This is a genomic window from Cognatundibacterium curvum, from assembly GCF_014284235.1.
Taxonomy (GTDB): domain Bacteria; phylum Pseudomonadota; class Gammaproteobacteria; order Burkholderiales; family Burkholderiaceae_D; genus Undibacterium; species Undibacterium curvum.
Window position 1 is genome coordinate 115,344 of the sequence record NZ_JACOGD010000009.1, and the last position, 44,734, is coordinate 160,077.

41 protein-coding genes (1 of these 41 running past the window's edge) are annotated in these 44,734 nt (G+C 50.8%); 20 read left to right on the top strand and 21 right to left on the bottom strand.

Annotated features, from left to right (window positions below; translation table 11 throughout):
- From H8K43_RS16500 to H8K43_RS16510, 3 genes are all read left to right on the top strand, one after another.
- Window positions 1–78: the 3' portion of a glycoside hydrolase family 44 protein gene (locus tag H8K43_RS16500; RefSeq protein WP_186904856.1), read on the top strand. The gene continues 1,659 nt to the left of window position 1, outside the view; only the last 78 of its 1,737 coding nucleotides appear in the window; its start codon lies off the left edge, out of view; the stop codon is at window positions 76–78.
- A 317-nt stretch (window positions 79–395) separates the two neighbouring features.
- The gene (locus H8K43_RS16505) at window positions 396–1,091 is read left to right on the top strand and encodes a hypothetical protein (protein WP_186904857.1); all 696 of its coding nucleotides are present in this window, start codon (window positions 396–398) and stop codon (window positions 1,089–1,091) included.
- A gap of 103 nt (window positions 1,092–1,194) precedes the next feature.
- Window positions 1,195–2,073: a polymorphic toxin-type HINT domain-containing protein gene (locus H8K43_RS16510; protein WP_186904858.1), complete on the top strand. Its 879-nt coding sequence runs from the start codon at window positions 1,195–1,197 to the stop codon at window positions 2,071–2,073.
- 414 nt (window positions 2,074–2,487) lie between these two features.
- On the opposite strand, the gene H8K43_RS16515 is transcribed toward H8K43_RS16510, so the two are convergent.
- Complete coding sequence (locus H8K43_RS16515) at window positions 2,488–3,678, bottom strand: acetylornithine transaminase (RefSeq protein ID WP_186904859.1); 1,191 nt, start codon at window positions 3,676–3,678, stop codon at window positions 2,488–2,490.
- A gap of 291 nt (window positions 3,679–3,969) precedes the next feature.
- Window positions 3,970–4,995: a CDP-6-deoxy-delta-3,4-glucoseen reductase gene (locus H8K43_RS16520; RefSeq protein ID WP_186904860.1), complete on the bottom strand. Its 1,026-nt coding sequence runs from the start codon at window positions 4,993–4,995 to the stop codon at window positions 3,970–3,972.
- Between the two features lie 12 nt (window positions 4,996–5,007).
- Here H8K43_RS16520 and H8K43_RS16525 point away from each other — a divergent pair, with 12 nt between their 5' ends.
- The gene (locus H8K43_RS16525) at window positions 5,008–5,901 is read left to right on the top strand and encodes an SDR family oxidoreductase (protein WP_186904861.1); all 894 of its coding nucleotides are present in this window, start codon (window positions 5,008–5,010) and stop codon (window positions 5,899–5,901) included.
- A gap of 20 nt (window positions 5,902–5,921) precedes the next feature.
- On the opposite strand, the gene H8K43_RS16530 is transcribed toward H8K43_RS16525, so the two are convergent.
- From H8K43_RS16530 to H8K43_RS16545, 4 genes are all read right to left on the bottom strand, one after another.
- The gene (locus H8K43_RS16530) at window positions 5,922–8,612 is read right to left on the bottom strand and encodes a CHASE domain-containing protein (RefSeq protein WP_186904862.1); all 2,691 of its coding nucleotides are present in this window, start codon (window positions 8,610–8,612) and stop codon (window positions 5,922–5,924) included.
- Between the two features lie 24 nt (window positions 8,613–8,636).
- Window positions 8,637–10,418 (bottom strand): type IV pilus assembly ATPase TfpB, encoded by a 1,782-nt coding sequence (tfpB, locus tag H8K43_RS16535; RefSeq protein ID WP_186904863.1) that lies wholly within the window; start codon window positions 10,416–10,418, stop codon window positions 8,637–8,639.
- A gap of 31 nt (window positions 10,419–10,449) precedes the next feature.
- Window positions 10,450–11,265 carry a spermine/spermidine synthase domain-containing protein gene (locus H8K43_RS16540; protein WP_186904864.1) on the bottom strand — a complete coding sequence of 272 codons (816 nt, stop codon included), beginning with the start codon at window positions 11,263–11,265 and terminating at the stop codon, window positions 10,450–10,452.
- A gap of 95 nt (window positions 11,266–11,360) precedes the next feature.
- Entirely contained in the window at window positions 11,361–11,870 is a 510-nt protein-coding gene (locus H8K43_RS16545; RefSeq protein WP_186904865.1) for a DNA-deoxyinosine glycosylase, read from the bottom strand.
- Window positions 11,871–12,110: 240 nt separating this feature from the next.
- Between H8K43_RS16545 and H8K43_RS16550 the strand changes: the two genes are divergently transcribed.
- The 3 genes from H8K43_RS16550 (at window position 12,111) to H8K43_RS16560 (ending at window position 13,882) form a co-directional block, all read left to right on the top strand.
- A complete protein-coding gene (locus H8K43_RS16550; RefSeq protein WP_186904866.1) occupies window positions 12,111–12,569 on the top strand; it encodes an outer membrane lipoprotein in 459 nt (152 codons plus the stop codon).
- Window positions 12,570–12,761: 192 nt separating this feature from the next.
- Window positions 12,762–13,277, top strand: coding sequence for a DUF3016 domain-containing protein (locus H8K43_RS16555; protein ID WP_186904867.1), 516 nt, complete (start codon window positions 12,762–12,764; stop codon window positions 13,275–13,277).
- 203 nt (window positions 13,278–13,480) lie between these two features.
- A complete protein-coding gene (locus tag H8K43_RS16560) occupies window positions 13,481–13,882 on the top strand; it encodes a hypothetical protein (protein WP_186904868.1) in 402 nt (133 codons plus the stop codon).
- 48 nt (window positions 13,883–13,930) lie between these two features.
- On the opposite strand, the gene H8K43_RS16565 is transcribed toward H8K43_RS16560, so the two are convergent.
- From H8K43_RS16565 to H8K43_RS16580, 4 genes are all read right to left on the bottom strand, one after another.
- Window positions 13,931–14,527 (bottom strand): putative metalloprotease CJM1_0395 family protein, encoded by a 597-nt coding sequence (locus H8K43_RS16565; RefSeq protein WP_186904869.1) that lies wholly within the window; start codon window positions 14,525–14,527, stop codon window positions 13,931–13,933.
- Window positions 14,528–14,745: 218 nt separating this feature from the next.
- On the bottom strand, window positions 14,746–16,653 hold the full coding sequence (htpG, locus tag H8K43_RS16570; RefSeq protein WP_186904870.1) for a molecular chaperone HtpG: 1,908 nt from the start codon (window positions 16,651–16,653) through the stop codon (window positions 14,746–14,748).
- 299 nt (window positions 16,654–16,952) lie between these two features.
- Window positions 16,953–17,780 (bottom strand): LytR/AlgR family response regulator transcription factor, encoded by an 828-nt coding sequence (locus tag H8K43_RS16575; RefSeq protein WP_186904871.1) that lies wholly within the window; start codon window positions 17,778–17,780, stop codon window positions 16,953–16,955.
- Window positions 17,777–18,808 (bottom strand): sensor histidine kinase, encoded by a 1,032-nt coding sequence (locus H8K43_RS16580; protein ID WP_186904872.1) that lies wholly within the window; start codon window positions 18,806–18,808, stop codon window positions 17,777–17,779. Before H8K43_RS16580 ends, H8K43_RS16575 begins: the two co-directional genes overlap by 4 nt.
- A gap of 344 nt (window positions 18,809–19,152) precedes the next feature.
- Here H8K43_RS16580 and H8K43_RS16585 point away from each other — a divergent pair, with 344 nt between their 5' ends.
- On the top strand, window positions 19,153–21,288 hold the full coding sequence (locus H8K43_RS16585; protein ID WP_186904873.1) for a TonB-dependent receptor plug domain-containing protein: 2,136 nt from the start codon (window positions 19,153–19,155) through the stop codon (window positions 21,286–21,288).
- A gap of 83 nt (window positions 21,289–21,371) precedes the next feature.
- Here the strand turns inward: H8K43_RS16585 and cysS are convergent, their stop codons facing one another.
- Together cysS and H8K43_RS16595 are read right to left on the bottom strand one after the other, a co-directional pair.
- Window positions 21,372–22,745 carry a cysteine--tRNA ligase gene (cysS, locus tag H8K43_RS16590; protein ID WP_186904874.1) on the bottom strand — a complete coding sequence of 458 codons (1,374 nt, stop codon included), beginning with the start codon at window positions 22,743–22,745 and terminating at the stop codon, window positions 21,372–21,374.
- Window positions 22,746–23,175: 430 nt separating this feature from the next.
- On the bottom strand, window positions 23,176–24,597 hold the full coding sequence (locus tag H8K43_RS16595) for an aminotransferase-like domain-containing protein (RefSeq protein WP_186904875.1): 1,422 nt from the start codon (window positions 24,595–24,597) through the stop codon (window positions 23,176–23,178).
- A gap of 170 nt (window positions 24,598–24,767) precedes the next feature.
- Here H8K43_RS16595 and H8K43_RS16600 point away from each other — a divergent pair, with 170 nt between their 5' ends.
- The 10 genes from H8K43_RS16600 to H8K43_RS16645 all read left to right on the top strand — a co-directional run bounded on the left by H8K43_RS16600 (window position 24,768) and on the right by H8K43_RS16645 (window position 33,873).
- On the top strand, window positions 24,768–25,118 hold the full coding sequence (locus tag H8K43_RS16600) for a DUF2917 domain-containing protein (RefSeq protein ID WP_186904876.1): 351 nt from the start codon (window positions 24,768–24,770) through the stop codon (window positions 25,116–25,118).
- On the top strand, window positions 25,109–25,702 hold the full coding sequence (locus H8K43_RS16605) for a LysE family translocator (protein ID WP_186904877.1): 594 nt from the start codon (window positions 25,109–25,111) through the stop codon (window positions 25,700–25,702). Before H8K43_RS16600 ends, H8K43_RS16605 begins: the two co-directional genes overlap by 10 nt.
- A 276-nt stretch (window positions 25,703–25,978) precedes the next feature.
- Window positions 25,979–26,437: a RidA family protein gene (locus H8K43_RS16610; protein ID WP_186904878.1), complete on the top strand. Its 459-nt coding sequence runs from the start codon at window positions 25,979–25,981 to the stop codon at window positions 26,435–26,437.
- Between the two features lie 110 nt (window positions 26,438–26,547).
- Complete coding sequence (locus H8K43_RS16615) at window positions 26,548–27,741, top strand: aminotransferase-like domain-containing protein (protein ID WP_186904879.1); 1,194 nt, start codon at window positions 26,548–26,550, stop codon at window positions 27,739–27,741.
- Between the two features lie 190 nt (window positions 27,742–27,931).
- Window positions 27,932–28,543: an outer membrane lipoprotein gene (locus H8K43_RS16620; RefSeq protein WP_186904880.1), complete on the top strand. Its 612-nt coding sequence runs from the start codon at window positions 27,932–27,934 to the stop codon at window positions 28,541–28,543.
- Window positions 28,544–28,795: 252 nt separating this feature from the next.
- Window positions 28,796–29,557 (top strand): substrate-binding periplasmic protein, encoded by a 762-nt coding sequence (locus tag H8K43_RS16625; RefSeq protein WP_222611072.1) that lies wholly within the window; start codon window positions 28,796–28,798, stop codon window positions 29,555–29,557.
- 21 nt (window positions 29,558–29,578) lie between these two features.
- Window positions 29,579–31,561 (top strand): ATP-binding protein, encoded by a 1,983-nt coding sequence (locus H8K43_RS16630; RefSeq protein WP_186904881.1) that lies wholly within the window; start codon window positions 29,579–29,581, stop codon window positions 31,559–31,561.
- Window positions 31,562–31,627: 66 nt separating this feature from the next.
- Window positions 31,628–32,356, top strand: a complete 729-nt coding sequence (locus tag H8K43_RS16635; protein WP_186904882.1) for a pseudouridine synthase — start codon at window positions 31,628–31,630, stop codon at window positions 32,354–32,356.
- A gap of 106 nt (window positions 32,357–32,462) precedes the next feature.
- On the top strand, window positions 32,463–33,068 hold the full coding sequence (locus H8K43_RS16640; protein ID WP_186904883.1) for a ParA family protein: 606 nt from the start codon (window positions 32,463–32,465) through the stop codon (window positions 33,066–33,068).
- Window positions 33,069–33,276: 208 nt separating this feature from the next.
- Entirely contained in the window at window positions 33,277–33,873 is a 597-nt protein-coding gene (locus tag H8K43_RS16645) for a lysophospholipid acyltransferase family protein (RefSeq protein WP_186904884.1), read from the top strand.
- Window positions 33,874–34,073: 200 nt separating this feature from the next.
- Here H8K43_RS16645 and H8K43_RS16650 read toward each other — a convergent pair whose 3' ends face one another.
- Complete coding sequence (locus H8K43_RS16650) at window positions 34,074–35,156, bottom strand: acyltransferase family protein (protein WP_186904885.1); 1,083 nt, start codon at window positions 35,154–35,156, stop codon at window positions 34,074–34,076.
- 299 nt (window positions 35,157–35,455) lie between these two features.
- Between H8K43_RS16650 and H8K43_RS16655 the strand changes: the two genes are divergently transcribed.
- Complete coding sequence (locus H8K43_RS16655) at window positions 35,456–36,103, top strand: flagellar basal body-associated FliL family protein (RefSeq protein ID WP_186904886.1); 648 nt, start codon at window positions 35,456–35,458, stop codon at window positions 36,101–36,103.
- Between the two features lie 43 nt (window positions 36,104–36,146).
- Here the strand turns inward: H8K43_RS16655 and H8K43_RS16660 are convergent, their stop codons facing one another.
- The 6 genes from H8K43_RS16660 to H8K43_RS19115 form a co-directional block, all read right to left on the bottom strand.
- Window positions 36,147–36,632: a CinA family protein gene (locus tag H8K43_RS16660; RefSeq protein ID WP_186904887.1), complete on the bottom strand. Its 486-nt coding sequence runs from the start codon at window positions 36,630–36,632 to the stop codon at window positions 36,147–36,149.
- Between the two features lie 183 nt (window positions 36,633–36,815).
- Entirely contained in the window at window positions 36,816–37,463 is a 648-nt protein-coding gene (locus H8K43_RS16665) for an energy transducer TonB (protein ID WP_186904888.1), read from the bottom strand.
- A gap of 74 nt (window positions 37,464–37,537) precedes the next feature.
- Window positions 37,538–38,194, bottom strand: coding sequence for an energy transducer TonB (locus H8K43_RS16670; RefSeq protein ID WP_186904889.1), 657 nt, complete (start codon window positions 38,192–38,194; stop codon window positions 37,538–37,540).
- 123 nt (window positions 38,195–38,317) lie between these two features.
- Window positions 38,318–38,839: a phosphatidylglycerophosphatase A family protein gene (locus H8K43_RS16675; protein WP_230404061.1), complete on the bottom strand. Its 522-nt coding sequence runs from the start codon at window positions 38,837–38,839 to the stop codon at window positions 38,318–38,320.
- Window positions 38,836–39,804 carry a thiamine-phosphate kinase gene (gene thiL, locus H8K43_RS16680; protein WP_186904890.1) on the bottom strand — a complete coding sequence of 323 codons (969 nt, stop codon included), beginning with the start codon at window positions 39,802–39,804 and terminating at the stop codon, window positions 38,836–38,838. The genes H8K43_RS16675 and thiL overlap by 4 nt, the downstream gene beginning before the upstream one ends.
- A gap of 80 nt (window positions 39,805–39,884) precedes the next feature.
- Complete coding sequence (locus tag H8K43_RS19115; protein WP_268971372.1) at window positions 39,885–40,016, bottom strand: hypothetical protein; 132 nt, start codon at window positions 40,014–40,016, stop codon at window positions 39,885–39,887.
- Window positions 40,017–40,346: 330 nt separating this feature from the next.
- On the opposite strand from H8K43_RS19115, the gene H8K43_RS16685 reads away from it, so the two are divergent.
- Window positions 40,347–42,656: an NADP-dependent malic enzyme gene (locus tag H8K43_RS16685; protein ID WP_222611073.1), complete on the top strand. Its 2,310-nt coding sequence runs from the start codon at window positions 40,347–40,349 to the stop codon at window positions 42,654–42,656.
- A 50-nt stretch (window positions 42,657–42,706) separates the two neighbouring features.
- Here the strand turns inward: H8K43_RS16685 and H8K43_RS16690 are convergent, their stop codons facing one another.
- Both H8K43_RS16690 and alkB read right to left on the bottom strand, forming a co-directional pair.
- Window positions 42,707–43,633 carry a 5'-nucleotidase gene (locus tag H8K43_RS16690; protein ID WP_186904891.1) on the bottom strand — a complete coding sequence of 309 codons (927 nt, stop codon included), beginning with the start codon at window positions 43,631–43,633 and terminating at the stop codon, window positions 42,707–42,709.
- A gap of 162 nt (window positions 43,634–43,795) precedes the next feature.
- Window positions 43,796–44,449 carry a DNA oxidative demethylase AlkB gene (alkB, locus tag H8K43_RS16695; RefSeq protein ID WP_186904892.1) on the bottom strand — a complete coding sequence of 218 codons (654 nt, stop codon included), beginning with the start codon at window positions 44,447–44,449 and terminating at the stop codon, window positions 43,796–43,798.
- Window positions 44,450–44,734 lie beyond the last annotated feature (285 nt).

Sequence of the window (44,734 nt, forward strand, 5' to 3'; positions counted from 1 at the left end):
CAGGCCACGATCACACAAAATAATTTCAGCACCAGCCTGCCCGGCTATTCAGTGATGCACTATGTGCTGAAGCCCTGATCCCGGTCCCGGCAATTCCGGGCGGATAGTCCGGTACTCACTAACAAACCGCTCACCGGCAACGGCGGGCGGTTTTTTTTGTCACCGGCTTTCTTGCCGCAGCGGCCGGGCAACACAAAAAGCTTCAGAAGCAGCCAAACCGTACAAAATTGCCATCAAATGCGGAGTTCAGCATAGCGATTTGTCCATAGTCGTTATACAGTCTTAGTTTGACGAATGTGTAAATAAAGATAACTGCACAGCGTAATGGAATGCATCTGTTGCGTTGTGTCGGGCAGAGGATTGCAGCTTCTTGCGTCACACAGAATCAGATTCCTGTGCCTTCAATTAATGACGTGGCATCCTTGCTTGACTACGCTAATCAATTTATAGACGGAGAGATGGAAATGGTATTTATAGCAGAAGTCCCTTACGTACAATTCGCACGAGAGCATATTGTGCTGTTATCTACAGCTAAAGTGCAGGATCCCAATCTGATGGAGACTTGTCGGGATGTGGGCAATCAGGATTATCATGTGGGCTCTGCAGTAAATAACTTTGTTGTTGGAGGGGCGGCACTTACAGCGCTCGGATATAAGTGGAATGCGAAAATAGGTGATTTTGATGTTCCTCAGAGATTTATAGATAATTCAAAATTATATATAGTTAGCCAACCAAAACATGGTGTGGTTTACCAAACGGATAGTGATAAAACACATTTTCTGGTTTCATACAAAGCCGACGCCGAATATGTGGGTCAAGACAGTTTTACAATTGGCTTCGATACCTTTGCTAGGTCTGGAAAACCGGTAACAATCAAAGTCAAATTTAACTTGGCAGTCGTTGAGGATGTAGGTGCAAATCCTCAAAAATGCGAAAGCATGACGTTTAGTTCATTATCAACTTCGAACCCTTATTTTTTACGGTTCTTGCCAGTTCAATTCAAACATCTTATTGACAATTCTGTCAGCGAAAACACAGACACAGCTACCACCGCGCAAATCATGCTGGACACCAACGCAGCAAGGCTATAAGACGGAATGATTTGCAGGCTGCAATGGAATGCATCTGTTGCGCCGTATCGGGCAGGGAATTGCAGTTTAAGGCGTTCAAACTATCCCTCGTGATTTCAAATGGATGGAAGAGATCAAAGCGGGTCTGGACACTCATCCCTACAAAAGCAAGGTAACAACAATTACAGGCGAAACACAGGTCTGCATTAAGGAGAAACTTATTTTTACCGTGCCAAACGCAACAAGCAAAACCATCACGGAAGCCACCCAACGGTATCGCGAGGAATGTTCAGAAGCCTGTTTCGCTGCAGGTACCTTGGTACACACCAAAGAAGGCTTGGTAGCCATTGAGAAAATCAAGGTCGGTGATTGGGTATTGTCTAAACCTGAAAATGGTGGTGAGCAGGCTTACAAGCGTGTGTTGAAAACCTTCGCGCATGCGCCGACCTCGGTGATAGAGGTTTATGGGAAAATTCCTGGTACCCAAAATGAAATTGTAAGAGTTGTATCAACATTAAACCATCCGTTTTGGTTGGTTGGAGAAGGCTGGACCGCAGCCGATAAATTTCCACTTCGGTCGCAGTTTGAATTGGTCGACGGTAGCAATACGCGGTGTTTGGGAAATAATAATATTTATGCCAGTGACGTAGAGGGTGTGGGCTGGGTGCCGGCGCACTTGGGAGACCTCTCACGACCCGGGATACAATGGGACTACATAAATGATAAACTAGTCGCCGACTATGTTATGGCGATCGAAAGAATCCAAGCACTAGAAGAAGAGCATCCTCTATACACACAAAATGCACTGGAAGAAGCTGAGCGAAGTGAGACCAATTACCCATATCTGAAGCTACCGGTCTATAACTTGGAAGTCGAAGATTTTCATACTTACTACGTTGGTAGAATTGGTATTTGGGTGCATAACACCAATTGCGGCGGCTTACAGGTTGAAGTCAAAGCCGGTGAGGTATTGTCTGAGGCGATGATTAAAAATCCGTACTGATCTCGTCAACAAGTGATTAATTGGTCAGGCGTAAGGGAATGCATCTATTGCACCGTATGCGCCAGGGGATTGCCCTTTACCGTGTTACCAGCCTTGCTGCCGCCAACTTCAATCAGGCTACGCAAACAGAAACCGAGAGCACAAAAATCACCCAAAAACATCCTAAATGCGGTATTCAGCATAGTGATCTGGTAATTGACTAAAGAAAGTCTGGTTATCCGAAAATAGAAAATGACGATTTTTGCATAGTCGTGAGCCTGATGCAGGCGATGAATGCGGGCAATCGGGCAGGGTATTGCGGTGTTCGCCAGGTCTGAAAAGCAAACTAGCCATGCGGGTGCATGGCTAGTTTGTTTGGCGCACAGGGCAGGCGTCGTTACGGTGACGCTGCCTGTTCTGAAACTATCCGTGTGATCAGCCTTTGATGTCGCGCAGTATGCCTTTGAGGCTGCTCAGCATCAGGTCCAGTTCTTCGCGGGTTACGTTCAGGGCTGGCATGAAGCGCAGCAGGTCAGGGCGAGGGGAGTTCAGCAGCAGGCCGACCGGTTCCAGATTGCGGGCTTTTTCCACGATTTCTGCGCCGATGTTATCGCCCAGTTTCAGCGCGCGCAGCAAGCCTTCGCCGCGTTCGCCTTGCAGGCCAAATTCTTCCGACAGTTTGATCAGTTCCGCGCTCAGGTAGGCGGCTTTTTGTTTGACTTCGTCCAGGAAGCCCGGTTTGGTCAATTCTTTCAGCACGGCGATACCAACCGCTGTCATCAGTGGCGCGCCATTGTAGGTGCCGCCCTGATCGCCCGGTACGAAGCAGGCGACTGCTTCGCGGCACAGCAGTGCGCCGAGTGGAACGCCGCCGCCTATGCCTTTCGCCAGGGTCATAATGTCTGGTTCGATACCGGACAACTGATAGCCAAACAATTCGCCGGTGCGTCCCATGCCAGTCTGTACTTCATCCACGATCAGCAGGATGCCGTGCTTCTGGGTTAAGGCGCGCAATTGCTGCATGAATTCGCGGCTGGCCGGTATCACACCGCCTTCGCCTTGTACCGGTTCCAGCATGACGGCGACGGTTTTATCGCTGATCAGTTTTTCAACTGAAGCGATGTCATTCAGATCTGCTTTCGGGAAGCCCGACACTTGCGGTGCGAACAGAGTGTCCCAGCCCGGTTTGCCAGAGGCCGACATGGTCGCCAGGGTGCGACCGTGGAAACCATGATCAAAAGTGATGATTTCAAATGCGCCGTTTTTATTCAGCTGGCCCCATTTACGCGCCAGTTTGATTGCGCCTTCATTGGCTTCGGCACCGCTGTTGGTGAAGAATACGCGGTCAAAGCAGGATTGCTGAGTCAGCATGGTCGCCAGTTCCACCATAGGCGCATTGTAGAAAGCCGGTGAAGGATTCAGCAGTTTTTTAGACTGGCTGACCAGGGCTTCGTGTATCACCGCCGGGCTGTGACCCAGGCAGTTCACCGCCCAGCCTTGCAGATAGTCCAGATAGCGTTTGCCGGTATGATCGGTCAGCCACATGCCGCTGCCTTCAGTAAAAACGATTTCCGGGCGCGGCGTGATGTACATCAGAGAATTTACGTTGTACTGACTGAATTCCATTCTGGACTCCTGTGATCAAGCAAGGGTGGATAAAAAATTAAATATGAACAGAAAAACAAAAAGCCACAGGGATGGCCTGTGGCTTTGGTCTGGTGCTGCACGCTCATTTGACGCGCAGGTACACTAACACATCCGCCCAGGCTCGCAGAACGAGCGGCGACGTCGCACGATATTTGGTGAGGACATGTCAGCAGAAATTTTCATAAAACGGATAGTAGGACTTTTTGCGCACTGCGTCAAAATAAATTTCCACCCATTTCAGCATTTTTTCTGTGTACCTGTTTCCTGCACTCAGCCAGCCAGATCCGCTTCTGAGGTAAACGAGTCGGCATAGAACTCATCGGCGGGCAACTGGCATTGCGCACTGAAATCACGTTTCGCAGATTCCACCACCACCGGTGCACCGCAGGCATAGACCTGATAGCCCGACATATCAGCCACATCGGCGATCACCGCCTGATGTACAAAGCCGCTGCGGCCGGTCCAGTTGTCTTCTGTCTGCGCATCAGAGATGACTGGGATGTAGCGGAAATGCGGCAGCCTGGCAGCCCATTCCTGGCACAGCGCATCCATGTACAGATCGGCCGGACGACGGCCGCCCCAGTACAGGCTGACCGGGCGGGTCGAACCGGTGTGGATCAGTTGTTCCATCAGGGCTTTGATCGGTGCGAAACCGGTGCCGGATGCCAGCAGGATAATCGGTTTGTCACTGTCTTCACGCAGGAAGAAGCTGCCTTGCGGGCCTTCAAAGCGCAGGATGTCGCGCTCTTTCATGCTGCTGAATACCTGGTCGGTGAACACGCCACCTGGCATGTGACGGATATGCAGCGTGATCTGTTCAGCATCATGCGGCGCATTGGCCATACTATAGCTGCGGCGTTTGCCGTCACGCAGCAGGAATTCAATATACTGACCGGCGCGATAATTGAGTTTTTCATTGGCAGGCAATTGCAGCGCCACCAGCATCACATCGTGCGACAGTTTTTCCAGACGTGCGACGCGGGTCGGCAGTTTCTTGACCGGATACTCGCCATCGCTCACAATTTCACGCGCTTCTATGGTCAGATCGCTTTGTGGTTTGGCGCAGCAGAACAGCGTCATGCCAGCGGCTTCTTCGGTATCAGGCAGCGCGCGTTGCTGGTGATTGCCATGAACCACGCTGCCGCTGCTGACCTTACCTTTGCAGGAGCCACAGGCACCATTTTTACAACCATAAGGCAGGATGAGGCCAGCACGCAGTGCGGCATTGAGTACGGTTTCATCTGCTTCGCAGCTAAATTGACGACCACTCGGGGTCACGGTTACTTGAAAAGTCATACAATCCTGTGCATGAAAAAACAGTTTAAAAAAATCGGCAAGCCACGCTTGCTCATTATCGGGTGTGGCGATGTCGGCATGCGGCTGTTGCCGCTGCTGCGCGAACGTTTCCGTGTATTTGCGCTGACCAGCCAGCCAGCGCGGGCAGCTGAATTGCGTGCTGCCGGTGCTATACCTGTGATTGGTAATCTGGATCAGCCCGCCAGTTTGCGCCGCCTCAAAGGGCTGGCACAGTGGCTGGTGCACCTGGCACCACCCAAAGCGGAAGGCGAAATGGATAGCCGCACCCGGAATCTGGCCGCCATTTTACCTGACAAGTGCCGCCTTGTTTATGTCAGCACCACCGGCGTCTATGGTGATTGTGGTGGCGCTGAGTTTGATGAATGCCGTCCGGTAGCGCCGCAGAATGCGCGCGCGATACGCCGGGTTGCGGCTGAAAACCTGCTGCGGGATTGGGCGCGCGCTTCGCAGTCCCGGCTCTCCATCCTGCGTGTGCCTGGCATCTATGCGGCAGACCGCTTGCCGCTGGAACGTTTGCGTAAGGGCTCGCCCGCACTGACTGCGGCAGAAGATGTGTACACCAATCATATCCATGCCGATGATCTGGCCAGTTTGATATGCCTCGCATTGTTCCGTGCCAAACCCTCCCGTGTGTATCATGCGGTGGATGACAGCGATTTGAAAATGGCGGACTACTTTGACTTAGTGGCCGATCAGTTCGGCTTGCCAAGAGCACCAAGATTGACGCGTGCTGAACTGATGCAGCAGGTCTCGCCAGTACAACTGAGTTTTATGTCGGAATCGCGGCGTCTGGACAATCAGCGTATTCAGCGTGAACTGGGGATGCGTTTGCGCTATCCGGATGTGCAGGCCGGTGTGGCTGCAGCCAGCGCTGCACTGACATGAGCCGTGTTGAGTTTCCGCGTTTACGCCTTGGGAGTACGCTGATCCGGCGGCGGTATCAGCGGCAGTAAGAGGTAAAACAAAGAGCCATGTCCTTCTTCGCTCTTAAAGCCAATTTTTCCGCCCATTTTTTCTATCATTGTTTTACTCAGACTCAGCCCCAGGCCGGTACCTGCATATTTACGGGCTGAGGTGGCTTCTGCCTGAGTGAACTTCTGGAAAATACTGGATTTGAAGTCATCCGAAATACCGATACCATAATCCTGCACTTCCACCTTAACCCATTCACCACGCACTGACAGGCGCACATCAACCCTGGCTCTTTGTCCGGAAAATTTAATCGCGTTCGACAGTAAATTAGATAGTACCTGTACAAAACGCTGGGCATCCACATGCACCCACAAGTCGGGTAATTGTTGTTGTGCCAGTTCCAGGTTCACATGGAAATTCTCGGCATAGCCCAGATTGGCTTCGATAGACTGATTGACCAGTTGCTGCACGATCTGGTCTTCTGCATGAAACTGCATGCCGCCATATTCCAGTTTTTCAAAATCCAGAATATCGTTGATCAGCGAGGTCAGCCTGACCGCGTTGTCATTGGCCATATCCAGTAATTTTTGGGCCTGCTCAGGAATGTTTGGGGCTACCACGCCCTTAAGCAAACCAAGTGCGCCACGTATCGAGGTTAAGGGGGTACGCAATTCATGCGACACCGCCGATACGAACTCACTTTTTAATTTATCTGCGCGTTTGATTTCGCTCAGATCATGCAGGATGATGACCAGCAAAGTCTGGGTGCCCAGGCTGACCCGCGTCATCGCCAGCTCCAGCGGAATATCATCGCCAGAACGTTGTCTGGCGCGGATTTCAACCCGGTTCGCCTTAGGCATGGTTGAGGTACTGTCGGTATTGGTGATTGCATCGATATGCTGATGCAGCGTCTTTTGCGCGCATTCTTCCGGGAACAGACTGAATAACTGACGTCCCTTCAGGCTACCGGGTGGAAAATGAAATAAGGCTTCCGCAGAGGGGTTGGCTGACTGTATCAGCCCGGCAGTATTACAGGTCAGTATGCCCTCGGCCGCATGATCCAGTATCGAACTCAGGCGTTCTTCGCTTTCATGTAATTCCGCTGTTCTTTGCTTCACCAGGGTTTCTACATTATAGGTATGAGCGCTGGTCATGAGCAGATAGGCGCCGAACAGGCCGGTGAACAGCAACCCGCCTACCATCGCACTCCAGGTCACCCAGGAGATGTGTGTCTTCCAGTACAGTTGAGATGCTTGCACCAGGAATGCATATTGTTTGCCGCCGAAATGGATGGTGGACTGAAACTGAAAAGCCGGATCGGATGTGACGATGGTGTCGATGAATACCCCGTTTGATACCGGATAAGACAGATCATAGAATTTGATCAGCATATCGTTTTTTTCTTGCGGGCTCAGTGTTTCCTGGATCATGTCGGCGACCCGGAACATGCCGGCCGCAACGCCATCAAAGGCTTCGCGCCGTTCGGCCGGGGTAGAGATGGCATGCCCACGCAAATAAATAGGCACATATAGCATGACTACTTTTTGACCACGTTCATCGAGCATAGGATCGGTCGCGGTGATTTGATTGGTGTCACGCGCATCCTCAATCGCGTTACGGTGTCGCGTCACAGAGCCAAGGTCAAAACCAGCCAGATCAGGCGGGCTGTTATAAGGCTGCAGATAACGCATGGGGAAATACTCATCCCTGTCCCTGACAGGGTGGTAACGCTCGTTTTCATCTTTTTCAGTCAGTCGAAATGTAGGATAGCCTTCCGACGCGACGCTGCGCTCAAACTCTGATTTTTGTGCATGCCTGACCAGTGGTACCCAGGTCAGCAAACCGATCGCAGGATTTCCTCTGAGTGCGTGTTGTACAAATGTCGCAAATTCCTCACGTTCCACATGCTTGGAGCTGGAAAACAAGCGCTCTATGTTGTCCATGACGTCCGCATTGCTGTTGAGCCTGTTTTGTATGTTCTGGCTCATACGCTGGGCTTCCAGCCGGAATTCCAATTGTTGTTTTTGAGTTTCGCGATCGCGGATGAACAGAAAAGCGACCAGCACGACCAGCAGACACAGACTGAGCGGGACCAGTACATTGAAGCGGCGCGAGCGCCACAGGGCGGCGGGGCGTGCAAACAGCACCAACACCAGAGGCGTGGTAGTAATCACACCCAGTACATCACCCACCCACCACACCAGCCAGCTGCTATCGGATTCCGCACCACTCAGGCGCCCCATCAGACGCAGTGCAGTCACACCCATTGCACTGCTGATGAGTGAAACGACAACGGTACACAGGAAGAAATAAAAAATGTCGCGGTTGCTGTCCAGTACCAGCCTGTCCTTTAGCGTATGCCTTATCATGCGCTGCGCCGCTGCCGCCTGAAACACAGCGATCGCCGCCAGTATCAGCGCCAGCGATACCGTATCTATACTGAGTCCCGCGCTCTGGCTCAGACCCATAGACAGATGAAACAGGACTTGTCCGGCAAAGATAGCCGGTAACATACGTTCGCCAAATGACAGCACCAGTCCAAACGCAATCCCTGCCGCTGGGAACAGCGCACTTGAATAACCAGGTGGAATCGCCAGCAACATACCCAGTCTGCCCGCAGCCAGATACACTGCTGTTGCCAGCAAGAGCGGCACTAGTATTGGCTGGGACGATGACTTGGGCATAGCAATCTGTTCAGACAGCAGCGGTTAGACAAGTGATGAAGTCACTTTCAGGACTTCCTCCGCAGTTGTAAGTCCTTCTATAATTTTTTCAGCTCCGGCGATGCGTAAGGGCTTCATGCCATCGCGTATGCTTTGTTGACGCAGTGCATGAATATCCGCATGTTCAGTGATCAGTTTGCTGAAGGGCAAGGTGACTGTCAATAGCTCATATAAACCAGTTCGGCCTAAATAGCCGGTCTGACGACATTCCGGACAGCCTACCGGACGATATATGGTCGCCGGTTTTTGCAGCGCCCATTCCTCGCTCAGTGAACTCCAGACCGGATCCGTGATGCTGCCATCCGGCGCTTTACAGTGTACGCACAGGGTGCGCACCAGACGTTGCGCCAGTATGCCTATGATGGTGGCTTCCAGCAGATAGTAGGGTACACCCAGCTCCAGCAGCCGCATGATGGCTGAAGGCGCGTCATTGGTATGCAGCGTAGACAGAACCAAATGGCCGGTCAGCGCAGCCTGGACTGCCATTTCCGCTGTTTTCAGATCGCGTATCTCACCGACCATGATGATGTCCGGGTCCTGACGCATCAGCGCCCGTATGCCATCTGAGAAATCGAGATCCAGCGCAGACTGCACCTGCATTTGATTGAAACTGCCTTCCACCATTTCTATAGGATCTTCGACCGTACAGACATTGACGTCCGGCGTCGCGAGAGCCTTCAGCGTGGTGTATAAGGTGGTGGTTTTACCCGATCCGGTTGGTCCCGTGACTAAGATAATGCCGTGCGGTTTAGCCGTCAGATGATCCCAGCGTTTCGCATCTTCCAGCGGAAAGCCCAGTTCCGGCAAGGTTTTGACCACCACTTCCGGATCAAAAATACGCATCACCATTTTTTCACCGAACACAGTAGGTAAAGTCGATAAACGCAATTCGACTTCCTGCCCGGCGGCGGTGCGGGTTTTGATGCGGCCATCTTGCGGACGGCGTTTTTCTATCACATCGATACGACCCAGTAATTTGATACGCGCTATCATCGCGATCATGACCGTTGCCGGTACCTGATATACCTGATGCAGCACGCCATCAATCCGGAAGCGGATTACCGCCATATCACGTTTGGGCTCCAGATGGATATCCGAGGCGCGCTGATCAAACGCAAATTGCCACAGCCAGTCTACGATATTGATGATGTGCTGGTCATTGGCATCTACTTGCTTATTGGATTTGCCCAGCTCGACCAGCTGTTCCAGATTCTGACGTAAGCCCAGGTCATTGCCATTCGATTTACGTGCGTCTTTAATCGACTTGGCGAGTGAAAAAAACTGGCCTATGTATTGAGAAATATCGAGTGGATTGGCAAACACCAGACGAATGTCTTTGCGCGAAATCCTGGCGATTTCATCCTGCCATTCACGATTGTAAGGATCTGTGGTCGCGACCACCACGGTATTGCCGGATAACTCTACCGGCAAGATATTGAAACGGGTGGCATAGGTAGCCGACATCACTTCTGAGACCGACGTGAAATCTATCTTCAGCGGATCTATCCGGTAAAACGGCAGGTGGACTTTACGGGCGGTCCATTCCGTCAGCCAGTCCAGCGTCAGCAAGGCATGCGGCGCTTTCGCAGATACAATTTTGCACTGTGCAGCAGCGGTCAGCGCATGCATGGCAGATGGCGCATTTTTCAGTATGCCTTGCGCCTCATTGAACTTTTGCTTGGCATCTTCTTTCTGTATCAGGCCATCTGCCATCAACCAGGTAAAAATCTGCTGCAAATTCAGCTGCCGTTCCGGATTCGTTTTCATGACTGTTTGCGGTTTCAGTGGTTAGCCGGTCTTAATCCGGATCCGTCGCTGCTTTCAGACCATTCACCCAGGATTTCGCTGGTAATTTAGTCTGTGCTTTGATCTCATTGGCACGCTCATACAGTGCGGTGAAGTCCAGCTCTGGCTTTTGTTTGAATGCGATAGCGACCACGTTACCATCATGGACTTCAGGCAGGCACATGACGCTATCAAAGGCGAAACGCAAGGCTTTCAAATTCCGTTTATAACTAGGGTGCTCACCAAATAAATTGACCGTCAGGATGCCGTCATCTTTCAGGCAGGCAGCGCAAGCCTGGTAAAACTCAGCTGTATCAAGAACGGGACCTTTTGCCGTCGCGTCATACAGATCGACTTGTAAGGCATCAAAGCAAGCGTGGTTATTGCTGTCATTCACAAAATCGAGCGCATCCATTTCCAGCACTTGCAGACGCTCATCATTGGCCGGCAGCTTGAACATGCTTTCACAAATGCTGATCACAGCCGGGTTGAGTTCTACGGCTGTCACCTGTAGTTCAGGAAACTGGCGATAACAGAATTTAGTCAGTGCGCCGGTACCCAGCCCAAGTTGGGCAACATGGACAGGCGCCTTGTTGAATAGCATCCACGTCATCATTTGCTGCGCATATTCGAGTTCTATCGCATCTGGCTTACGTATTCGCATTGCACCCTGCACCCATTCTGTACCAAAGTGCAGAAAACGCACCCCATCCAGTTCCGATAAGGTGACTGGTGCATACCTGGGTTTACGGGGCGCTTTCTTTATCGCTGCTTTGGGGCCTGAGCGCAGATTGGCTTCTGCTTCGATTGATTTTCTTTTAATTAACATATGGGTAATAAGATGTGTTCCTGTGTTGCTTTGTTCACACTGCAAGTTGTTGCAGGGAATTCTTGTTATACATTGTGCCAGAAGCAGACAGCAAGTCAGGAAAATTGTGCATCAAAACGTAATAATTGCTGCCATATCAATAGCTTCTTCTCAAAGCTCCAGCTGGCGTTGGCTGGGGAAGAAGAGGGCAGGATCAGGGTCCGAAAACCTTGTTGCTGGAAATGAGCTTGAATCTTTGCCGCAACTTTCCCGTTGAAGCCTATCCTTTGCAGACTTGGGAATTTATCCTGCAGCGCAGAAAAATCGTTCAGCTGACCCATACGTATCGCGCTGTCAAGGCTGCCTTCACGGTAGCAAGATGCGTAGATATCCCACAAGCCTATGCCATGTGCCAGTAAGGAATCTGTCCTTTGCTGGTAGGGCAGAGCACGCAGATCCTGATTGAGCATTGCTGACAGCAGACGCCAGAATTGATTTTGTGGATGGGCATAATATTGCTTCGCTTGCAGTGAAGCGATACCAGGAAAGCTGCCCAATATCATGGTATGCGTTTGTGCATTAATCAGGGGCGGAAAGCCTTGCAGCTCAGATTGGACAGATGTCATTTCAGTGTTTGCGATTACGGGGGAAATCTAGCTTAGGGCGAAAGCTTGCCACTGGGTATTTTATAGACAAATCAGCGCAGTAAAGTGCGATGGTACGCCAGGGCTGAAAATTTAAGACTATCGCGAATTCATTAGATGTATGCTGCGGGAGTCACCTATGCTGTCAACGTGAGCGCGATACTCTACGTTGTAACAGAGTGAACAGCGTGATGTTAATGAAACGGATAAAAGGAGTGCGTGATGAAAAAATTTGTTGCCCTGAGTTTGATTACTTCGGTTGCTTTATTGAGCGCCTGTGCGAGCCCATCTAACTCCGGCAGTGTCTATCGTGCGAGCCAGACCCAGAATGAACAAAGCGTACGCATGGGCGTGGTTGAGTCAGTGCGTGAAGTGATGATAGAAAAAGGCCAGAGTGGTGTTGGTACTGCTGCCGGTGCGGCTTTAGGCGGTATTGCTGCCGGTTCCAGTATCGGTGGTGGTAACGGTGCTGTCGCTGCGGGTATTGTCGGAGCGATTGCTGGCGGGCTGATCGGTCAGAAAGTTGAAGGCAATATGAACCAGAAACGTGGCCTGGAAATTACGGTACGTCTGGACAATGGGGAAATGAAGGCTATTGTTCAGGAGGCTGACGAATTTTTCCGTGCTGGTGAGCGCGTGCGTTTGTTATCTAATGGACGTACCACCCGCGTCACCCACTGAATTCCGTTCTGGTAGTTTGAGGTGTTGACTGAGGTTCTGACAAAAAACAGCGAGCGGCTGTTTTTTGTCTTTTCCCTGTTTATTGTTATTCGTAGAGAATCTCACGATAAACTGGAATGATGTAGCTGCGATTAATTCAGTGCTCCAGGTCTACTGTCGCTTTGATCGCAGACTAATTTTTGGAGAGTAAAAATGAAAAAGTACCCATTAGCGATCTTATTTGCATCGGCTTTAGTGTCATTTACTTCCTTCGCCCATGCTGGCGAGGTCAAAGTTACCTGGCAAGATCCTGATAAATACACAGATATTCGTCCGACCAGTGAAACACGTGAAGCTTTCCAGCAACGAGTGACCAAGGAACTCGATGCGGTTTTTCAGGACTTGGCAAAAAAATTGCCAGATGGCGTGCAGTGGGAGGTCACTGTGACAGATCTGGATCTTGCCGGTGATGTGCGCCCGCCACAGGGTGCGAGAATCAATGATATCCGTATTGTCAAAGACTTGTATTGGCCACGTATGAGCCTGCACTACAAAATGAGCGATAGCAGCGGCAAAGTGCTGGCAGAAGCCAAAGAAGACATTAAAGATATGAATTTTCTCATGAGCAGCATGATCCCTTCAGGGCATACCAGCTTGCAATATGAGGAAAAAATGCTCACGGACTGGTTTAAAAAACAACAGCGTGAACAAATTTTTCCAAGTAAATAACTGATGACGGATGCGCTGATTTAGTACCTGTAGCCGGTAATCCTGGTGTGATTTCTTAGGTTTTCCAGCAAAAAAGATAAATAGTTTCTCATCTGAAATAAAAAAGACCTGAAACCCGTAAAATTGGGCTCAGGTCTTTTTTTACAAAAACTGTTAAAGAGGCAATAATGCCTGTATCTCTAGTCAAGCTACCTGGTGCAGTGATGAAAACAATCTTGTTTCGGTGTGGTACAGAGTTTCAGAGCGTCGATAATATTTATGTCAAAAACATTTACTCTGGATTTATCGAGGGGGTGGCAGACCCGAAAATCAATCAGGATATTGTGGCCGATTTTGTTCAGGATATCCGTCAGCGCGCCTGGCAAGGCAAGCCCTATTTGCTGTTCAGCGATATGCAAGACAATGCACATTACCCAGCCTTGCCAGAGTACGCCTGTGCTGTCAATTTGCGTTTTGCAGAACCTGTGCATCATCCAGATTGCCTGATGTCTGCCGCAACGCTGGTATGGTTTCAGCAACAGAATCCTATTCTGCATGGTTTTGATCTGACTGAGCTGATCCGGGAGTTGCATTGGAAGGATGTCGCCAGCGATTTAAGCTGGTGAACCCAGCCTGAGCCGGTGCAGACATTAAACCTGAATTTAAACCTGAATTTAAACCTGAATATCAACGCCGCTCTTAGCCTGCAAACCGGATTGTGCCTGAGTCTTGTAAGCCTCTTGCATCTCGGCTGAACGTTGTAATTGTAGTGTTGCCATTGCCTGTTGCTCCATATTGCGTGCCTTAGCCGCCACTGCAAAATCCTGCCCTGAGGGCTCAGCCGGTGCTAGAGCAGCTGCCTGTATGATTCTGGCCCGTTGTATGGTTTCCTGAGGCGTAGACCCCGCAGACGTATCAATATTCACCTCGCCGCCAACTGCGTAGCGTTGTCCGTCCGGACCTTTTTCATACACAAAGCTGGGGCCACCCGTCGCCAGACCACCGCTGGCAGCCAGATGAGCAAATTCATGTGCTCTGACTTCGCTATCCGTCGCCTTGAGCTGGCTGATTAAAGCTTTCGCCTCTTCACTGAGGGCGACCTGACTGCTGGCAGTTGAGGCTTTTGCTGGCTGATCCCTGGCATCACTGGCTTTATCCGTCTGCGATGCAGGAGAATCAGCGGATTTTGCCTCATTTGCAGATGCACTGGCTGCTGGCGCAGTGGGTGTGCGCTCAGCATAGACTGCAGTCGTAGGCTGAAGCAAGAGCATGACAGTTGGGCTGTAGGTTTAGGGCTGCCTTCATCATAGTGGCGCGAGTGCTCACGCGCAAGGATAGTGTGGCAGCGAGTTGCTGGTACCGCGACTGAAAGAGCGACCTGGTCAGCTGCCATTCTTTGTTCACGTGTTCTTGTAAAATAAAAAAGCCCGTCCTGATGGGACGGGCCAGAGCGCATGACCGAAGCTGTATAGGGCTTCAGTTGCTTGCTTTATGCGTTTAACAGCATTTCATTGAGGCGTTTCACGAAGCCGCTAGGGTCAGCCAAGTTACCGCCTTCCGCCAGCAAGGCCTGGTCGAACAGGATGTGTGACCAGTCAGCGAATTTCGCTTCTTCGTATTTCAGCTTTTGTACCAGCGGATGGTCAGGGTTGATTTCCAGAATAGGTTTGGATTCTGGCGCAGCCTGACCAGCAGCTTTCAGCATACGGGCCAGATTGCCTGACAAGTCGTGCTCATCCGCGACCAGACAGGCTGGCGAGTCGGTCAGACGGAAGGTCACACGTACGTCTTTGGCTTTATCGGCCAGTGCAGCTTTCATTTTCTCGACCAGCTCTTTGAACTGAGTCTCGGTCTCTTCATGCTGTTTTTTCTCAGCTTCGTCTTCCAGTTTGCCCAGATCCAGGCCACCTTTAGCGACCGAAGCCAGTTCTTTGCCTTCGAATTCAGACAGGAAGGACAGCATCCACTCATCGACGCGGTCAGTCAGCAACAAGACTTCCACGCCTTTTTTGCGGAAAATTTCCAGATGCGGACTGTTTTTCGCGGTGGCATAACTGTCAGCAGTCACATAGTAAATCTTGTCCTGACCTTCTTTGGCACGTGACAGATAGTCGGCCAGCGATACGTTCTGGATATCGCTGTCGTTGTGGGTAGAAGCAAAGCGCAGCAATTTGGCGATGCGGTCTTTATTGGCATGATCTTCGCCTATGCCTTCTTTCAGCACCTGACCGAACTCTGTCCAGAAGGTCGCGTATTTTTCATGTTTAGCTGCTGCTTCTTCACCTTCTGCATGTGCCAGGTCTTCCAGCATGCCGAGCACGCGCTTGGTCGAGCCTTCACGAATGGCTTTGATATCGCGGCTTTCCTGCAGGATTTCACGCGACACATTCAGCGGCAGATCGTTGGAGTCAATCACGCCTTTGACGAAGCGCAGGTAGACTGGCATCAATTGTTCCGCATCGTCCATGATGAACACGCGTTTTACATACAGCTTGATGCCGCCACGTTTATTTCTGTCCCACAGATCAAACGGTGCACGTGCCGGAATGTACAGCAACTGGGTGTATTCGCTACGGCCTTCAACGCGGTTATGAGTGTGGCTCAGCGGTGCGCTGTAGTCGTGCGAAATGTGTTTGTAGAATTCGTCGTACTGTTCCTGAGTCACTTCCGATTTGCTGCGTGCCCACAATGCGCTGGCCTGATTGACTGTTTCCAGCTCATCCTTCAGTACGTTTTCTTTCTTCTCTTCATCCCATTCTTCTTTCTGCATTTTGATCGGCAGTGAGATATGGTCGGAATAGGTACGGATTACGGATTTCAGCTTCCACGCCGACAGGAAGTCATCTTCACCTTCGCGCAGATGCAGGATGATGTCGGTACCGCGATTCGCTTTTGCAATGCTTTCTACACTGAAGTCACCGCTTCCTTCGGACTCCCAGCGTACGCCTTCAGCCGCAGGCTGACCGGCACGGCGCGATTCGACCGTGATGCGATCGGCGACGATAAAGCCGGAGTAAAAACCAACACCAAACTGGCCTATCATGGCCGCGTCTTTTTGCTGATCGCCAGACAGCTTGCCAAAAAACTCCTTGGTCCCGGATTTCGCGATGGTACCCAGATGCGCAATCGCATCTTCCTTACTCATACCGATACCGTTATCGGAAATCGTAATGGTGCGTGCTGCTTTATCAAAGCTGACCCGGATTTGCAGTTCACTGTCGTTTTCGTACAGCGCAGCATTATTGATCGCTTCAAAGCGCAGCTTGTCGGATGCATCAGACGCATTCGAAATTAATTCGCGCAAAAAGATTTCCTTGTTGGAATACAAGGAGTGAATCATCAGTTGCAGCAACTGTTTGACTTCGGCCTGAAAGCCCAGGGTTTGTTTTTCTGACATTTTTTCCTCGGAAATTAGCTTGGGAAGACTGGGTTAGATGGTGTATTTGCGTTGCATTTACCTGTTTTGCCAGACAAACACTGCAATAATCCGCAAAACAACGTGCTCGCTATCTGGGGACAGGGCAAGATATTTCAAGGCAAAATTATTATCTGATTTTCCTATGCGACTTACGCCAAACGGTCCCAGTGGCGTTATGGTTCCCGCTTGCAAGTGATGTTCCCCATAGCTGCAAAGGCTAGTTCAGCCTTGCCAGGACAATCTTGCAAACCCCTAAGTGATTTTTTGTTAATTATTAATTAATTATTATGTAATGCTGCTTTCAAATCTTGCAAATAACTCTGACTTACCGGCAGTGCAGCGCCGCAGCGCAGACGCAGAGAGAGTGATGGTTCGGTAAGCAAACTTAGGATTTGTGACCTGCTGACCAGATAGCGTCGATGTATCCGAATGAAATCGGTGGGATTCAGATGTTGTTGAAGTTTGCTGATCGTGATGCGGAACAGCGCTGTACGTTGCGCCAGATGGAGTTGCACATAGTTCCCGGCTGACTCCAGCCAAAGAACGTCGCTGACTTGAAGGGTGTCGATTTTTCCCGGCGCCGGAATGTAAATTTGTTGCCAGTAAGACTGACTGGCCTGTGCTGGTTCTTCATCGATCAGGTATTGCCGAAAGCTCCTGGCCAGTGCTGATTGCTGTTGTTGTTCCAACATCGCCTCAGCTCTGAGCAGTGCTGTATGCAGGCGCTCATCGGCGATTGGTTTAAGCAGATAGTCCAGCGCATGAATTTCAAACGCTTCGATCGCATGTTGTTCAAACGTGGTGACGAAGATAATCAAGGGGAGCTTGTTGTCCAGCCCTTGTGTAGTTGCTGCCAACAGCTCCCTCGCCAGTTGTAGACCGGAGTCACCCGGCATGCGGATGTCCAGAAAAATAACATCCACAGTCTGCTCTGAAAGTGCCTGCCTGGCAGCCGCTGCATGGGCGCATTCCCTGACCACTTGCCAGTTGGTATGAGGCTCCAGCGCAAGACGCAGGTTGATGCGTCCGAGTTGCTCATCATCGACAATAATGCAACGTACTGGTGTGCGGCTTCCCCCCGGTTGTGATAACTGAACGGGTTTCATGGTGCGACAGGCAGGCGGAGTGTGACGATGAACTGCCCGGCTGATTTGCTTGTTTGCAGGCTTGCGCTGGCACCATACGCGGCAGATAGCCGGGTGTGTGTATGGGGCAGGCCCATACCTAGTCCGGGATTGGGTGTGGCCGTGAGTGCGAATTGATTGCGTAAGATGATATTCAGCTCTTCCGGTTGCTTTTCTATGTGCAGCGAGATAGAGGTCGTTTCAGACTGTGAGTCTGCGCCGTGCCGAAGGCAGTTTTCCAGTAAAGGTTGCAACAGCAAAGGAGGAATCATGTGCTCATTCATCCAGCATGCTGGCGTAGCGATGTCCAGTGCCAAACGATCACCGTAGCGTATAGCCTGTAAATCCAGGTAGTCATGTAAAAATTCCAGCTCTTCATACAGGCTGATCCATTCCCGCTGGCTGGCAGTGATTGCGTAGCGCAATAACTGGCTCAGTTTTTGTATGCCGCGCAGCGCTATAGTCTTGTCGTTACTGCGCACCAGTGCACTGATGCTGTTGAGTGCGTTAAAAATAAAGTGCGGCTCCAGTTGAGCGCGTAAGGTAAGCAGGTGTTGCTGTTCCAGCTCCAGCTGTAAGCGTAAATTATCGGTCTGCGTTTGTAGCCATGCTTTTTCCAGTTGTCTGCCCTGAGACCACACAGCAAAAGCAACCATGCTGGCATAGCTTGCCGTGGCAATGACGCCATCTGTGAACCAGTGAAACTTAGGGAGTTTTTGCCAGTAATGCCAGCAATCCGTCCAGCTCAGCCCCGACTTGGCGTCATACACGGACAGGAAAGCGCAGTAAAGTAATTCTATTGGTAAATACAGCGCCAGCAGTATCAGTAATCCTAGTGCAATCGCGAATCTGTGTTGAAAAATCCCGGGTCTGCTACGGATCAGCAGATGCAGGCTGAAGGTAAGCACCAGATAGCCAACACAGCTGAGCCACCAGCCAGTAAACCAGTGCAGACTTCCAAAGTCTGGGTTCTGTATTTGACCGGACTGCAGGCTATCACTGACCTTCATGAGCGCAGCAATACTACTTAATGCTATCCAAAGCAGGCTATGAAAACACAGTAAGTAAAGCACTGTCAGTGCGCTGGTCGGTGCGGTACGCATGGCAGGTGATGCGTAGGGCGGCGCTGGATTGGCAGGAAAAAAATTTAGCATATTCGCAGTGTAGCAGGCCTGTTTCGGAAACTGAGGCGACTCGTCCCTCCAATCACCGCATTCATCACATTTTCATCCTTCATGCTCAGCAAGTAAGCATAATGTGCCTTTTTATAAATGCCTGTTTTATTTACTTTCTTATGCCGACTAAGTTTTTTTTAAAGAAATCTGTGCATGTCTCTGACACGGGTTTAATCAGGATGATCTCATACGCGTTGGGCATCAGTAGTGCCCTCAGCTCTATCGCACTGGCGCAGGCAGGAGATGAGGACAAACAAAAAATCCAGAATGTAGAAATCACTGCACCCGATACCCAGAGTCAGCGTCGCCAGGATAGCGCCAGCAAAATTGTGATCGCGCGCAGCGAGTTGCTGCAGTTTGGTGAGCAGAGTCTGGCCGAAGCCTTAAAACGGCAACCAGGTATTTCTGTGGTTGGCACTGAAATTCGTATGCGTGGCCTGGGTTCCGGTTATACCCAGATCATGATTAATGGCGAGCCGGTGCCACCTGGTTTTTCTATCGATAGCTTGTCGCCGGAGTTGATTGAACGGGTAGAAATCTATCGCAGCACGACAGCTGAATTCAGTGCGCAGGCGATTGCTGGCAGCATCAATATCATCTTGCGCAAAAGCGTGGAGCGTAGCACTACTCAGCTTAAAATCAGCGCCCAGCATGGTGAGGCGGGCCTGAGTCCTGGGCTGAGCCTGGATATGGCAGACCGCAATGGAAAACTGAGCTGGTCGTTGAATGCCGCATTGACGCAAAACCGCAGCGGCAGCCAGCCTGTGACGACAGAGACGGTGCGTGATACGCAGAATGCACTCACCGGTTTGCGCCGGTTTCATGAAGACATCCGGTTTCAAACGGATAAATTCAGCATGGCGCCGCGCTTAAGCTGGAAGCTGGACAATGGTGATCAGCTGGCCTGGCAAAATTTACTGGAATACAGCCAGAACAGCATGCGCGGCAATAACCACGAACAGACTGTGCTGGGACAAGCTTCGGATTATCCCGATAATGATTACCGCTCTGATGCCAACACCCGCCATCTGCGCAGCGACCTGAGCTGGAGCCATCGTTTTTCACCCGAGATCAAGCTCGACAGCAAAATCAGTGGGTTTTACCTAAGGCGCGATTCTGATTATTTTTTTGATGGCTATTTCCGACCCGCCGCTACGTCACCATTCGTGCGCAATGTTGTGTCTTATGCGGTCGATCAGAATCTGAGCGCCAGTGGAAAATTGCTGATGAAGCTGAATGAGCAGCATAGTTTCGCGCTGGGTTGGGATGGTGGTCTGGTACGCCGCAGTGAGCAACGGCTGCAGCTCGATCATGCCGCCGGTACTGGGGAACTGAGCCGGCTGAACGAAGAATACCAGGCTGATGTGCGCAGGCTGGCTGTATTTGCCCAGGATGAGTGGGAGATATCCCCCGCGTTGCAGGCTTATCTGGGTTTGCGTTGGGAGGGCTTGAGCACCGCCATACGTGGATTGACGATGCAGCCGGTCGACACCCGCTCTAGTGTATTCAGCCCGGTCACGCAATGGTTATGGAAGCTGCCTGGCAGCGAGAAGGATCAGATCAGGCTGGCGGTATCGCGCACCTACAAAGCACCGACGACGCGCAATCTGGTGCCGCGGCGCTATACCGTCAACAATGCAAACAGCCCAACCAATGCTGATTTTCAGGGTAATCCCAAATTGCTGCCTGAGCTGGCCTGGGGCATAGATCTGGCTTTTGAGCATTACCTGAGCAAAGACAGTGTAGTGAGTCTGAGCACATATTGGAAACGGGTCGACAATATCACCACCTTTCAGCTATTCCGTCAGGATGGGGCGTGGGTGAGCTGGCCAGATAATCAGGGCCGTGCTTTGATTGCTGGCGTAGAAATGGATGCACGTTTTCCGTTAAAACTGTGGTGGCCAAGGGTACCGGCGGTGGATGTACGTTTCAATCTGGCGCGTAACTGGTCGAGAGTAGACAGTGTGCCTGGTCCGGATAACCGGCTGGTGGCGCAGGTACCGGTGACTGGGAATCTGAGTCTGGATTATCAGCGCAATGCGAATCACACGCTAGGGATGAATCTGAATTTACAGACCGGAGGCTATGTGCGTACCGCAGCCTGGTTAAACAGCTATAGCAGTGTGAACCGTGGTCTGGACATTTACAGTTTGTGGAAATGGGAGCAGGGCTTACAGTTACGCCTGTCGCTGCTAAATGTGCTGCATCAGCCGCTCGTGACAGCCGAGGGCTACACCTACCAGGGAAATAGGCTGCGCAGTATAGAGACGCCAAGATCGACGGCGATCCGGCTGGTGCTGGAAAAGCGCTTGTAATCTTGTCGTGCCGCTGCCGGTACCGGGTTAAAAAAAAGCTGATCCGTTTGCGGGATCAGCTTTTTTCTTTGCTTTCGCAGTACTTACAGGCGCTTGATCTGCATGCTGCCAGCCTTGTCCTCGACTTCAAAGCCAAGTGCGTGCAATTCTGCGCGTAAGCGGTCTGCTTCCGCCCAGTTTTTTGCGATACGTGCTGCCTGACGTTGCTCTGCCAGCGTCTGCACTTCAGCAGGTACTTCCAATGCCTTTGGCACCCAGCTGGCCAGACCTAAACCAAAGATGCGGTCAAACTCAGTGATAGTCGCTTTCTTATCGGCGTCGCTGAGCTCGGATTTCAACATTTCCCAAACCAGTGCAAGTGCGCGCGGTACGTTCAGGTCTTCATTCACGAAAGCAGTGAATTTTTCCTGGTAGGCGCTGGAGACACTGCCACCGGCTGGCCAGGCGTGATAAATCTCACGCAGACGTTGCAATGCGGTTTGCGCAGATTGCAGCGCTTCAAAGCTGAATTGCATCTGGCTGCGGTAATGCGCAGTCAGGCACAGATAGCGATAGGCCAGCGGATCGATATGCTGGTCAAGCAGGGTTTGCAGACGCAGGAAGTCGCCGCTGGATTTCGACATCTTGCCGGAATCGATTTGCAGGAAATAACCATGCATCCAGAAGTTCGCCAGACGCGTGCCGTGACAGGCCTGATTCTGTGCGATCTCATTGCTGTGGTGGATGGAGATATGATCTTCACCACCGCAATGGATATCAAACCAAGGTGTCAGATATTTGGCCGACATCGCCGAGCATTCGATATGCCAGCCCGGGAAACCACGTCCCCAGGGGCTATCCCATTCCATTTGACGCTGCTCGTTGTCCGGACTGAATTTCCACAACGCGAAATCGGTGGCATTCCGTTTTTCACCCAGTTCAACCCGGCTGCCAGCCTTGATGGCGTCGCGTTTGATACGGGCCAGATAGCCGTAATCATCTTGTTTGCTGGTGTCAAAATAAATACCATCGCTGGTGCGATAGGTATAGCCGTTTTTTTCTATGCAGGAGATAAAGTCGATTTGCTCGGCAATATGATCGGTCGCTTTGCACCAGATTGCAGGCGCCAGAATGTTCAGGCTGTTCAGGTCATTTTTGAATGCCGCTGTGAAGCGGTCTGCGATTTGCCATGCAGATTCACCGGCTTTGCGGCTGCCTTTTTCCATCTTGTCTTCGCCATCATCGCCATCTGAGACCAGATGACCTACATCGGTGATATTGATGACATGGCGCACGGTATGACCATTCCATTCCAGCGTACGGCGCAGGATATCTTCGAACAGATAAGTGCGTAGATTACCGATATGCGCATAGTCATACACAGTCGGGCCGCAGCAGTACAAACCTACCCAGTCATTGCGCAGTGGAGTAAAAGGACGCAGGCGGCGTTCCCAATTGTCGTAGAGCTGAATGTCCATCGTAATTTAGAAAAATATTGAGAAAAATGAGTGTTAGCCAATTGGCTGGCGCAGTACTGGCATCGCCAGACCGGCAGGAATCAGAAACAGCAAGCGCGACAACAAGTGCAACAATACGTGCAATCGCAGCCACAGACTAAGGCTGTGCGCTGGCCTGGCCGTGGGCCGCTAGCGAAAGCGATAACAAGTCTGCATGCAAGTGTCATGGTTAAGTGGTGTCGTTTTGGATTACGCTATCTGCGTCTCGTCAACTTCAATTGGCCGGGGAAAACCAGAAGGTGCCGCGCAGAGAAGCTGCTATTTTACGTCAAGCTGAGCGTGAATAAGCAGGGATTCTGACAGAATGTAGCATAGATATCCGGATTTCTGCTGTGGCATGCATGCACTGAGCGGCTTGTGCTGACCTTTTTCGCGCCAGCTGACGATGGCTTCACTTCATGGCTTTTTGCAGAAAATCCCAGACTCCGGGATCGGACATGGCGGCGATATTGATACGCATACGGGTGGACGGTAACTGCTGCGGCGAAAACAGGCTGCCAGGCGCCAGCAAATAGCCTTGTTCCAGGGCTTTTTCCGTCAGCTTGTTCGTATCGAGTCCGGTATCGGTCCATAAGAACATACCCGCCGGGGTGCGATGCTCGACCTTCATGCCCAGGTTTTCCAGCCGTTTGGTGATCTGGTCACGCACGCCGTCGAGTTTGACCCGAATGCGGTCTACATGCTTACGGTAATGACCTTCCGATAAAATTTTATACACGACCCGCTCACCGATTTCTGTGGTGGTCAGAGTCGATAGCATTTTGCGGTCCGACAGCCGTATCGCCAGTTCCGGTGAGGTCGCGATAAAGCCAACCCGCAGATTCGCAGCCAGAGTTTTAGAAAATCCGCCCAGATAAATCACACGGTTAAGCTGATCGAGTGCTGCGATTCGGGTCGCCGACTGTACTGCGCTGCCCGGATGCATATCGCAATAAATATCATCTTCCACAATCATAAAATCATGCAGCTCAGCGGTTTTGAGTACCTGAAACGCCTTCGCTGCTGACAACGAGGTCGAAGTCGGGTTATGCATCACAGAATTGATGATGTACAGCTTAGGCTTGTGGATGGCAGCCAGTTCCGCCAGTTTGACCACATCCGGGCCATCATGCAGGCGTGGTATGCCGATGACCTTGGTGCCCAGAATCGCAAAGGAGCCGAACATCAGGAACCAGGCTGGATCATCAACAAAAATCGTATCGCCAGGTTTGGTAAATTCACGCGCCACCAAATCCAGCGCCTGCGTCACCCCCGTCGTCATCACGATTTGCTCCGGTGCTGCGGCGATTTCCTGTTCCGCCAGCTTGAGTTGCAGTTGCTGGCGCAGTGGCAGAAAACCTTGCTGGGTACCGTAATGCAGTAGCAGGTTCTGGTTCAGACGACTGATGGCGCGCAGGCCATTAGCGACCAGTTCGCCATCCAGCCAGTCATGCGGTAAGACGCCAGAACCCGGCATTTTCTGCGGTGGTAATTGACGAAACATATTCCTGACCAGCCAGACCACATCCAGCTGTTGCGCGCTATCCGGTGAGGGAAGCGTGACCGGCGTATTCATCACCATGGAGGCGCGCTCACGCACATAGAATCCGGCACCGCGCCGCGACTCCAGATAACCCTTGGCGACCAGACGGTCATAGGCTTCCACTACGGTAAAGCGCGATACGCCCTGTTCATCTGCAAACTGGCGTATCGAAGGCATGCGTGCACCGGTTCGTAACAACTTGTCGTCAATGCGATTAGCAACCGCATGGAATATCTGTTCTACCAGTGAGCCACCGGAATCACGGGAAATAAAAAAATGTGGGGTCTGCATGGGGCGTGTCTCCGTCCGCTGTCATGGGGAAGTGTCCAGTACAGTGTGTAAATTATCGTTTTTAGTGTACTGGTACTGTATCGGTTATTCCGTTTAGGATAGCACAAACGCCTGATCAGACCACGGGTCTTTATTCCTGTTGATGCAGGGAGCCAACAAAGGAGAATAAGATGCAAAAACATGCAGAACACCAGCAGTTGCAGTTAGCCGCCGGACAGATTCAGTCCTGGACAGGGACGCATGCGCATCAAGTTTGCGTGCATTCCGGATTAGTGTGGCTGACGGTCAGTGATGATCGGCTTGATTACTGGTTATCCGCAGGCATGCAAATGCACTTGCCCGCTAACCAAAAAGTCGTTGTTGAAAGTTGGGGCCTGCCATCGACACTCAGTCTGCATCAGTTGGAGCAACTGCAGCAGCTCAGCTTGCAGTTAGTACAGCCCGCGTCTGCAGAGACTGGGGCCGCTGTCCTGAGCGCTGAATCCTGCTCAACAACCGCAGGAGAATTAGCATGCCGCTGACTGAATTTTTTGCCTTTTCCGTATTTGCCTGGATAGGCTCTTTTACACCCGGCCCGAATGTCGCGATAGCCGCGACCACCGGTGTGAATCACGGTTTTCGCGCAGCCTTGCCGCAGGTGGCCGGGGTGCCGCTGGGTTTCGTCATCATGATGTGGGTGGTCGGTAGCAGTGGCACGCTGGTATTGCAACAGTATCCGGTGTTGATACTGATGATGAAACTATTGGGTAACGCCTACTTATTGTATCTGGCGTGGAAACTGTGTTTTTCTACCAACCTGGCCGATAACCGCGGTATGCAGGCACTGACCTTGCCGCAAGCCGCGTTGTTTCAGGTGGTTAATCCAAAAGCCTGGATGATGCTGGTCGCAGCGACCTCCACCTATGTCATAGGACAAAGCGATTTTCTGAATCGTATGACCTGGATGAGCATAGGCTTCGCGGTACCCAGTGCTTTAAGTTTGCTGGCCTGGGCCTGGATGGGGCAGCAGTTGCGTGCCTGGTTATTGGTCGGTCAGCGCTTGCGTTATTTTAATCTGATGATGGGCGCTTCACTGGCATGCACGGCGCTTTGGATGATGCGATAAAGATAATGCTTTGTGCTCAGGCATCTGCTTAAAATTCAGACTATATACCTATCGTTAAAAAACGAAGATTCATCGGTGTAAACCGCATAATGGTAGACTATGCCGAATTAAATCAATAAGACCACTCGATTTTGGGGGTATGAATCACTCAGGGGCGGGCTTACAATAGAACGTTATTTGAAGCTAATTCAAAACCTTATTTGCAAGCAGGTTCTCCAACAACCATTGCCGCCAACCTTGTCGCCTTTTCCTGGCGCCCTTTACTCTGGATTAATTATGTCTGTTTACGAAAAACTGAAAGTGCTGAATATAGAATTGCCTGCGGTTGCCACACCTGCTGCTGCGTATGTCATGTATGCCCAGACAGGTAATACGGTATTTATTTCTGGCCATATTGCCAAGCAGGATGGCAAGGTCTGGGTAGGCCAGTTAGGTAAAAATATTACGACCGATGAGGGCAAGCAGGCAGCCCGTGCCGTTGCCATCGATCTCATCGCGACTTTGCAGGCAGCCTGCGGTGGTGATTTGACGCGCGTCAAGCGTATTGTGAAACTGATGAGTCTGGTCAATTCCATGCCTGACTACACAGAGCAGCATCTGGTCACTAATGGCGCATCGGAATTGATGGTAGAAGTATTCGGTGATGCTGGCAAACACGCACGCTCCGCTTTTGGTGTTGCGCAGATTCCTATGGGTGCCTGCGTAGAAATCGAATTAATCGCCGAGCTCGCTTAATGCACATCTGCCGGTGTGGCCTTAGGTGGCACTGGCATACTGAAATTTGCTTTACTTACATTTAACGACAACAAAATTGCCGCAACGGCATGACTTTTAGTGAGACCAGCATGAAACTTGAAAATCCCACCCCTATAGATTGGAAGTTCTCCGTTCGCGCCGAGCAACTGCAAAGCTCTGCGATCCGTGAGATTCTCAAAGTGACCATGCGTCCGGAAGTCATTTCCTTTGCCGGTGGTTTGCCATCTCCTGCAACCTTTCCGGTAGAGCGCATGAAAGCGGCTTTCGACAAAGTATTGTCTGAGCAAGGTAAGATGGCATTGCAATATGGTCCTACCGATGGTTATGCTCCGCTGCGTGAATTTCTGGCGAAATCTCTGTCCACACCGACTTCGACGATTTTGCCTGAGCAAATCATGATGGTGTCCGGGTCGCAGCAGGCGCTGGATCTGATCGGTAAAGTTCTGGTTGACGAAGGTAGTAAAGTCTTGGTGGAAACACCAAGCTATCTTGGCGCTTTGCAGGCATTTTCTGTTTATCAGCCACAGTTTGAATCGGTCGATACCGATGAACATGGTTTGATCCCGGCCTCCGTGGCAGAAAAAGGTCAGGGCGCGAAGCTGATGTATGCCTTGCCAAATTTCCAAAATCCGACAGGCCGCACGCTGTCAGTCGAGCGTCGTTATGAGCTGGTTGAAACCTGCGCACGCATGGGCATACCGCTGATTGAAGATAATCCTTATGGCGATCTGTGCTACAGCGGTGAACCGCTGCCAAAAATGCTGAACATGAATCCGGATGGCGTGATTTACATGGGTTCGTTCTCTAAAGTGCTGACACCCGGCATACGCCTGGGTTACATCGTGGCACCGGTACCGCTGATCCGTAAGCTGGAACAGGCTAAGCAGGCTTCCGACCTGCATACCGCCCAACTGACGCAGATGGTGGTGTATGAAGTAATCAAGGATGGTTTCCTTGATGAACATATCCCAACTATCCGTGCGCTGTATTCGCGTCAGTGCGATGTCATGCTGGAAGCCATGAGTCAGCATTTCCCTGCCAGCGTCAGCTGGACTCGCCCAGAAGGCGGCATGTTCATCTGGGTTACCCTGCCAGCACATATGGATAGCAAACAATTGCTGGACGAGGCGATTGCACAGAATGTGGCTTTTGTACCGGGTGGTCCTTTCTACGCCAACGAGGCTGAGAAAAATACCTTGCGTTTATCCTTCGTCACGGTTTCACCTGAGCGTATCCATGAAGGCATAGAAAAACTGGGCAAGCTGATCAAGGCGAAACTTTGATCTTCAAACAGTAAGCATACTGCTAAGTAAAGCCAGCTTTCGAAGCTGGCTTTTTTTTAGCCTAGCCCGGATCAGCTCAGCTTAGCTATATTGGACATGCAAAATTGTGAGTTATTGTGATAATTGTCATCTGATCTGGCCTTATGACGTTATGCTGTGCGGGTTCACTGTTTTTCAACTGGAGTCAATCATGAAAAAAAATATCATACTCGCCGGAATATTATTGAGCACAGCCAGCGCTGTTTTTGCACAAAATGCACAAATGAATAAGCAGCAATATGCAGACGCGTCAAAGCAGGCTGCCAGCCGTTATACAGAAGATAAAAAATTATGCGCTGAAGAAAGTAACTCAGCTACCCGTATGCAGTGCTTACGGGATGCCAAAGCTGTTTACAACGATGCACTTGCTGCTGCAAAGACAGCATCCGCAAAAAATAACCAGGCCGGCAACCAAAAAAATCAACCGGTATGTGCCGAATGTGGTCGTGTTATCGCTTTGAATGTCAGTGAAAAAGAAGGTGAGGGCAGTGCTTTAGGTGTCATCGCCGGTGGTGTTGCAGGCGCATTATTGGGCAATCAGGTAGGTGGCGGTACTGGTCGTGATCTGGCAACTATCGCGGGTGCGGCTGGTGGTGCGATGGCGGGACATAAAATTGAACAGAAAGTCAAATCTGCCAAAGTCTGGACGGTCACAGTCCAATACGATAACGGCAATAAACAGAATTTTCATTTTGATCAGGATCCTGGATTGCAATCCGGTGATTTAGTGAAAAACAGCGGTTCCAGTATCGTGCGCAGATAATTATTTTTTTGATCAAACCTGTTGTGTATCAGACATAACGGCATAACAATTTTTCAAATTGTTATGCCGTTTTTCTATTTTTTCTGCGTCAGCACAACAAAAAAGCAGCAACAAAAATCCCTTTCTTGCCTGAAAAGAATCTCGCAGTTAGACTGCAAGTCAGATTTAAGTTTATTGCCAAGAGGCATACAAATGATTATGCGCAGGATATTTTCGAAATGTTTACATTTAGGCATAGGGCTGGGTTTGCTCATGTCTGCAGGGGCGCAGGTACAGGCGTCTGCGCCGGAATCGTGTAAAAAAATAATTTCTACTGGCAACCCCGAATATCCGCCTTATTTATGGCGCGATCCTGAAGATGAAAACCGTTTAATCGGTGCCAACGCTGATTTCGTACAAGCCATAGGAAAAGAAATAGGTATTCCGGTTGAGGTTCGCTATTTCGGGCCTTGGGGCAGAGTGCAGGAAGAGGCAAAATTAGGCAGAGTGGACTTGCTGGCCGGTGCTTTTTTGACCTTGCCACGATTTGATTACATGGATTATGTGTATCCGGCATTTCGTGAAACCAGCACCGTTATCTGGATCAGAAAAGGTGGCAAAGTCCGTTATAAAAAATGGAGTGATCTGACTGGGAAAAGCGGCGTCACCGTTATCAATAACAGCTTCGGTGAGGAATTCGACCGTTATGCTAAAGAGTCTTTGCGCATCTCAACCGTAGCGACGCTGGAGCAGGCGCTGGCGATACTGAATTTGGGACGTGCGGATTATCTGATTTATGAAGAGGCGCCGGGATTAGCCATTGCTGCTAAAAATCAAATCACCAGTTTGCAGGCAGTTTATCCTGCCATTACGAATGAAAATCTGTATCTGACCATTCCGCACAAGTCGCCTTGCAATACGCCGGAAATGCGGGCCCGTGTAGCAAAAGCAATGTATAAACTTGATAAGCAAAAAGTGATGGATAAATTGCTGGAGGCGAATATGGACCTCTGGCGCAAGCAGCACGCAAAATAAACGGCTGCACAGAGGCTTGCTTTGCAAAGATATTCTTTAAGACAAATTTCGATTTTTGGTGTCGGACTCGGCATTTTGCTGCCTGCGCTCGTGTTCGGATACTTCATGGTGCTGGCACGCTACGAGCGTGAAGTACAGTTGCGCATCCGCAATCCCATGGTGCAGTATGCCGATATGCTGGCAAAAGCGATGGAAGTGCCGATCTGGAATGTCGATAAAGAGGTGGGTCGCCAGTTTGTCAGTGGCGTGATGCGCAATCCTGAAGTTGTCAGTATTGCCATTACTGATGAGGCGGGTTCCGATTTTGTCAGTCAAAAAAAAGAAGCCGGATCCAGCGCTGCGTTACTGACCGATACCCGTCCTGTTATTCTCGATAATAAAATTATCGGTAAAGTCGAAATTTCGCTCACGACCGCCAATGTGAAACATGATTTGCTGGAAGATGTTGCCACGCAATTGCTGGGTTTGGGGGCGCAAGTCTTGTTCTCCTTCGCTTTAATCTGGTTTCTGTTTGACCGCCGTATCATACGTCCTATACAAATTTTGCAGCAGGAAACCGCGAGGCTGGCCAGTGGTCAGATGGAGCAGCCTTTGGCGTGGACACGTCAGGATGAAATTGGCAACCTGGCACAGGGGTTGAACAAAATGCGCCTGAATCTGGGCGAGCTGATTGCAGGGCGAGAACATCAGAATGCCTTGCTACAGCAAGAACTCGCAGAACGGTTGCGGGTTGAACAAATCCTGCGTGAAACAGAAGAAAAATTTATCGCGATTTTTCAGGCTTCACCGGTTGCGATGACGGTATTCAGAAAAAATCCCACTTACCGCATGGCTGATGTCAACGATGCCTGGGTGCGTCAGTTCGGCTGGTCACATGAAACCATACTTGGGCAAGTCAGCATGCAAGAGTATTTGTGGCGTAACATGGACGATTTTCATCATGTCGTCCAATGTCTTGAGCGCGATGGAGAAATACATGGCTACGAAGCCTGGTGCCGCAGCGGTATCGCCGGTCGTTTGTTACTGTGTGAATTGTCTGGCCGTCTGGTAAGAATTGCCGAGGAAACCATGCTGATTCTGGTTCAGGAGGATATTACGGAAAAACGCCAGAATGAACAGGCTATCCGTAATATGAATGTCACGCTGGAAAAACGCGTTTCCGAGCGTACCCACGAATTAGAAGTGGCCAATACTGAGCTGACTATAGTGCTCGAAGATTTACAACGCGCACAACAGGAATTGCTGCGCACAGAAAAAATGGCGGCATTGGGTTCGCTGGTCGCCGGTGTGGCGCATGAATTGAATACGCCTATCGGTACCAGTGTGACAGTCGCCAGTACTTTGCAACAGCAAACTACAGAGATTTATCAGCAATTTCAGCAAGGCTTACGCAAGTCAGTGCTGGAAGATTATTTATCTAATGCCCGCCTGGGCACGGATTTGCTCTTGCGTAATCTGAGCAAGGCTTCCGAGCTGGTCGCCAGTTTCAAGCAAGTCGCAGTCGATCGCACCAGCGCCAACCGTCGCCAGTTTGCGCTCGATGAGATGATGGATGAATTAATCTTGACGCTGGGCCCCATGATACGTAAGACGCCGCATGAAGTGATTGCTGACATTCCCGCGAAGATGCTGCTGGATAGCTATCCGGGCGCACTGGGCCAGGTCATGACCAACCTGATCAACAATGCCTTCATCCACGCATTTGATGCAGATGTGCGCGGCCAGGTGCGTATAGAGGGGCGCGACAAGGGTGAGGAATGCATCGAGATTACCGTGACCGATAATGGTAAAGGTATTCCACCAGCCAATATTGGTCGCATCTTTGATCCTTTCTTCACCACCCGTCTGGGGCAAGGTGGTAGCGGACTCGGACTGAACATCGTCTACAATCTCGTCAAAGATGTATTAGGTGGCGATATACGGGTGTCCAGCACCGTTGGCGAAGGAACGCGTTTCAGTATGAGCATACCGAAAATTGCCAAAATCTCTGAAACCCCGCATTAAGCGACTTACTTCTGGATAGAGGTAGCTTGCTTTGCCTGCATGCCATAGTTCTGCTACAGTCTTGTAATGAGTAAATTATCTTTAGACCGTATTCTGCAGTCGCAGGGATTTGGATCGCGCAAGTATTGCCGCGAGCTGATAGAGGATGGCGAGGTCAGCATCCAGGGTGAAGTTGTCGATAACTATAAGCTGACGTTGGAAACCAATGGCTTGCAGTTCACGATTTTCGAGGAAGAATGGACTTATCGCGAGCATGTCTACATTGCACTCAACAAGCCATCCAATTTTGAATGTTCGCGTAAGCCCAGCCATCATCCCGGGGTACTGACTTTATTGCCCGAGCAATTCAGCTGGCGCGATGTGCAGCCGGTTGGCCGACTGGATCACGATACTACCGGTATGTTGCTGATGTCGGATGACGGGCCTTTCATTCACGCACAGTCATCGCCTAAGCGTCATGTACCCAAGGTCTATCTGGCGACGACAGCTGAACCGGTGACTGAGGCACTGGTCAGCACTTTACTCAGTGGCGTGCAATTACATGATGAGCCTGCACCGCTCGCCGCCCAGATGTGCCGCCAGGTCGCAGAGTTTCAAATCGAGATTATTTTGGAGCAAGGCAAGTATCATCAGGTCAAGCGCATGTTAGCGGCAGCAGGTAATCATTGTGCCGCGTTGCAACGCACCGCGATAGGTAAGTTAACACTCGCATCGCTGGAGCTGGAAGAAGGGGAGTGGTGTTACCTGACGCAAGAGCAGCTGGACTTACTGGTTCCTGTCGATTTCAACGCGTAAGCGGGAGCGCTTTCGCGTTGCTTAAGGTTTCAACATGAATTCACTGGCCTGAGTTTCATGGATTTCAGGTCTTTCGTTTTGCTGATCATGAATGAGGAAACTGACTATGCGCGTAATTGCTGTGACCAACCCCAAAGGGGGCGTAGGAAAAACCACTTTTTCCACTAATCTGGCCGGATATTTTGCCGCTCAGGGTCAGACCGTCATGCTGGGAGACATGGATGTTCAGCAATCCTCTCTCAGCTGGCTGAAAATCCGTCCCGATAATCTGGCGCGCATCACGCCCTGGCAGCCTGCTGATGCCTTGCCATCCAAAGCAAGCAAAGGACATATGGTACTGGATACGCCCGCTGGTCTGGCCGGTGCTGCGCTGGAACAGGTGCTGGCGCTGGCGACGAAAATCGTCATTCCTTTGCAGCCCTCGATTTTCGATATTCTCGCTACCCAGGATTTTCTGAATCTGATCGCCCAACAAAAACACCGTTGCGAAGTCGGCGTATTAGGTATGCGCGTCCACGCGCGCAGCCGCTCTGCCGACCAGTTGGCGAACTATGTGAATCAACTGGGCTTACCGGTGATCGGTTATTTACGTGACACCCAGAACTATATACAACTGGCGGCCCATGGCGCGACCATCTGGGATGTCGCGCCATCGCGCGTGGATAAAGATCTGGAACAATGGGAAGAGGTGTTGCGCTGGATAGAGCGTTAGGCTTTTTTGTACGGATGTCGGTACACCCGTCGTGTGTACCGATCCATTTTGTTTCATAGGAAACCTTCCGCTTGTCAGTTTTTTTGGAGGCTTAGGTCGAAAAACGCAATATTTCCGTCAGAAAATTACCCTCTCCAGTAATACTTACCTATAATGCCGTCTCCCTGAGTACAGGGAAGTTTCCCTTTTTATATCAAAGACTTACGGCATGCACCTGACTATCTTCGAAACTCCTATCATTAACACATTGATGCGCTGGATCGCCGTCCTGGCTGCGCGACTGACCGGTTGGCGCGTTGAGGGCATACAGCCTGCCGAGAAAAAATACGTATTGATTGCAGCCCCGCATACCAGTAACTGGGATTTTCCGGTGACCCTGATGGTGTGCTTTGTGCTGCGTCTGCGTGTCTATTGGATGGGGAAAGCCAGCCTGTTTCCACCTGTGCTGGGTGGCGTGATGCGTTGGCTGGGCGGGATTGCGGTGGATCGCAGCCGTTCCGGCAATTTGGTACAGAGCACAGTGGATGCGTTTCATGCCAGCGACAGGTTGACTGTGATCGTGCCGCCGGAGGGTACGCGTGGCAAAGTCACTCATTGGAAAACCGGCTTTTACTATATCGCACTTGGCGCCGGGGTACCGATTGCCCTAGGTTATCTGGATTTCGGTCGTAAGGTGGGCGGTATAGGGAAAATGTTTATGCCGACTGGCGATATTGCTGCCGACATGCAGGAAATCCGCCAGTTCTACGCCGGCATACAAGGCAAGCACCCGCAACAATTTGAGGACAATATTCAGATCCGTTAAGCTGGCTTCAGCTTGTCGCCCGCAACTTCCCTGCTATTTGCGCCCGAATAGCCTGCCTGTCGGCCATTTGGCAGGGCTGCCTAAGGCAAGACCCTGATCAGATGCGGCTGTCAGCCCGAAATGCGGCTGGGAGCCGCATTTTTACTCAGACTAGGATTTTGGAATTTGACCGATAGTGCGTGTATTCGCCTATCCGTATCTTAGCCGGTATGCCTGGATTCGCCTTTGGCAGAGGATGTGACTTGCTCAGTTTTGCTGTCTTGTTGCAGCAATAACCATTGCGCGGGTTGCAGTATGAGTTTTTTAGTCAGTAATTCGCAATACGGGTGGGCAGCCAGCCAGACGATGAGGGCACTCGCTCCCAGTGAAACCAATAAGCGTGCCGTGTCTTCCAGATGCAGGATGCGGTTTAATAAGCCCGTATTGTGCAGAATAATCAGTGCCATTCCATGCCATAAAAAGACATACATGGATTGTCTTCCTATTCTGGCCAATCCCCAGTGGCGGCGACTCATCAAATAACAAACGGCCAGACCGATCACAGTACAACTTAGGTATTGGACCAGTTGATACATACTGCCCGTCACATTTGCCATCCCCAGTCTGTGTAATGAGAAACTGCCGTACAGCCAGCGATAGTCAAAATGCTTAGGCAACAACATGGCAGCAACGATCGCGCTGGCGCAGATCAGCAGGCTGAGCAAGAGCCATTGTGGTTTGCTCTTCCAGCGCTGGAAGAAATCTGGCCCCAGCGTCCAGCCCAGTACGAAAAATGGGAAGAAAGTCAGTGTCCGTGCAGCACTCATAAAGTAACCGCTGTGCTCGGAATAGCTGGCAGCCATAGCCAGTAAGACCGCAATCAGCACCGGAAATTGTAAGCGTGCAAACAGTGGCAGCAACAGCCGCCAGCTCAACAGACTCAGCAAATACCACAGCATCCAGTAAGGCGCGATCAGTTTGGCGTAGACGCTGAAACTGCCGGTCAGGGCATACTCGGTCAATTCATACAGCAATTCAAAGGCGAGTAAGGGCGCCAGGATATTCCGGATCAGCTGGCTGGATTGCTGCTGGTTCAGATCGGGTTTTGAGAGCATGCCTGACACCATGGCAAACATCGGCATGTGAAAGGTATAGATCAGTATCCAGATCGGACGCAGGAAGGCATCACTAGCGATGTGCAATTCCACCAGATGACCGAATACCACCAGAAAAATCAGTAAGCCTTTGATGTTATCGAGGCTAGTGTTTCTGTTCAGGGGGAGGGCGGGGCGGGAGGAGTGCATATTCGTCAAGTAGATCAAGTACCGCAAAGAGCCGTGATGATAATCGAATTTAGGATATTTTCCCGCAATTAAGTAGTTCTGCTTTGTAACGTATGTCTATTTAGGTAAATTTCTTATCGCATCGTGAAATAGTGTTGGCTGGTGCAAATAAGCATCATTTATTCCGCTGCACCTATTCTGAGTTTCTGGCGATTTCAGTCATGGAGCTGTCAGTAGAGTCAGGTAAAATATGTTTACCTACTGAAATATTCTGTGCTTTCTTTGACGAATATAGCAGTCAAATTTTTGGATAGCGTGGTATGGCGAGAGAAAAATCACGGGCCAGTTTGCTCAGTGCGCAGCTTGATTTCGAGGATATCCGGAATCCCGGAGAGCCAGTTGAGCAGTCGCTGGATGAGTTGTCTCATTTGCAATTTGATGTGGGCAACAATGAGCTTAAACCTGAACCCAAGACGAGCAAAACACCGCTTATCTTACGTACGGCGGCTGATATTGCCAAAGAGCAATTGCGTCAAGAGCGACTGGAGCGCGAGCGTAAAAAAGCGAGTGAAAAGGCCGATAATTTTGCTTTTTATGCCGCTATCGTTGCGCTGCTTAGTTTCCTGGTAATCTTCGGAGTTGTGTTTTTTACAAAATTTTCTAACAATGAGAATATGCCCAGTTATCTGGCGCTGCCCCAGACAGTGGTGAATCTGGATGGGCAGGTGATACGGATGCAGGTCAATATTCAGGTGGCCAATTCGGACAGGGAATGGCTGGCAAAGCACAAACAGGCGCTGACCGAGATGTTTCCGATCACCATGACTACCATTGATCCTGAAGATCTGAAAACCGAAGAGGGACTGGAGCGCATCCGCGAGCAGATGCGCGTTGACTTAAACCAGCGACTGGCAACGGATAAAGTACAGTCGGTGTTATTGAATGAGTTACTGACACAGAACCGTTAAGCGCGCGGGCATTCGCGCATTCAGATAGCGCTGCCCGCGTGGCTCAGATTTCTGCGAGGTAGCGCAATAATTTTTCTAATGCGTAGGCCACAGTCTGTTCACGCACGCTGTGACGGTCGCCGCTGAAAATTTTACGTTCGGTATGCGTTGTCCCACCGACAGTCCAGCCAAAGCATATCGTCCCTACTGGCTTGCCAGGTACCGCACCACTCGGCCCGGCGATACCCGTGGTGGATAGGGCGACATGGGCTTCCGAATTAGCGATTGCGCCTTCGGACATGGCGGCAGCGATTTCTTCACTGACCGCACCATGTTGCGCGATCAGCGCGGCCGGAATATTCAGGAGTTCAGACTTGGACGAATTGGAATAGCTGACAAAGCCGCAGTCAAACCATTCCGAGGAGCCTGCAATTTCTGTCAATGCCTGACAGACACCACCGCCGGTGCAGGATTCAGCGACCGCCAGTATCAGGCGTCTGGATTTGAGTTCTTCACCGACTTTTGCTGCGAGTTCGATAGCATTCTGCATGATGCGCCTCCCGTCTGGTTGTTTGAGTTCTCCGTTCATGAACGGTGGAAACTACTTTACCACTTAGTCTGTGCTGCGGTGTAGTCTGTTTGTGAAAGAAAATAAGGCTATGGGCCTGTTAACTTTTGTTATTTGGCAGAGTTGTCCTGGCCAGCAAGCATGACTGCTTGCTGACAAGCGTATTTATTTCTTAAAAAACCGCAGGGAAACGCCACTGCCTACAGTACGCCCTTGCGCAACAGCGGCTTTGAACTGACAGCTTTTTGCCAGGCGCAGGGCTTCCTCTTCAGCGCTGGCATCACCTATACCCCACTGTAGCAACGCTTGCTGACTGGTGATACCCATAGAATTGACATAGGTTCCCACCACGATTCCGACACCTGGTTCATTTTCCTGCGCCAGTCGTACCAAGGCAGACTCTGGGCAAGTATCCTGTTTCAGTTGTACATCGCGACTGCCAGTAAAGTTCCAGTTGTAGCTTATTGTTTTACTCGCGGGTGTGTAGTTACCTGCCGGGTAAGCCTGGCAGCCGTCGACCGCTTGTATTGCCATGCTATCGAGCAACTTCCATCCACTGCTTCTGGTCAATTCATAACTCTCGACTTTTCCGTTGGCGCCGATAGCCAGCTTGAGTTTGGCCGTGCCGGACATCCCTGCTTCTCTGGCTTTTTTGGGATAGGGACCTATCGGACAATTTTTTTCTACATCAAGCGGACCGGGTAAATTGGCGGAAATCATTGTTGCTGTATTTGGTTCCTGTGCCTGAACAAGTGTCGCTGTCAGGCTTGACATGAAAGCGAGCAACGCAACTGTGTTTGATGTGATCGACATGGTTTTCCCTTGGAGTTCGCGTGATTTATGTACAAAATTAATGGTATAAGACAGTGCCCGCTTGCCAGGCTGATTTAGTCATTTTGACTAATGAATCGTAAGGATTCCGCTTTTGCCACCCGCTTACCCTCGTATTCGGCGGGAAAAAATTCACAGGAGCGCGCGATGCGCAGACTTTCCTTATCCAGCGCTTCATCGCCACTTCCCCATTGAATGATGGCATCAACTACCTTCCCACCGGAAGAAACCATGACGCCCACCACAATATCATTGGCAATATCTTTGTTTTGGGCGATGCGCAGGGACGCAGATTTCTTACAACTGGCCAGGTCCAGCTCAGCACGGCTTGAGTACCCGTGATCATATTGCCAGTGTAAGACGAAGATCTTGGTTTGCGGCGCATAGTTGCCTGGTGGTAGCAATTGGCAACCGGAGAGATGATTCATAATACTCATATCGAGTATCTTCCAGCCTGCGCTTTGCAGCAGGTCAAAGGCTGCAATTTTGCCGTGCTCATCGATATGCAGCGTTAATTTGGTATCACCTTCTATGCCACGCCGCACCGCAGCGGCCGGATATTCAGGCAGTTTGCAGATAGCTTTCATATCCATCGGGAAATCAAAATTCACCACAGGCTTGGGCTCTCCGCCCTCATCATCGGCGGTGGCTATCGGGGCACAAAAAAACTGAGTGATGAAAATTAGACTTAAGGTAAAGCGGGCTATGCGCATGTCGTATCCTATTTATTGCTTTGAACGCAATATTATGCGGATAAAGTGCAATAAAGGCAATGGTTGTGGAAGTTCTGCAGTTGCATAGCCTGGATCAGGTGCCTCAGGTGCTATTGCCAGTTATTAACTACGCCACAGTGCGATGCACAGCAGGCTGAAAAAGGCTGCAACAATGTCATCGAACATCACACCAAAGCCACCCTTGAAGCGCTGGTCAAAGTAGCGTATCGGCGGTGGTTTGACCATGTCAAAGAAACGGAAAATCAGAAACGCAGCAGTCTGCGCTTGTGCGCCCGCAGGTGTGACCAGGACTAAAACCAGCCAGAACGCAATAATCTCATCCCACACCATACTGCCATGGTCGGCAACACCCAGATTTTTGCCTGTAATGTGGCAAGCCCAGATGCCGACGACGAAGCCAATCACGATGATGAGCAACCAGTTCCAGGGTGTGAAAAACGCAGGCCAGCGGTCGCTGAAGATATTAAAGCTCAGCCAGGCAAACAGGGTGCCCATGGTCCCCGGAACACTGGGCGATAAGCCACTGCCAAAGCCTTGCGCCAGGATATGCGCGGGATGACTGAACATGAAGCGCGCACCGGGGCGCAATATCTGGGCCGTTTGCCCGTTATCCAGAGTGGTCATGGGGTAGAGAAGTGATCGAAAGACTGTAAATGTAATTGTAGCGGCTGTTGCTGCGCATCGAATAAGCGCAAACCGGCTTGGGCTTCAATCTGGCCGATACGGGTTACGCGGGTCTGGCTGGCTTGCGCTGCCGCGAGTACCTGATCACGTTGATCCGCTGCAGCAGTGAAGCATAATTCATAGTCATCGCCGCCAGTCAGGCAAAAGCGTCGGCGTAGTGCAAGCTCTTGCTGTTGCAGCATAGGGCCGGCTGGCAAGGCATCCACCCACAAACTCGCACCAACACCTGAGCGCTTCAGGATATGTCCGAGATCACCAGTCAGGCCATCTGAGATATCCAGCGCCGCATGGGTGATACCGCGCAGCGACAGTCCCAGCTCAACTCTGGGCGTCGGCATATGCATACGCAGCGCTGCCTGTTGATGGACTTCTGCAGTTAAGTTCAGCTCTTGCCAGTATCCGGCCAGTGCCAGCCGTGCGTCACCTAGCGTGCCTGAAACCCAGATATCATCGCCGACTTGGGCGGCATCACGGCGCAATGCCTGTCCCGGTGGGATTTCACCAAATACGGTGATGCAGATGTTCAGTGGTCCTTTGGTGGTGTCACCGCCGATCAGACGGCACTGATGCTGATCCGCCAGTGCCAGTAATCCCTGGGAAAAAGGATGTAGCCAGTCAGCATTCGCTTCCGGTAATGCCAGCGCCAGGCTAAAGCCCATAGGGCGTGCGCCCATCGCAGCCAGATCAGACAAATTCACCGCCAGGCATTTATGCCCCAGCATACGCGGGTCAGCGTCAGGGAAAAAGTGTCGGCCCGAGACCAGCATGTCGGTAGAAATCGCGGTTTGCATGCCAGCCGTTGGCTGTATCAACGCACAGTCGTCACCCACACCCAGCACCAGATGCGAGTCGGTCGGGGAATGGTGCGCAAAATAATGTTGGATTAAATCAAATTCGGAGAGCATGCGCGCATTGTACCGAATACCAGAGTCTGTGCGGCTGAGTTTGTTAGCGGAAACACAGGGTAGCCGCTCGCGGTTTTGGCTCAGACCCGGCTGACGGTCAGCAGCATATTCTGCACATCCGGGGACAGACTATAGGTATGAAAAGTCTGCCAGTTATTGACACGTTGCCACATTGTGAGTACTGCCTTGCGGAGGTGGATTGCGGTATGCATTCTTTGTATCCTTTCATACGGGACTGGATGTTCTGTTGCAGGATTGCATGGGATAACGAGCTTCATGTTATGCTGCGTAAGGTTGTTAGCTATCAAAGTGTTGTTGATGATAGTTATATGTAATTTATTTGTGAAATTAATTGTTTTTATTGGTTGGATAGTGGCTTGCTATGCGATTAGGGTTTCCTCATTCAAATTAGGCATAGACTTATGCGCTAAAAGCATAGAAACCGTACAAATACGTATGAAGAATGAAAGCCTGCTCTGCTAGAATCTAGAGCCTATCCTCCAACAGTAAGTTTTGAGTAAGTAAAAAAGAAAGAAGGCCGTATGGATTCAGCAGATCAGAAAGAGCAAATTCGTCAGCAGTTGCGTCAGGCAGCGCTGGAATATCATGAATGCCCGACACCGGGCAAAATCAGCGTGACGCCAACCAAGCAACTGACCAACCAACGTGATCTGGCGCTGGCTTACTCTCCTGGTGTTGCCGCTCCTTGTGAAGAAATCGTCGCTGATCCGACTGCTGCATTTAAATATACGGCGCGTGGCAACCTGGTTGGTGTCATCACCAACGGAACTGCCGTGCTGGGTCTGGGCAATATCGGCCCACTGGCATCCAAGCCCGTGATGGAAGGTAAGGGCGTCCTGTTCAAAAAATTTGCCGGTATCGATGTGTTCGATATTGAGATTAATGAACCTGATCCGGACAAGCTGGTTGATATCATCGCGTCGCTGGAGCCTACCTTTGGCGGCATTAATCTGGAAGATATTAAAGCCCCTGAGTGCTTCTATATCGAGCGCAAGCTGCGTGAACGCATGAAAATCCCGGTCTTCCATGACGATCAGCACGGCACTGCGATTATCGTTGGCGCGGCGATCATGAATGGTCTGAAAGTCGTCGGTAAGGACATCAAAAAAACCAAGATGGTGGTGTCTGGTGCTGGCGCAGCAGCACTCGCATGTCTGGATCTGATCGTCGATCTGGGCTTCCCTATCGAAAATATTTTCGTCACAGATTTAGCGGGTGTGGTGTATCAGGGCCGTACAGAACTGATGGATCCGGACAAGGCACGCTTTGCGCAGGACACCAGTGCGCGCACTTTGCGTGATGTCATTCCTGATGCCGACATCTTCCTTGGCTTGTCAGCAGCAGGTGTACTGAAGCAGGACATGGTCAAAATGATGGCCGCGAATCCTCTGATTCTGGCGCTGGCCAACCCGACACCGGAAATTCTGCCGGAGGAAGTCAAGGCAGTGCGCGACGATGCGATCATGGCGACTGGCCGCTCGGATTTCCCGAATCAGGTCAATAACGTCTTGTGCTTCCCTTACATTTTCCGTGGTGCGCTGGATTGTGGTGCAACCACCATCACCCGCGAAATGGAAATCGCCGTTGTCCACGCGATTGCTGAGCTGGCGCAGGCGGAACAATCTGACGTCGTGGCTTCCGCCTATGGCATCAGTAACCTGTCGTTTGGTCCGGAATATCTGATTCCTAAACCATTTGATCCGCGTCTGATGATCAAGATTGCACCGGCGGTTGCTAAAGCGGCAGAAGAATGCGGTGTGGCTGCGCGTCCGATTCAGGATATGCAGGCTTATGCAGATAAGTTGCAGCAATTTGTATATCACAGCGGTACCTTTATGAAGCCGCTGTTCCAGATCGCGAAGAAAGCACCGGCTGAACGTAAGCGCATTGTGTATGCCGAAGGTGAAGACGAACGTGTACTGCGTGCGGTACAGGTGGTGGTTGACGAAAAACTGGCGACGCCGATTTTGGTTGGCCGTCCGCAAGTTCTGGCGCAACGCGTAGAGAAATTCGGTTTGCGCATTCGTCCGGGTATTGATTTTGAAGTCATCAATCCGGAATTCGATCCGCGTTATCGTGATTACTGGCAGACTTACCATCAGATGACTTCCCGTAAAGGCGTCACTGAGCAATACGCGAAACTGGAAATGCGCCGCCGTCACTCCCTGATCGGTTCCATGATGGTCCATAAGGGCGATGCAGATGGCATGATCTGCGGTACCTTTGGTAATTCCACGCTGCACCTGAACTATATCCATCAGGTGTTGGGTAAGCGCGAAGGCGTCAATGTCTATGCAGCGATGAATGCACTGGTACTGCCAGATCGTCAGCTGGTGCTGGTGGATACGCATGTGAATGAAAATCCGACTGCAGAACAACTGGCGGAAATCACGATTATGGCGGCTGAAGAAATGCGTCGCTTCGGTCTGATGCCTAAGGCGGCTTTACTGTCTCATTCGAATTTCGGTTCGAGTAACAGTGAGTCTGCGCAGAAAATGCGTGCCGCACTGGAGATCATCCGCCGCGATGCGCCAGATCTGGAAATTGACGGCGAAATGCATGGCGATACCGCGCTCGACTCTGCCTTCCGCAAAAAAATGATGCCGGATACGACTTTGAATGGCGATGCGAATCTGCTGGTCATGCCAAATATCGATGCCGCTAATATTGCCTACAATCTGTTGAAAACAACGGCCGGCAACAATGTGGCGATTGGTCCTATCCTGCTGGGTTGTGCAAAACCTGTGCACGTCCTGACACCATCGGCAACAGTACGCCGTATCGTGAATATGACGGCATTGTGCGTAGTGGATGCGGTTGCTCAGCGCTGAGTGTTTGGCTGAGGCTGTATAAAAAAACGGAGGCCGATGCCTCCGTTTTTTTATTGTTGTTCCTGCTGTTTCTGCTGAGTCTGGCGGATAGGTACGCGGCCGGTAGGTACAAAATCAGATGCCTTGATGCAGTGGCCATGCTGATCATCAAAAAACATATGCGGTTTAAAAGCAGCCAGCACTTCTGATTTATTCACGCCACCCATGAAAAAGGTTTCGTCAATGGCGATGTTCCAGGCGCGCAGAGTGCGAATCACACGCTCATGTGCTGGTGAGGAGCGTGCTGTGACCAGAGCTGTGCGTATAGGAAAAGCGCGGCCATCCGGCGTTTTGAACTGATTTTGTAGATACGAGAGTGCAACCAGCAAACGTGCGAACGGTCCCTCGGGCAAAGGCTTTTTGGCATTTTCTCGCTCATGCTGTTCAAATGCCTCAACTCCGTGCTGCTGATAAATTCTTTCGGACTCATCCGAAAAAATCACGGCATCTCCGTCAAAGGCGATACGTATCTGTTCCATGTCCGCCGCATTGGGTGGCATGGGATAGAGCATGGCAGATGCAACGCCAGAATTGATCGCGGCCTGCACATCATCCTCATGTAAAGACAAAAACAGGCTGACATTAAATGCTTTGAGATAGGGCGAGAGTGGTGCGCCGCCTGTTAAAGCGGCACGACTGATGTCCAGTCCATAGTGTTCTATAGAGTTAAAAATCCTGAGCGAGGTCTCGGATGAGTTACGCGACATCACCACGACCTCTACCATGCGCTGCTCAGGCACCAGTGCATTCAGCTTTAATAAGGCTTTGACCAGTGCAAAGCCAGCGCCAGGATTTAAGACCTTGTTTTCATTTCGCAACTGGTGAGAGCGAAAAGCGTCCAGTCCCTGTTCACGGAAAATCTCATCTTCCGCTTCCAGATCAAATAAAGCACGTGAGGAAATGCCGATTACCAGCAGGTGGTCCAAGGAATAAGCCATAAATGTGTACAGTGTTCCAGGTGATGGAGAGTGACCGGTGATTTAGTGGTGTCAGAAGTGCCGCTGACTATTTGCTACATTGGTAAGAAGATATCACTATATGTAGCGGTGCGGTGAGCAGCGTAAAGTCTTTTCTCCGTGCGCAGAGGGTTGAAGGCATGCTCAGTTTGCACGTCTGAATGTCAGATTTATCCGGCAATCTCCAAATAGAGGGTGGTATCCACACTGGATGCGCGAGATACCGTGAAAACGTAAGCGGCTTTGATTACCCCAGACTAAAACATCCCCATGCATCAAGGGGATTTTGCGGCTTGCATCTTCGCGCCGCATTCCGCCCAACAGAAATTGTGCGCTTAAACCCAAAGATACAGAAACGATAGGGTGCTTGAAATCCCTTTCGTTTTTGTCCTGATGCAAGCTCAGCTGAGTGTCGGTCTGGTAGCGATTGATCAGGCAACTGTCGGGCAGAAAATCCGGAAAGCCTGCATGTAAGGCCGATTCGCTTGCAAGCCGCGCCCAATTGGCTGGCATCGCTGGCCATGGCTGCTCTGTAAGGGGATCGGCAGAATGATAGCGGTAGCCATTCTTATCTGAAATCCAGCCATACGGGCCACAACTGCTGGTCGCAACTGCCATGCGTCGGCCGCCAGGCGTGAACATATGTCTGAATGGCGAGATATTTAAAATAGCGTCTAGTTGTTGATGGATGTCAGTTGCCAGATGGTTGGCTGCTCCGCGCAGCAGAACCACACCCGGTTCTATCTCTTCTAGTTGGGCGGGTGTATTAGCGAGCTCATCAAATAAATCGTAGTTCATCTCGTGATGCTAAGCGCAAACCAGTTTGTGTTGCGCCAGATAATAGTTAAGACAGCGGTTTAAAGAGAATAAACAGAAGATTCTGATCAGGGTGTTGACACAAAGCGGGCTAAGCTTCATAATCTCGTTTCTCTGCTGCTGACGAACAAAACGATTCAAAGCAAACGCCGCAAGGCAGGCAAGAAAAGAATTCAATATTCTGTGATCTTTAACAATTAACAGTCAATAAATGTGAGCACTTGATGAAAGCGCACCGCTTAGTTTTTAACTGAGCGGCAAGCTTAA

What these genes read in the sequence shown, in the direction of transcription:
- H8K43_RS16510 (WP_186904858.1), top strand. Translation starts at nt 1,195, where the DNA reads ATGGAAGAGATCAAAGCGGGTCTGGACACTCATCCCTACAAAAGCAAG.
- H8K43_RS16515 (WP_186904859.1), bottom strand. Translation starts at nt 3,678, where the DNA reads ATGGAATTCAGTCAGTACAACGTAAATTCTCTGATGTACATCACGCCG.
- H8K43_RS16520 (WP_186904860.1), bottom strand. Translation starts at nt 4,995, where the DNA reads ATGACTTTTCAAGTAACCGTGACCCCGAGTGGTCGTCAATTTAGCTGC.
- H8K43_RS16525 (WP_186904861.1), top strand. Translation starts at nt 5,008, where the DNA reads ATGAAAAAACAGTTTAAAAAAATCGGCAAGCCACGCTTGCTCATTATC.
- H8K43_RS16530 (WP_186904862.1), bottom strand. Translation starts at nt 8,612, where the DNA reads ATGCCCAAGTCATCGTCCCAGCCAATACTAGTGCCGCTCTTGCTGGCA.
- tfpB (WP_186904863.1), bottom strand. Translation starts at nt 10,418, where the DNA reads ATGAAAACGAATCCGGAACGGCAGCTGAATTTGCAGCAGATTTTTACC.
- H8K43_RS16540 (WP_186904864.1), bottom strand. Translation starts at nt 11,265, where the DNA reads ATGTTAATTAAAAGAAAATCAATCGAAGCAGAAGCCAATCTGCGCTCA.
- H8K43_RS16545 (WP_186904865.1), bottom strand. Translation starts at nt 11,870, where the DNA reads ATGACATCTGTCCAATCTGAGCTGCAAGGCTTTCCGCCCCTGATTAAT.
- H8K43_RS16550 (WP_186904866.1), top strand. Translation starts at nt 12,111, where the DNA reads ATGAAAAAATTTGTTGCCCTGAGTTTGATTACTTCGGTTGCTTTATTG.
- H8K43_RS16555 (WP_186904867.1), top strand. Translation starts at nt 12,762, where the DNA reads ATGAAAAAGTACCCATTAGCGATCTTATTTGCATCGGCTTTAGTGTCA.
- H8K43_RS16560 (WP_186904868.1), top strand. Translation starts at nt 13,481, where the DNA reads ATGAAAACAATCTTGTTTCGGTGTGGTACAGAGTTTCAGAGCGTCGAT.
- H8K43_RS16565 (WP_186904869.1), bottom strand. Translation starts at nt 14,527, where the DNA reads ATGCTCTTGCTTCAGCCTACGACTGCAGTCTATGCTGAGCGCACACCC.
- htpG (WP_186904870.1), bottom strand. Translation starts at nt 16,653, where the DNA reads ATGTCAGAAAAACAAACCCTGGGCTTTCAGGCCGAAGTCAAACAGTTG.
- H8K43_RS16575 (WP_186904871.1), bottom strand. Translation starts at nt 17,780, where the DNA reads ATGAAACCCGTTCAGTTATCACAACCGGGGGGAAGCCGCACACCAGTA.
- H8K43_RS16580 (WP_186904872.1), bottom strand. Translation starts at nt 18,808, where the DNA reads ATGAAGGTCAGTGATAGCCTGCAGTCCGGTCAAATACAGAACCCAGAC.
- H8K43_RS16585 (WP_186904873.1), top strand. Translation starts at nt 19,153, where the DNA reads ATGATCTCATACGCGTTGGGCATCAGTAGTGCCCTCAGCTCTATCGCA.
- cysS (WP_186904874.1), bottom strand. Translation starts at nt 22,745, where the DNA reads ATGGACATTCAGCTCTACGACAATTGGGAACGCCGCCTGCGTCCTTTT.
- H8K43_RS16595 (WP_186904875.1), bottom strand. Translation starts at nt 24,597, where the DNA reads ATGCAGACCCCACATTTTTTTATTTCCCGTGATTCCGGTGGCTCACTG.
- H8K43_RS16600 (WP_186904876.1), top strand. Translation starts at nt 24,768, where the DNA reads ATGCAAAAACATGCAGAACACCAGCAGTTGCAGTTAGCCGCCGGACAG.
- H8K43_RS16605 (WP_186904877.1), top strand. Translation starts at nt 25,109, where the DNA reads ATGCCGCTGACTGAATTTTTTGCCTTTTCCGTATTTGCCTGGATAGGC.
- H8K43_RS16610 (WP_186904878.1), top strand. Translation starts at nt 25,979, where the DNA reads ATGTCTGTTTACGAAAAACTGAAAGTGCTGAATATAGAATTGCCTGCG.
- H8K43_RS16615 (WP_186904879.1), top strand. Translation starts at nt 26,548, where the DNA reads ATGAAACTTGAAAATCCCACCCCTATAGATTGGAAGTTCTCCGTTCGC.
- H8K43_RS16620 (WP_186904880.1), top strand. Translation starts at nt 27,932, where the DNA reads ATGAAAAAAAATATCATACTCGCCGGAATATTATTGAGCACAGCCAGC.
- H8K43_RS16625 (WP_222611072.1), top strand. Translation starts at nt 28,796, where the DNA reads ATGTCTGCAGGGGCGCAGGTACAGGCGTCTGCGCCGGAATCGTGTAAA.
- H8K43_RS16635 (WP_186904882.1), top strand. Translation starts at nt 31,628, where the DNA reads ATGAGTAAATTATCTTTAGACCGTATTCTGCAGTCGCAGGGATTTGGA.
- H8K43_RS16640 (WP_186904883.1), top strand. Translation starts at nt 32,463, where the DNA reads ATGCGCGTAATTGCTGTGACCAACCCCAAAGGGGGCGTAGGAAAAACC.
- H8K43_RS16645 (WP_186904884.1), top strand. Translation starts at nt 33,277, where the DNA reads ATGCACCTGACTATCTTCGAAACTCCTATCATTAACACATTGATGCGC.
- H8K43_RS16650 (WP_186904885.1), bottom strand. Translation starts at nt 35,156, where the DNA reads ATGCACTCCTCCCGCCCCGCCCTCCCCCTGAACAGAAACACTAGCCTC.
- H8K43_RS16655 (WP_186904886.1), top strand. Translation starts at nt 35,456, where the DNA reads ATGGCGAGAGAAAAATCACGGGCCAGTTTGCTCAGTGCGCAGCTTGAT.
- H8K43_RS16660 (WP_186904887.1), bottom strand. Translation starts at nt 36,632, where the DNA reads ATGCAGAATGCTATCGAACTCGCAGCAAAAGTCGGTGAAGAACTCAAA.
- H8K43_RS16665 (WP_186904888.1), bottom strand. Translation starts at nt 37,463, where the DNA reads ATGTCGATCACATCAAACACAGTTGCGTTGCTCGCTTTCATGTCAAGC.
- H8K43_RS16670 (WP_186904889.1), bottom strand. Translation starts at nt 38,194, where the DNA reads ATGCGCATAGCCCGCTTTACCTTAAGTCTAATTTTCATCACTCAGTTT.
- H8K43_RS16675 (WP_230404061.1), bottom strand. Translation starts at nt 38,839, where the DNA reads ATGACCACTCTGGATAACGGGCAAACGGCCCAGATATTGCGCCCCGGT.
- thiL (WP_186904890.1), bottom strand. Translation starts at nt 39,804, where the DNA reads ATGCTCTCCGAATTTGATTTAATCCAACATTATTTTGCGCACCATTCC.
- H8K43_RS19115 (WP_268971372.1), bottom strand. Translation starts at nt 40,016, where the DNA reads ATGCATACCGCAATCCACCTCCGCAAGGCAGTACTCACAATGTGGCAA.
- H8K43_RS16685 (WP_222611073.1), top strand. Translation starts at nt 40,347, where the DNA reads ATGGATTCAGCAGATCAGAAAGAGCAAATTCGTCAGCAGTTGCGTCAG.
- H8K43_RS16690 (WP_186904891.1), bottom strand. Translation starts at nt 43,633, where the DNA reads ATGGCTTATTCCTTGGACCACCTGCTGGTAATCGGCATTTCCTCACGT.
- alkB (WP_186904892.1), bottom strand. Translation starts at nt 44,449, where the DNA reads ATGAACTACGATTTATTTGATGAGCTCGCTAATACACCCGCCCAACTA.